This window comes from Anaerotruncus rubiinfantis (genome assembly GCF_900078395.1).
Taxonomy (GTDB): Bacteria; Bacillota; Clostridia; order Oscillospirales; family Ruminococcaceae; genus Anaerotruncus; species Anaerotruncus rubiinfantis.
The window spans coordinates 113,214-170,884 of record NZ_FKLA01000007.1; the positions used below are offsets into that span (position 1 = coordinate 113,214).

Sequence of the window (57,671 nt, forward strand, 5' to 3'; positions counted from 1 at the left end):
CGAGCTGGACGGCACTTTCACGTCGTTTTGTGCTTTTCCGGCCTCCTCTAAATCGGGGAAACCATATGCGGGCTCCTTGGAAGCAGCCGGGGCCTGTTGTTCGATGATCTGGCTGTTGCTGTCGTCGATTCGGGAAATGGTCTTGTCAACAGCGACCCACGCTGCGGTGCCGGCACCCACAACGCAGATTGCAAGGGCGATGTAAAAGCCTTTGCCAGCCATAAATTTACTGAATTTGCTTTTTGGATTATAGGAATCATTCATAATGTGGTTAACACCTCCGGTATTATTTTGAACGGGCGGGATTGCGTTTATACCATGCCAAACTTTTCTTTTGATCCTTTTTTGTCCATGATTTTCCTTTTTCTTTGCCTTGTCCGGGTCCTTCTGCAAAACCTCCCTTACCCCCACAAAAAACAGCAGGACGGCGAACAGCTTGGAGAGCCACTCGGTTCCGAGGAAGTTTCCAATCCAGACCCCCGCGAATACCATCGGAAGCCCGGCCGCGATCGAGAGCCCCGCAGCCTTCCAGCTGACGAGCTTGTTTTTCGCGTGCAGGATAAGCGACAGCACCGCAATGGGCAGAAAGAAGATCAGGTTGATCCCCTGCGCGGCGAACTGGTCGTAACCACCATAGACTCGCAGGTAGAGCAGCAGGACGGTCCCGGCGCCCATGCCGAGCGAACCGAGCAGCCCGCTTGCCAGCGAGACCACCCCAATAAGCAGCCAGCTCATTGGAAAAGCAGCCGTACGGCCGAATAGAGCACGATTCCCCCAAACACCCGGTGCAGCCAGACCGTTTTGATCTTCGGCAGCAGCCAGGCGCCGATTCCAGCGCCCAGAAGCCCGAGCGGCAGAAACTGTGCGGCGCTCATGAGATCCATGTGGCCGAACGAAAGGTAGAGCATGCTGCTCACGGCCGAAAGCGGCAGGATCACCGCGATCGAAGTGGCGTGGGACTTTTCAGCAGGCAGGCCGTCCTTGTGCAGCATCGGGACGACGACCATGCCGCCGCCCGCGCCAAACAGGCCGTTTAAAAGCCCGGCGACCGCGCCGGTCAGGAGGAATTTGCACTTCTTCAGGGGGAACACTCCTTTTGCGGAAAAGTTGGCGGTAGAACTCTCAGCAGCATTTTTGCAACAAAAAAAGACGCTGCATGGAACTAGCATTCCATACAGCGCCTCTCTTATGCAGTTTTAAAATTTATTTGGTGCCGAAAATCCGGTCGCCGGCGTCGCCCAGGCCGGGCACGATGTATTTGTTTTCGTTGAGTTTTTCATCCAGCGCACCGCAGTAGATCTGCACATCCGGGTGCTTTGCCGTAAGCGCTTCGATGCCTTCCGGCGCGGCGATGATGCACATGAATTTGATGTTTTTGCAGCCGTGGGCCTTGAGCTGGTCGATCGCGTCAATCGCGGAACCGCCGGTTGCGAGCATCGGATCGAGCACGATGATATCCCGCTCTTCGATATCGGCAGGCAGCTTGCAGTAATATTCAACCGGCTCGCAGGTGTCATGGTCGCGGTACATGCCGATGTGGCCAACCTTCGCAGCGGGGACGAGCTGTAACAGGCCGTCCACCATACCGAGCCCCGCACGCAGGATCGGAACAAACGCAATTTTGCGCCCGGAGATGACATTTGCCTTTGCAATGCAGATCGGGGTCTCGATCTCGACCGTCTTGGTCGGCAGGTCACGGGTAGCTTCATAGCACATGAGCATCGCGACTTCGTTGATCAGCTCGCGGAACTCTTTGGAGCCGGTGTTCTTGTCGCGCAGGAGGGTGACCTTGTGCTGGATCAGCGGATGATCCATAATAAACGGTTTGTTTGCCATAATAAACGTCCCCTTACTTTCATGATTCAGATCGATTTATCGGTTCTCGATCACAGTCAGTTTATCAATGCGGCGCTGATGGCGGCCGCCTTCAAATGGAGTATGTAAAAATACGTCGACCAGTTCGATGGCAAGCCCCGCCCCGACCACACGACCGCCCATACACAGGGCGTTGGCGTCATTGTGGGCGCGGGTATATTTTGCGCTGAAATAATCCGAACAGCAGGCCGCGCGGATACCTTTCACCTTGTTGGCGGCCATCGAAATGCCGATGCCGGTGCCGCAGAAGAGCAGCGCCTTTTCACATTCGCCGGAAACAACCGCATCGCATGCGGGAAGGGCCATATCCGAATAGTCACAGGAAGCTTCGCTGTAGGTGCCAAAGTCCTTATAAGCGATCTTCTGCTCATCCAGCCAGCGCCGGACCTCCTCCTTGAGGGCAAATCCGCCGTGATCGGCAGCCAAAGCTATCATTGTCTCCATCTCCTAATCCAATCTGCAGTTTTAAGCATTCTTTTGTTTTGCCAGCAGTTCCCGTTCCGCCTGCGGCAAACGCAGGTAGGCGGGGGCCAGCGCATCCGGCGCGACCGTGCCGCCCCGCGCGGCAATCCGCTGCGCGGCTAGCGCCACTCGCGGCAATCCGCTGCGCGGCTAGCGCCACTGAAGCGGCGCGCGTGAAGCGCGCTGCGGGCGAAACGAGCCCCAGTCCGGGCAACTCGTCTTTGAGAATAGTATAGCACATTTTTGCGCCGTCTCCAACCAGCAAAACACAAGTTCCGAGATTTTTCAGCCGCGTGGAAAGCTCTTTAATGGTGATCGCCTCATCGGGCGCAAGGCGGATGAGCACGCCGTCCTTCCAGCGGAAGAGCGCGGTATAAACCTGCGAGCAGCGCGCGTCGAGCACCGGCGCGACCACGCAGTCCGGCCCGCAGAGGTTCCATGCGAGCGCCTCCAGCGTCGAAACGCCGGCACAGGGCTTTTCCAGCGCGTGTGCCATGCCCTTGACCGCGGAAAGCCCGATGCGCAGCCCGGTGAAGGAGCCCGGCCCTTCGGTGACGGCAAAGAGGCCGATTTCTGAAAGCGCAACGCGGGTCTGCGTAAGCAGGCTCTCGACCATCGGCATGATCGTCTGGGAATGGGTGAGGTTTACATTCCCGTAAAATTCCCCGAGCAGCTTGTCGTCCTCCAGGATGGCGCAGCTTGCCGACTGGGATGAGGTGTCCAGCGCAAGGATTTTCAAAACCGTTCCCCCTCGATGGTGATTTCCCGGGTGTTGTCGTCGATCCGCGCAAGGGTCAGCGCGATCGTCCCGGGCGGCAGCGCCGATTCAATGTTTTCGCTCCATTCGATGAAAAGCACGCCGCCCTGGTCGAGATAATCGAAAAATCCAGTGGAGTAGAGCTCGTCGAAGCCGGAGACACGATACATATCGAAATGATAAAGCGGAATATTACCATTTGTATATTCGTGAACCAAAGCAAAAGTGGGGCTGGACACGTCGTCCACAAGCCCCAGTCCGCGAGCCAGTCCGCGTGCAAAGGCGGTTTTGCCCATGCCCATGCCGCCCCGGCAGGCGACGACGTCGCCCGGGCGCAGCTCGGCGGCAAAACCGGCCGCGAATTGTTCGGTTTCAGCGGTGGAATGGCTGGTGAAGGTGATCAATGCGCTGGCCTCCAAAAAATATAAAGTTTTCGCCCGCCTTTTTCAAAAAGCGGCAGGGCGGCGCCTTAGAATAGACCGGAGATGTGCCCGTCCGCGTCGACGTCGATGCCGAAGGCGGCGGGTGCTTTCGGCAGGCCCGGCATGGTCATGATGTCGCCGGTGAGCGCCACAATGAAGCCCGCGCCGGCCGAGAGCCGGATCTCCTTGACGTTGATGGTGAAGCCCTTCGGGCGGCCGAGCTTCGCCGGGTCGTCCGAGAGGGAATACTGGGTCTTGGCCATGCAGACCGGCAGGTCCGCGCAGCCGAGTTTATCAATTTCCGCAATCATCTTTTCCGCGGCGGCGGAGTAATTCACCCCGTCCGCGCCGTAGATTTCCTTGCAGATCGTCTCGATCTTCGCCTTGACCGGCAGCGCCGTGTCATAAAGGGTGTGGAAGTTGGCCGGGTCTTCGCAGGCGTCGATCACCGCTTTCGCGAGCGCGACACCGCCTTCGCCGCCCTTCGCGAACACTTCGGACAGCGCGAACCGGCAGCCGGTCTTGGCGCAGAAATCGGACAGCACCGCGATCTCCTCATCCGTATCGGTCCCGAAGCGGTTGATGGCGACCACGACCGGCACGCCGTATTTCTGCATGTTCTCAACGTGTGCTTCCAGGTTCACAAGCCCTTTTTTGAGCGCTTCCACGTTTGGCTCGGAAACCTGGGATTTCGGCACGCCGCCGTTATATTTGAGCGCACGCATCGTGGCGACCAGTACGATCGCACTTGGCGCGATGCCCGCGAAGCGGCATTTGATGTCGAGGAACTTCTCAGCGCCGAGGTCGGAACCGAAACCCGCCTCGGTGATCGTGTAGTCAGCCAGCTTGAGCGCCAGTTTGGTCGCCCGAATTGAGTTGCATCCGTGCGCGATGTTTGCAAACGGGCCGCCGTGCATCAGGGCCGGCGTATTTTCGAGCGTCTGCACCAGGTTCGGTTTGAGCGCGTCTTTGAGCAGGGCTGCCATCGCGCCCTGTGCCTGCAGGTCACGGGCGTAGACTGGTTCATTACTATAAGTATAAGCAACAAGAATATTTCCTAAACGTTTTTTCAAATCTTCGAGATCGGATGCCAGACAGAGGATCGCCATGACTTCGGAAGCGACCGTGATCATGAAGCCGTCCTCCCGCGGCACGCCGTTGACTTTGCCGCCAAGACCGACGATGACGTTGCGCAGTGCACGGTCGTTCATATCGAGGCACCGTTTGACCAGAATCCGGCGCTGGTCAATTCCGAGCGAGTTGCCCTGCTGCATATGGTTGTCAAGCAGTGCGCAGAGCAGGTTGTTGGCCGAGGTGATCGCGTGCATGTCACCGGTAAAATGCAGGTTGATGTCCTCCATCGGCACAACCTGTGCATAGCCGCCGCCCGCCGCGCCGCCTTTGATGCCGAATACCGGCCCGAGCGACGGTTCGCGCAGCGCGATAATTGCCTTTTTGCCGAGCTTCTGCATCGCCTGGCCAAGGCCCACGGTGGTGGTGGTTTTGCCCTCGCCTGCCGGAGTGGGATTGATTGCGGTCACAAGCACCAGCTTGCCGTCCGGCTTGTCCGCCAGGCGGGAATAGATGGATTCTGCGAGCTTCGCTTTGTAGCGGCCGTATGGCTCCAACTCGTCCGGAAGGATTCCGAGCCGCCCGGCAATTTCACTGACCGGCAGCATTTTGGCGCTTTGTGCAATTTCGATATCGCTCTTCATCAGATGACTTCCTTTCCTTCTGCTATTTACTGAATAGATTCTTTAATGTGTGCATATAGACCGACAGCACCAGCCCGATGCCCATATAGGAGGCGAGCACGGACGAACCGCCCGACGAGAGAAACGGCAACGTGATGCCGATGACCGGGAGCAGCGAGAGGCACATGCCGATGTTGACGACCACCTGGAAGGAGATCATTGAAAAGACCCCCACGCAGATGAGCTTGCCCTGAAGGTCCTGCGCCATCTGCGCGTCCGAAAGGACCCGGACGCAGAGCAGCGTGATCACCAACACCACGGCAAGGCTGCCGACAAACCCAAGCGACTCCCCGATAAATGAAAAGATAAAGTCATTATGCATTTCCGGAACATACCGGTGGCTGCCGGAAAAAATCCCCTTGCCCCAGACCTTGCCGGAACCGATCGCAAGATTGGCCCAGTACTGCTGGTAGTAATCCCCCTGCGGGTCGGCGGCATGCGGCTGCAAAAGGATCAAAAACCGCTGCCTCTGGAAATCGCTGAGGATAAAGAACCAAATAAAAGGAAAGGCGGCAATCGCCGCGGCGATTGCACCGGCAATATATTTCCAGTTAATCCCCGCGGCAAAGACCATCCCGGCAAAGATCACGGCAAACACCAGCGCGGTGCCGTCATCCCCCTGGAGATGGACGAGCAAAATCGGCGCAGCGCCGTGCGCGCAGACGGCGAGGATGTTGTGCGGGCGGTTCAACTGCTCGCGCAGGATATGCAGATGGTAGGCAAGAGTGATGATAAAAGAGATCTTGAGAATTTCGGTTGGCTGGAAGGTAAAGCCGCCGGGCAGCACAAACCAGGATTTGTCGTCCGGGCGCAGCTCGGCTCCGACCCCAAAAAAGAAGGTCAGGATCACCAGCAGATAGGCGAGCGGCGCGTGCAGTTTCCACAGGCGGGCCATCTCGTGATAGTCGAGCTTGGAAAGGATGATCGCGGCAATGCCGCCCAGGCCGGTGGCGCCGATCTGGACGAGTATTTTGCGCAGGCCGATGTCGACCAGCCCGGAATAGGCGATCCCACAGATGAGCACGACGCTGAAAGCGGAAAGGGAAAGGCACAAAAACCAGAGCCATTTATCGGTCTGCCGGATATATGAGGCAATGGAACGAAAGAATTTTTTCATATGCAAATGCTTTCCGGCCTGAAGGAATTTCCCTGAGGCCTTGCGGGAGGACTTTTTTGTCGAATGACCAATCCCTATTATATAGAATCCTCCGGCAAATTACAACCGGCAGCCCCTGAAAAAAGCGGAAAACGGGGATTGGATTATCCGCTCCTGAAGGGCGTCCGCTTCCTTGACAGGAGACGGGACAACGCGGGTGAAAACAGATGGAAAAGCGAAAGCTGCTTGGTTAGGCAAAAATCTGCGCGGGACGAATCTTTTTACGCCGCGCATTTCGACATATATCGCCTGGTTAATTGACATTTTCCATTTTTATGATAAACTTATTTGGTATAGGTACACAGATCGCTGCGCGCAAAAATATATTCGGACAAAGGATGAAACAGCCATTGCTTTTCTGATGGCTCAGCGGATATTTCTTGTCAGTTCCATCTAAAGAAATGTCCTATGAGGTAGAGATAAAATGAAATACGATAAATTTCAATATGACAGAATATTTGAAATTTTAAAGAACAAGATCGAATCCGGCTTGATGCCAAAAGGCACTGCGCTCCCCTCCTATGCCGATCTTTGCAGGGAGTACAAAGTCTCCAATAAAACGATACGCCGTGTGGTAGCAATGCTGATTGAAGCAGGGCTGATTGAGACGAAAGAGCGGCAGCTTTCTGTGGTTATTTTTGATCAGGCAAACCCGGAGAGCAATTCTGCGGATAATTTGGAAAAACCCGATATCCCGGTTATGACAGATATCCTAAAAACAGCGGAAATTCTCTGCTATCCGCTCATATGCCATGGGATTTCTCTGTGCGGCAAGAACGATTGGGATATTCCCGAAAAAATAGTTCGGCAATTGAATCCCAAACAGCCAAAACTCTTTTGGAAAAACTCGAAACGATTCTGGCGGTTTTTTATTGCCAGATGCGAAAATGAGTTAAGCCTTCATGCGGTTGACGCTCTCGGCTTTTTAGAACTGGAATATAGGGAAAGCAATTTTGGATCGCGTGTCGCATATCAGCGGGCGCTCATCGATTTTATAAACAAAAGCAGAATCGCGACTCCTGCAAGCGATGTGATCAGAAATTTCCTTACAGAGATTCACAGGATTACGATCTCACGGCATGATTTTCAATGTTACGTTCCCGCCGATTCCCCCTTTCGTATCGGTGTTCAGGGCCTTGATAAATGGATGAAAACAGCGGAAGTGCGTTATTCCAGCATATATCTGGATATTCTGGGACTTATTGCTATCGGCTATTATCAGCCTGGAGACAGGCTGCCGTCTCATGCTCAGATGCAGAAACAATACGGCGTCAGTGTGAACACGACTACGCAGGCTATCCAATGCCTGCAAAAATGGGGAGTTGTGGAAGCAACTCGAGGCAGAGGGATTTTTGTATCTGCCAATATACACGCGTTAAACGAGATCCCTTTGGACCCGCGGTTAATCGCCAGCCACATCAGAAGGTACTTTGAGTGTTTGGAGCTGCTTTCCCTTACGGTGGAAGGGGTAGCTTACCATGTTGCGAATCATGCCTCCCGCGCACAGATGCAGGATTTCATTCGGAATTTGGATGCCGCGAAAAAAAACATGGATTTATATCAGCCAGCGCCGATTATTCTGCTGGAATTTTTGACAGAGCAGATTCCATATGAAGCGCTGCAATCAATCTATCGGATTATACTCAAGAACTATCGAATTGGCCGAAAGATACCGGGACTGATAAACAGCGCCAATGCATCTGGAAAACTTGAGATACACCGCAAGTGTGTAGAAGCTGCAAACACACTGCTTGTCGGAGATCAAAGCGCGTTTGCAAAACAAGCCTCGGAAATGTTCGCGTACACCCATCGGCTTATCATTCAAGAGTGCAAAAGACTGGACTACTGGAAAACAGTTAAGGATATCTATGACGGCTCTCAGCTATGGAAATAATTTTTTGGTGAACCCGGAAATATATCTGGTACAAATGTGGCGGGATTCTATGCCGAGGGGGCCGGAGGAACAAAATGAAAAGGGGAATGAACAGCAAAATCAAGAATGCCGGAGCGGAAGTTCTGCTGCGGCTCAGATGGGTGACCATTCTGCTGGCGGTACTTTTCATTTTTGAAACGTTGTTGTTTACCGCTACATATCGTCATTTGAACCAATCCATACAGAACGAGCGTGTCGAATCCATCAGTCAGATGAGCACCCTCATTTCAGAAAAGCTGCTTCTGCTGCGGCAAAATTATGAGGACAAGGTGAGGCAGGCGGCCCTGGTCATAGCGAACAACCATGTTCAATCGCTGGAGCAGGGGCGGGAGCTGCTCTTGGGCTTTGAGAACCTATACCTGCTGGCTGAGGACGGAACCTGCACCTCCCTTTCAGGAGAAAGAATCGTACCGCCCGAGTCGGAAGAAATCAAGAAGCTGAGAACCTCGGACGAAATCCGGACGGATTATTGCACCGTACAGACGAAAGGCGACTTTTGGGTCTTTATGGCTCCTCTGCGCAATGCCGCCATAGATAATAAAAAATTAATCGGCGTTTTAATGCTGGTGGATTCAAACACCTACGCAGAGATCGCAGCAACTGCGCTGTATGAGAATCTGGGAGCTTCCTATGTGGTGAATCAGCAGGGCGTGATTGAGCTGCGGCCAACCAAGGCAACCGCCAACGATTATTTTGGAGGATACAACCTGCTCCACACCCTGCGGGAAAAGAAGGTGGACGAGCAGCAGATACTTGCGCTGCAATGGGGGCTGGAAGAGCGGCAGGAAGTCGAAATTATAGCAAATATAGACGAAGAAACATGGCGGATACAAAGTTTCCCGGAAAGTGGGGGCAACAGCATCGTCATAGTAGTCCCCATTTCGATCACGGCCCGGACAACCTTTGACGCAATGCGCAGTGTGATCATTATGATTGGGCTTACCCTCTCAACCGTGGTGGCTCTGGCTCTGGTCTGGATTTTCTACTATGTGAAAAAGGGACAGCAAAGCGAGCTGGAGCAGGAAAAAACCAGATTGAAAAGCGATTTTATGAACAAAGTATCCCACGATATCAGGACACCGCTGACAGCCGTGATCGGATTAAACGATCTGCTGCTGCACAACGCGGATAAACCGGATATTGTGGTGGACTGTGCGCAAAAGGCGAAACAGTCCGGTGAATATCTTGTCTCCATTATCAATGACGTGTTGGATCTAAGCCGGATCGAAAGCGGAAAGCTGCGGGTTTCGCACACGGCTTTCGATATGAAGGAGCTGCTGGATACCGTTGTCCAGTTGGAAACTTATCCAGCGGGCGAGAAAGCGCTGAACTTCCGTCTGGTTTGTCCGGGTACATTCCACCGAGGTTTTTTGGGAGACGCCGTCCGCATCAAGCAGTGTCTCATCAATTTAATTTCCAATGCCATTAAATTTACGCCCGAGCAGGGAACCGTGACGCTTACATACCGGGAAGTACAGGAAAACGGGAATTACACCAGGGCCCGCTTTATCGTCGAGGACACCGGGATCGGCATGAGTGAAGCGTTTATGCGGCAGATGTTCCATCCCTTTGAGCAGGAAGAATCCTCTCTGATCTCCGCCAATGTGGGCAGCGGCTTGGGTTTGGCGATTGTGCACAGCCTTGTGACACTGATGAACGGCACAATCCAGGCGGAGAGTAAATTGAATCAGGGGAGCAGATTTATCATAGAGCTTCCCCTGGAGAAAACCGTGCTGAGCGAAACCGGCCCGGAAGATGGGCGCAACGGGGAGCTGCCCGCATATTTGCATGGCAAGAGAATCCTGTTGGCAGAGGATAACGAAATCAACCGTGAAATTGTCACAGCGCTTTTGACCGAGCTTGGCTTTGTGATCGACGGGGTGGAAAACGGCGCGGAAGCTGTGGAACGGTTTAAAAACTCCACCATGGGATATTATTCCATCATTTTGATGGATATCCAAATGCCGGTGATGAATGGCCTGGAAGCCGCTGCCGCAATTCGCGGATCGGCCCATATGGACGGACAGAGCATTCCCATTATCGCCCTGTCCGCAAACGCCTTTGAGGAGGATGTGGAGAAATCTCTCGCCTGTGGAATGCAGGCTCATATCAGTAAGCCGATAGAAATTGAGGTTATCAAGAAGTTATTTATCCGATACATACATTAAAGAGGAATTGACATATGAAAACGCTGCGTTTTTTCAGTCTGTTATTGGCGGGCGCCATGCTGCTGGGGTTGGCGGGCTGCGCCAACACGCCGCACAAATCGGAGATAGAGTCGCGTTTCTGCGCGGACAATGAGATTTTGACCTATGAGCCGGTGGATTTTGAGAAAACCATCGTCACCATCGGCCTATATGCCCCTTGCAGTCTAGGACCGATAGAGCTTGCCATTGAGGCTGAATTCCCCGGCGTTGACGTCGTTGCGCTGAATCAGCCCAGCATTCCCGACATTCAGACGTACGCAAAACATCCCCGCGTTCAAAAGGACTTAACGGATATTATCATTACAGGGTTTGTAAAAGACGCGGCGGTAAGCGGCGAGATTTTTTACGATCTGTCTGCGGAGGATTTTACCTCCCGGTATAATCAATCCGTTCTGAACGATTTAAGCTCCGACGGGAGGCTCTATCAGCTCCCGATCAATAACTCGGTGCAGGGCATCTTTTACAACAAAAGCCTGTTCGAGGCGCACGGCTGGGAAATCCCGCAGACAATCGATGAATTTTACGCCCTGTGCGATGAAATTTCCGCGCAGGGAATCCGTCCCTTTGTCCCCTGCTTTAAGTACTCCATGGATGGGGTCGGGCTGGGATTTAGCAATCGCGCCGTCTTTTCCACCATGGAAAAGCGGGAGCAGTATGACCTGTTCTGCAATGGTCAAGCCTCTTGCAAAGGCTTGCTGGAACCGTATTTTGCAGTGCACAAAACGCTCTATGACCGCGGCATCGTGGTGGAGGACGACTTCTCCTCCAGCCTGACACAAAACCGACGCGCCCTCTACGCGGGTGAGATCGCCATGCTGCCGGAACAGTTGACGATGTTTTCCCTGTACGAGGACGAACAGCCGGCGTGTGAGATCGACTTTTTCGGCTACCCATCCGATATTCCCGGGGAGCGGTGGATGCAGATGTCGCCGGGGCGCAGTATGGCGTTGTCGAAATTATCCATGGAGGATCCTGATAAAAAGCAGATCCTGCTGGACATCTTTGCGTTCCTCAGCACCAATGAGGGACAGGAAGCCTTGCTGGAAGTCTTTTCGGGTCTGAGCAGCGTGAAATCCGCCCAGGCAAACTTGAGAGAAGAATTTTGGGACATACAAAACTGTATTGAAAACGGGCGGATCTTTTTTGCGGACAAAATTGGAAACGATCTTCATAACCAAACGATGAAGGCATACTTGGAAGGCAAGCTGACCCTGGAGCAGGTCATTGCTGAAACGGATGCTCTGATTAAAAATATTTCAGCCGCCCAGAAGCCGGAGGGGTCCATCGGAACCGCCACCGAGGACTTTACCATCCTGGAGACCAGCAGCTTTATTGCCGACGCCATGCGCAACGCAACCGGGGCGGAGATCGCCCTCATCCCCCACTGTGTTTACTACAAAGGAAATTTTGCGAAATTCTATGAGAGCGACGTGACCATGCTGTACCGCTTTTATCTGCGGGGGCTGGGCGCCGAGGACTATCTGACCACCTATGAAATCACCGGGGAAAACCTGAAGGCGCTTATGGAACATCCCATCATCAACGGCGAAGAAATAAACGCCATGTATGCATTTTCCGGCCTCGCGATGGAATACGCCCCCTGGCGTGATCAAAACGAAAACGTCATAAAACTGACTTTGGCGGACGGCAGTGAAATTGAAGATACGAAGCGCTACACCGTCGCCGCCTGGGCGACCTCCATTGATGAATCCTATATCGCTTCTGCTCTAGCTGTCCACAGCGAGCTTGGCAAAAACATTGATCTGGTCACTTCCGCCGTCAAACAGGAAGAAACCATCTCTCCTGCGAAGGATGGCCGGCTTACCCTGGTGTGGGATCGTGATTAGACGGTTTTAAAGCCCGTCCGGGTTTCGGGAGTCGTGTTCCCTTACTGTCCTGCTGGGACGGATTCACCCCATCGGCAGACTGTTTGAAAAGCATGTCCAGGGCATCAATCGCGCCACAGCAATCGGTATCGGCCCAATCAGGTTCATCCATAAATGCGTCACCATCAATTTCTCCGCCAAACTGGCTTCAAGGCAGAAAAGAAGAGCGTATTACCACCAATCCCATGATTTGTGGTAATACGCTCTATTGTTTTATCCGCTTAGACAAGCGGTGATTTTATGCAGCGGTGTGCCTGAATTCCCTCAACTTTTACACAGGATTAATTCTCACTGGCCGCCTTTTGCTTGATGGCAGCCTGCGCCGCGGCGAGCCTTGCGATCGGCACGCGGAAAGGCGAGCAGGAAACGTAGTTGAGGCCGAGTTTGCAGCAGAATTCGACCGAGCTCGGGTCGCCGCCGTGTTCGCCGCAGATACCCAGCTTGATGTCCGGGCGGGTCTGACGGCCGAGCTTGCAGGCGCGTTTGATCAGCTTGCCAACGCCAGCCTGGTCGAGACGGGCAAACGGGTCGGACTCGTAGATCTTCTTGTCATAGTAGCTGTCGAGGAAGGAGCCCGCGTCGTCGCGTGAGAAACCGAAGGTCATCTGGGTCAGGTCGTTGGTGCCGAAGGAGAAGAATTCGGCTTCGGTCGCGATCTCGTCGGCGGTGAGCGCCGCGCGCGGGATTTCGATCATGGTGCCGACCTTGTAGGAAAGCTTGACGCCCGATTTTTCAATGATTTCGTCGGCGGTCTTGGTCACGATGCCTTTGACATAGGCAAGCTCCTTGACCTCTCCGACCAGCGGAATCATGATTTCGGGAATGAGCTTCCAGTCGGGATGTTTCTTCTGGACGTTGAGGGCGGCCTCAATGACTGCCTGGGTCTGCATCTCGGCGATCTCCGGATAGGAGACGGCCAGACGGCAGCCGCGGTGGCCCATCATGGGGTTAAACTCATGCAGCGAGGAGATGGTGTTTTTGAGCTCCTCCACCGGGATGTTCATCTCGCCGGCCAGCGCCTGGATATCCTCCTCGGCGGTCGGCAGAAATTCATGCAGCGGCGGGTCGAGGAAACGGATGGTGACCGGCAGGCCTTTCATCGCCTCGTAGATCCCTTCGAAATCGCCCCGCTGGTACGGCAGCAGTTTGGCAAGCGCCGTGCGGCGCTGCGCCTCGGTTTTCGAAACGATCATCTCGCGCATGGCCTTGATGCGTTCGCCTTCAAAGAACATGTGCTCGGTGCGGCAGAGCCCGATGCCCTCGGCGCCGAAGGAGAGCGCCTGCGCGGCGTCGCGCGGGGTATCGGCGTTGGTGCGCACCTGCATGGTGCGGTACTGGTCCGCCCAGCTCATCAGACGCCCAAAATCGCCGGAGATGTCCGCCTCGACGGTCGGGATGGCTTCACCGTAGATATTGCCGGTCGAACCGTCCAGCGAGATATAATCGCCCTCGTGATAGGTTTTGTCGCCAAGGGTGAACTGTTTATTTTCCTCGTCCATGATGATGTCGCCGCAGCCGGAGACGCAGCAGGTGCCCATGCCGCGCGCAACCACCGCCGCATGGGAGGTCATGCCGCCGCGGACGGTCAGGATGCCCTGCGAGTAGTTCATGCCCTCGATGTCCTCCGGAGAGGTTTCCAGGCGGACCAAGATGACCTTCTCACCGCGCTTGGCCCACTCGGTGGCGTCCTCGGCGGTAAAGACCACGCGGCCGCAGGCGGCGCCCGGGGAAGCGGGCAGCGCGGAGCCGATCGGCTTCGCGGCTTTGAGGGCTTTGGCGTCGAACTGCGGATGCAGCAGCGCGTCAAGCTGTTTCGGGTCGATCATGCAGACGGCTTCCTTCTCGGTGATCATTGCCTCGTCGACCAGATCGCAGGCGATCTTAAGCGCGGCTGCGGCGGTGCGTTTGCCGTTACGGGTCTGCAGCATGAAGAGCTTGCGGTCTTCGATGGTGAATTCCATGTCCTGCATATCGCGGTAATGCTTCTCGAGACGGCCGCAGATTTCAACAAACTGGTTGTAGGCTTCCGGCATGATCTCCTTGAGCTGGTCGATCGTCTGCGGGGTGCGCACGCCGGCGACGACATCCTCGCCCTGCGCGTTCATGAGGAACTCGCCGAAGAGTTTCTTTTCGCCGGTGGCCGGGTTGCGGGTGAAGGCCACGCCGGTGCCGGAATTGTCGCCGGTGTTGCCGAAGACCATCATCTGGACATTGACCGCGGTGCCCCAGGAGGAGGGGATGTCGTTCATGCGGCGGTAATAGATGGCGCGGGGGTTATCCCAGGAGCGGAAGACCGCCATGATGGCGCCCATGAGCTGCTCTTTGGGGTCGGACGGGAAATCCACGCCTTTTTTGGCCTTATATTCGGCCTTGAACTGGCGGACCAGCTCCTTGAGGTCGTCGGTGGTAAGCTCGGTGTCGAGCTTGACGCCCTTTTTCGTTTTCATCTCGTCGATGAGCTTTTCAAAGTACGCCTTGCCGACCTCCATGACCACGTCGGAATACATCTGGATGAACCGGCGGTACGAGTCGTAAGCGAAACGGGGGTTCTGGGTCTTTTTGGCGACGACTTCGACGACTTCGTCGTTGAGGCCCAGATTGAGGATGGTATCCATCATGCCGGGCATCGAAGCGCGCGCGCCGGAACGGACCGAGACGAGCAGCGGATTTTCCATGTCGCCAAATTTTTTGCCGGCAATCTTTTCGAGCTTTCCAAGGCACTCGTAGATCTCGGCCTGAATGGCGTCGTTGATTTTCTTGCCGTCCTCATAGTACTGGGTGCAAGCTTCGGTCGTAACGGTGAAGCCCTGCGGGACAGGCATTCCAAGACCTGTCATTTCTGCAAGGTTCGCACCTTTCCCGCCGAGAAGCTCACGCATTTTGCCGTTGCCTTCGGAGAACATGTAGACGAATTTTTTTCCCACTTTAAACCTACCTCCAAATAATTTTTTGGCCTTTACCATTTTTTTCTCGGATCAACCTGTATTATACCAGAGAATATGGGGCTTTTCCAGTGGTTCTATACAAAAATAATTGCCGATATTTTGACAAAATAACGGTTCCTTCTCTTGCAAACTGCCAAAAAAGTTGACATAATATATAAGTAGTAACTTCCTACATTTACAAAACCGGAAAGGCGGGGCGTTTTCCCCATGGATAATCGACGTACCTTTGCGATCATCCTCGCGGCGGGCGACGGCAAACGGATGAAATCCAGCCGTCCCAAGGTGCTTTGCGAGGTGCTGTTCAAACCGATGCTCCGGTGGGTGGAAGACGCCTGCCGTACGGCGGGAATCGAAGAAATTTACATCGTGGCGGGCAAAGACCCCGACTCCCTGCGCGCCGCGGTCACCCCCGCATGCCATTTTGTCCTCCAGCCCGAACGGCTTGGCACCGGCCATGCGGTCATGATGGCGCGCGACGCGCTTCTGCGGGGCGGCGATGTGGCGGTTTTAAACGGCGACGCGCCGTTTGTGAGCGCCGAGGTGCTTATCGGCGCGCTCAGCCAGCACCGCGCCGCGCAAAACGCGGTCACGGTCGTGACCGCCCGGATTGAAAATCCGACCGGCTATGGCCGGGTTTTGCGCGGGGAGGACGGCGGGGTGCGCGCCATTGTGGAGGAACGGGACGCGACCGAAGCCGAACGCGCGGTGACGGAAATCAATTCCGGCGCGTATTGGTTTGACGCGGCGTTCCTCCGAGAGGCGCTCGAAAAGTTGCGGCCCCAGAATGCGCAGGGCGAATATTACCTGACCGATGCGGTTGGGATCGCGGTGCGGGAGGGGTTGCCGGTGGGCGGGTACCTCTGCGCCGACAGCGACGCGACGCTGGGCGCGAACGACCGCAAAGCGCTCAAGCAGCTCAATGAGATCGCGCGCCAGCGGGAGATCGACCGCCACCTTGAAAACGGCGCGGATATCCCGTGCGATGACGGGATTATCATCGCGCCGGGCGTCAAAATCGCGCCGGACGCGCAGATCCTGCCTGGAAGCATCCTACTGGGGACTACCGCGATTGGCGCGGGCAGCGTGATCGGCCCGAACAGCCGGATCGAAAATTCCACGATCGGCGCGGGCAGTAAAATTCTTTCCTCCTATGTCACCGATTCGACGGTGGGGGAGGACGCGCGCATCGGCCCGTTCACCCAGCTGCGCCCGGGAAGCCATGTGGGCGACCGGGTGAAGATCGGGGATTTTGTGGAGATCAAGAATTCCACGCTGGGCGAGGGCACTTCGGTGGCCCACCTGACCTACATCGGCGACAGCGATGTGGGGCGCTTCTGTAACTTTGGCTGCGGCGTGGTGACAGCCAATTACGACGGCAACCGTAAATACCGCACCGAAATCGGGGACCGGGCCTTCATCGGCTGCAACACCAATCTGATTTCTCCGGTGAAGATCGGCGCGGGAGCCTATACGGCGGCCGGTACGACGGTCACGGGCAAGGTGCCGGACGGCGCGCTCGCCATCGGGCGGGTGCGGCAGGAGATCAAGGAAGACTGGGCCGACAAAAATATCGGTTTCAAGAAGGATCAGAAGTGAGCGGAAAAAAGGATATGGAAAGGGGCCCGCGCAATGAATCTGCATGGGAAAGACATCAAGATTTTCAGCGGCAATTCAAATCCGGAGGTGGCGTTTCAGATTTCCCGCAGCCTGGGGCTTCCACTGGGCAAAAGCGAAGTGAAGCTTTTTTCAGACGGGGAGGTTTCGGTATCCATCAATGAGAGCGTGCGCGGGTCGGATGTGTTTGTCGTGCAGTCCACCTGCAGCCCGGTCAACGACCATCTGATGGAACTGCTCATCATGATCGATGCTTTCAAACGCGCGTCGGCCGGGCGGATTACCGCGGTGATCCCGTATTTCGGATACGCGCGGCAGGACCGTAAGGCGAAGGCCCGCGATCCGATTTCCGCGAAGCTGGTGGCCGACCTCATCTCGGCGGCGGGCGCCGACAGGGTGCTCACAATGGACCTGCATGCGGCGCAGATTCAGGGTTTTTTCGATATTCCGGTAGACCATCTGCTGGGCGTGCCGCTGCTCGCGCCGTATTTCGGCTCGCGTTTTTCCGGGAGGAAGGAGGAGCTGGTGGTTGTTTCACCCGATCTGGGATCGGTTACACGGGCGCGCAAGTTCGCCGAACGCATCGACGCGCCGCTCGCGATCATCGATAAGCGCCGCCCGAAGGCAAACGTCTCGGAGGTCATGAACATCATCGGCGATGTGCGCGGCAAACGGGCGATCATCATCGACGATATGATTGATACCGCGGGAACTCTCTGCAACGGCGCCCAGGCGATTTTGGAAAAGGGCGGCGCCACTGAGGTCTACGCCTGCGCTACCCACGGGGTGCTTTCCGGCCCGGCGTTCGAGCGGATCGAAAAAAGCTGCATCAAGGAACTGGTGCTGCTCGATACGATCCCGGTCCCGCCGGAGAAGCAGCTTGATAAGATCACAATGCTTTCGGTCGCGCCGGTTTTTGCCGAGGCGATCGCCCGAATCTATGAAGACAAGCCGGTTTCGCCGCTTTTCGGCTGAAACGGGCGCAAAACGACAGGAAAGAACGAGGCGGGATATGCTGCATATCCCGTCCTTTGGCATGGAGAATCAGAAATGTTTGGAAAATGGAAAACGAAATCTTCCGCCCCCGCCCCCACCGGGCCGGTGGAGTTTCTGGTGGTGGGGCTTGGAAATCCCGGCGCGAAATATGAGGCAACCCGGCATAACGCGGGTTTTATGGCGGTCGACTGTCTGGCGGAAAAGCTGGGGGTGAAAATCGACCGGCTCAAATTTAAATCCCTCACCGCCGACGCGATGATCGGCGCTCACCGGGTGCTACTGATGAAGCCGTCCACCTTCATGAACAATTCCGGCGAAGCGGTGCGCGAAGCCGCCAGGTTCTATAAAATTCCAGCGGAGCGGGTGTTGGTGCTTTTTGACGATGTGAGCCTTGAACCCGGGCGCATGCGTATCCGCAGGCAGGGCAGCGACGGCGGGCATAACGGGATCAAGAGCATCATATACCTGCTGGAGAAGGACACTTTCCCGCGCATCAAGATCGGCGTGGGAAAAAAACCGCATCCGGAATACGACCTGGCGGACTGGGTGCTGGGAAAATTCCCAAAGGAGCTTTCCGACACGCTGGACAAGACCTTCGAAGCGGCGGCCGAAGCGGCGATGCTCATTGTCGAAGGAAAAACCGATCTGGCGATGAACCGGTTTAACTCCTGAGAATACCCGAAAGGAAAGCGTAATGAAAGGTTTTGAACATCTCCTCGAAAACAGCGCGGCGTTCATGCGCGTCCGGAATGCGGTCGAAAAATCCGCCACGCCGGTGCTGGTGACCGGCCTTTCGGGGGCGCACAAGGCGCATACCATCGTGTCCATCGTAGGCCCGCTCGAAAAGAGCGGGCTTGTGGTCGTGCCCGACGAAGCGAACGCGGTGCGCATCTGTGAAGATATCAATATCATGGCGGGAGAAGGCACGGCGGCGCTCTTCCCTTCGCGGGAGATGACCTTCTACGATGTACAGGGCGTTTCGCATGAATATGAGCACGCGCGCCTGAGCGTGCTCGGCAGGCTCGCCGCGGGAAAGCTGCGGGTGGTGGTTGCCTCCGCGAAGGCGGCGCTCCAATATACCATGCCGCCCCCTGTGCTTGCAAAACGCACTCGAACCCTGCGTGCTGGGGAATCCTATCAGATGGACGAGCTGACAGCTTTTTTGGTTGGCGCGGGTTACACCCGTTCGGATCAGGTTGACGGCGTCTGCCAGTTTTCCCAGCGCGGCGGTATCCTTGACTTTTTTCCGCCGCATATGCCGGACCCGTTCCGTATCGAATTCTGGGGAGATGAGATCGACACCATCTCCACCTTCAAAATTGAAACTCAGCGACGGGAAGACACGGTGAAATCGGTGGATATCACCCCGGCTGCCGAAGTTGTGGCCGACAGCCCCAAACGCCTTTTGAAGCTGTTGGAAAAAGCGATCCCCGGTATCCGCGGCACCCAGGGGAAACTTGCAAAAGAAAAGCTGCGGCAGGAGATGGAAAAGATTGAAGGCGGCGTGATGCCGCAGAGCCTCGACCGTTTTCTGCCGCTTCTCTACCCGGAGCCGGCCACCATCTTTGATTATATGCCCGACGCGGTCTTTTTCCTCTGCGACACCGGAAACTGCCGCGAAGCGCTGAAAGCCGCGCAGGCCCAGCAAAACGAGGATATCAAAATCCTGTTTGAGGAGGGCGTGCTTTTTCGGGGATGCGACAAATATAACGGGGATTTTATAGATCTGCAAACGGCGGCGTCCCGCTCCAACACCGTGCTGCTTGACACCTTTGTGCGGTCGGTGGGTGACATTCCGCTGCGGGACATGGTTTCGGTCAACGCGGTGCAGCTCTCCTCCTGGAGCGGCGAGATTGCCACCCTGCGCGAAGAGGTCGGCCATTACATGGAGCAGGACTACTGCGTCGTGGTGTTCGCGGGCACCGACCGCGCCGCCGAAACGCTGACCGAGGATCTGCGCCGCGCCGGGATTGCCTCCCGGCAGGTGCGGGAGATCGGCCCGCTCACGCCGAAGCTCGTCTATGTGATGGGCGCGAGCATGTCCGCGGGGATGGAATATCCCGATCTCCGGCTGGCGGTCATCTCCCAGTCGAAGGCGGTCTCACAGCAGAAGAAGGCCCGTAAGCCCCACCCGAAAGAAGGCAAAAAGCTCCGGGATATCAGCGACCTTTCGCCGGGAGATTATGTTGTGCACACCGCGCATGGTATCGGCGTATTCGAAGGGATCGTCAAGCGTGATATCCAGGGGATTGTGAAAGATTACATCAAGATCCGCTACGCCGGCACGGACACGCTGTTTGTGCCGGTCACCCAGCTCGACCTCGTGAGCAAATATGTCGGCGTACGGGAAGAAGCAAACGTCAAACTGAGCAAACTCAATTCGGTTGAGTGGCAGAAGACCCGCCAGCGGGTGAAAAAGGCCGTGGAAGACATGGCCAAAGAGCTGACTGAACTGTATGCGAAGCGCATGCAGGTGAAAGGCTATGCGTTTTCCAAGGATACCGACTGGCAGAATGACTTTGAGCGCCGCTTCCCGTATGAGGAAACCGATGACCAGCTGCGGTGTATCGATGAAATCAAGGCGGATATGGAGGCCACCGTCCCGATGGACCGGCTGCTTTGCGGGGACGTGGGCTTTGGAAAGACCGAGGTGGCGCTGCGGGCAGCCTTTAAATGCGTGATGGATGGCAAACAGTGCGCGCTGCTCTGCCCGACCACCATCCTTGCCTGGCAGCACTACAACACGGTGCGCCGCCGGATGGAGGGCTTCCCGGTTAAAATCGAGCTGCTTTCGCGTTTTCGCACGCCCAAGGAACAAAAGCAGATTCTGGACGAACTGCGCCGCGGGGAGATCGACATCATCATCGGCACCCACCGCCTGGTGCAGAACGATGTGAAATTTAAGGACCTGGGCCTTTGCATCATCGACGAGGAGCAGCGTTTTGGTGTGCGGCATAAGGAAAAATTCAAGGAGATGCGCGCCACGGTCGACGTCCTGAACCTCTCCGCGACGCCCATCCCGCGCACCCTCAACATGGCGATGAGCGGCATCCGGGACATGTCGATCCTGGAGGAGGCGCCGCAGGACCGCCACCCGGTCCAGACCTATGTCATTGAGCACGACTGGGGGATCATCGCGCAGGCGATCGAGCGCGAAATGCGGCGCGGCGGACAGATTTTCTACCTGCATAACCGGGTTGAAAGCATCGATAGCTGTGCCTATAAGCTCCAGCAGCTTGTGCCGGACGCGCGGATCGTGACCGCGCACGGCAAGATGACTGAGGAGCACCTCTCGCGTGTCTGGCAGCAGCTGCTCGACTACGAGGTGGATATCCTGGTCTGCACCACCATCATTGAAACGGGCGTCGACGTGCCAAATTGCAACACCCTGATCATTGAGGACGCCGATTATATGGGGCTTTCTCAACTTTACCAGATCCGCGGGCGGGTCGGACGTTCTTCCCGCCGCGCGTTCGCATACCTCACCTTCCGCAAAGACAGGCAGCTTTCAGATATCGCAACCAAACGGCTTGCCGCCATCCGGGAATTCACCTCGTTCGGGTCGGGCTTCCGCATTGCGATGCGCGACCTGGAGATCCGCGGCGCGGGAAACATCCTGGGTTCGCAGCAGCACGGTCACATGGAGGCGGTTGGCTACGACATGTACCTGCGGATGCTTTCCGACGCGGTGGCCGAACAGCGCGGGGAAACCCCGACCGGCGCCGCGACCGAATGTATGGTCGACGTGCGGGTCGGCGCGCACATCCCGGAGGATTATATCGACAACCTTGCGCAGCGGATCGACATCTACAAGAAAATTGCGGGCATCGAGACCGAGGACGATGCGATGGACCTCATCGACGAATTGATCGACCGGTTCGGCGAGCCGCCGGAGGCGGTCAAGGGCCTGGTCGATGTGGCGCTCGTGCGCAATACGGCGTCGCTCATGGGAATCAAGGAGATCTCCCAGCGCGGCGACGCGGTGCTGCTCTACCCGGAGGTTATGGATATGTCCCGCGCGGGCAGCCTTGCGGTTAAACTGCGCGGCCGCGTGATGGTGAGCGCGGGCAATAAACCGTATATCACCGTCAAGATCGCAAAAGGCCAGACGCCGCTCGATACCATCCGCGAAGCGCTCGCCGCAATGAACGACGCTGCCCGCTGAGGGGGTACTTTCTTGCTTGCCCAAGAAAGTACCCAAAGAAGGGCATTCAAGGGGACCCCTGCGGCCCCCTTGAAAATCCCCCAGCCTTCCCTCGCAGAGCAGACGAAGCGTTCCGCGCTTATCGCACGGGACGGGTTTTCGCAACCGTTGCGAAAACCGGCTGCGCCGAAAGCGGACAAGCGGATTGAAAGAACGCTTCGCGTTCAAAAACCGGCGCGGCAAAACGGGATTTCCTGTCCAGCTATTTTGCAGATTATATTCCGGGCATAATAATTTTCGATGCGGTCAAATTTTTTGCAGGGAAAATTCATATGGACTTTTCAAATGGGAAGTAGTATAATATCAAAGTATGTAACGGGCGAACCCCCAATTAGGAGGAATTTGAAAAATGAATGTTGTGAAAAAGGGCCTTGCGTTTGGTATGGCGCTGATGATGGCAGGTTCCATGGCGGCATGTGCCGGCGGCGATACCACCTGGGCCGCAAAAGCGGGAGATCTGACCGTTCCGGCGGGCGTATATATTTCGCAGGTGATGAACGCCTACTATACGGTTGCGGCGGAGCTGCCGCAGGATACCAAAGATCCGCTCAAGGAGCAGATCGACGGCGTTTTGGCGTCGGATAAAATGATTTCCGATGCAAAGGCGAACCTCAATAAGTTCATTGCCGTGGAGCAGAAATTTAATGAGCTCGGCCTCACCATGTCCGATGCGGATACCACATTGGTCAACCAGATGGCAGATTCCTACTGGCAGTACCTTGGGGAAGCCTATCAGGCAAACGGTATCTCGAAGGACTCCTATGTCATGATGACTGCCAACGACCAGAAGCGCCAGCTCATTTTCAATGCGATTTATGGCGAAGGCGGCAGTGAAGCCGTACCGGAGCAGGAGCTCAAAGACAAGTTCTACAATGATTTTGCGAAGATTATTCTGATCCCGTTGAATTTCAGCCAGAGCGAGGATGCCGAACAGAAAGAATCCGACAACAAAAAAGCGCGCGAAATCGTGGACAAATACCTCAAGCAGGCCCAGGCGGGCAAGGATATGGAGGAGATTGTTTACGAAGCGCAGAAAGAAGTCACTGGCAATGAAGAACTCGAAAAACCGGAGCCCGGCACTTCTTTCAGCTTTTTGAGCAAAGAGAACACCAACTATGACCAGAAGGTGATCGACGCGGTGTTCGGCGCTGAAAATGGCGTGCCGACCGTGGTGGAAACCGAATCGAGCATCTACCTGTTCCAGCGGTACGATATCACGGAGAATGAAAATGACTTCACTTCACGCAAAGAGGCGCTGATCCAGCTTCTGCGCGCGGATGAATTCAATGCCAAGCTGGACGAGTGGGCAGCGGCTGTGAGCGGCGTGACCTATAACGACGCTTCGTTCAAGCGCTATACGCCGGATAAACTAAAACTGTAAAAGAGAAGATAAAAAAGCCTCCTGCTTTAAGCAGGAGGCTTTTTTCGGCTGTCCGTCTCCCTAACAACAGCCGGGCACACTTAAAAGTGCAAGTACATAATATCAGGAAATCTTCGCTTTGTCTGCCACCAGTCTGGTGTCAAAATGAATGAATCTGATACCAGGCTGACACCAGACTGATGGCATACAGGCAGGTGAAAAGATGCTAAACTGTCGTTGGAAAGGTGGTGACAGCATGGCGGTAATCAGAGGTTTATTCACCTTGAGAATTGACATACAGACACATGCAAAAATACGTAAGATTGCTGGAATGGAGCGCCGCTCTATGACAAATATCATTGAACTGATGCTGACGCGGGAGATCGAACAGTATGAATTGGAACATGGTGAGATCCGGCTTACAGACGATGATATCTATGGAAAACCTGACGAATAGCAAAACTGTCCGGGACGCGCAAGAGTCGAGATGAACGGGCCTGCGGCCCGCTCTTGCGCGTCCCATCCCGTTTTGCAGCCAAACAGACAAGGGCGGAAAGCACCAAAGTGCTTTCCGCCCTATTTTTGAATCCGTTTGTCCGCTTTGCGCGCAGCGCATCGCCGCAATGGTTGCGGCGATATGCCCCGCGTGCTTTTTATCGCGCGGCTCACTTCGTGGCATCTAAGCAGATTGCGCGCGATCTTTGCCGCAAAGCGGCAACAAAAGCGCGCGCAGGGGGCCGCGGGGTGTCCCCGCGCGTGTTCTTTGGGTACTTTCTTGCACGAGCAAGAAAGTACCTCGTGGTGCGCGGCGAAACGCGCAGGAGTGGTGCGCGGCGAAACGCGCGAATTTCAGGCGCGCGAAGGGCGCAATACCCGGGCGCGAACTCAGATTTTTTCAAAGAAGCTGGCGTCTTTCTTGCAGATGGGGCAGATAAAGTCCGGCGGCAGTTCTTCGCCCTCGTAGACGTAGCCGCAGACTTTGCAGCGCCAGCCGTGTTTTTCCGCGGGTTTTTTGTAGGACGGCGCATTCGGAGGCGTGGTGCCCTTGACCACCGTATGGTAGTAGTCATAAGTCATGACCGGTTCATCCGAAAGCTTTTTGGCTTCGACGGCCTCGCCCACAAAGAGCAGATGGGTGTCAAGGTCGAGCTTGTCAATCACCTTGAAGGAAAAGACGGCAGCGGCATGCTGGGACGGGTAGCGCACGCCGTTTTCATCGACCGCGAAGGAGATGCCGTAATATTTTTCGGTGTCCCGGCCGCATTTGAATCCAAACCGGCCGATCATTTCCATATCGGCGGATTGGGTTAGCGGAACAGCGTTAAATACGCCGGATTTTTCGATGAGTTCGGTGGTGAAATTTTTTTTGGAGACGGCAACGGCAACTTTCGGCGGCTCTGCGGTCACCTGGGTGACTGTGTTGACGATGCAGCCGTTTTGCCTGCCGTCAAAAGCCGAGCTGAGCACATAAAGGCCATAGGACATTTTAAAGAAGGCTTGCAAATCCATTTTTCATTATCCTTTCTGTCACAATACAACAGCGCCGTATCGCGCGGCGACCTCTTCGAGATCTTCTTTTTCGATCTCACAGGAAGTGGAAACCACCAATGCTTTGCCATTGTAGTGAAGGAGTGCGTTTTCCAGCGCTTCGAGCGATTCCGATTCAAACGCAACCGGCATATCGATCATGTGGGCGTTGAGGGAGAAACGGTAGCCGTCGTCCGGTGTGTCCAAATGGATCAGGACCGCGTCGCAGCTTTCATGCGAAACGTCGAGCAGAGAATCGGCCATATCCACCTCACAGATGATCGGTTCGGAATATTCGAGGCCGTCGTCGAGGTAATAGACATTGCGTCCGGCCGCGATGATATCATAGTCGGCGGGCGGAATCTTCACCTTATCGATATCGAACGAATCCACCATGTGGCGCAGCGCTTCAATATATTCCGGATCGGTCCCGCAGCATCCGCCGATGATCGAGACCCCGCGGCGCATGAGCCGCGCGCATTTGTTGGCAAACTGAATGGGCGTAAGCGGAGGATTGCCCGCGTTTGGCTTGGCGATGAGCGGGATTTTGGCATACGGCGCGAGCTTTTCAAAGAGCGGCACCATATCCTCCGGCCCTTCGGAACAGTTCAGCCCAAAGGCGGAAATCCCCATGTCCTGCAGGGTGAGCATGCTGGCGAGCGCGTCGTCGCCCCACATCGTGTGGCCGTCCGCGCCGACCGTCATGGTGAGAAAGACCGGCAGCCCAGTCTGGCGCGCGGCGATGACCGCGGCGCGGCATTCGCAGAGCGAGGACATGGTTTCGATCACGAGCAGGTTGGCGCCCGCGTCGGCAAGCGCGGCCGCCTGTTCGGCATAGATGCCGATGAGATGCACGAATTCGGTTTCCCCGAACGGTTCGCACATCAGGCCGGTGGTGGACATATCGCCCGCGAGCAGGACGCCGCGCCCTTCAAGCGCTTCCCGCGCGATGCGGACAATTTTTGTGTTGAGCTCCTGCACCTGCTCGCTCAGGCCGTGCAGTTTCAGATTCCCCGCATTTGCAAGAAAAGTGGGCGCATAGACGATGTCACTGCCCGCTTGCACATAACCAAGCAGGGTTTTGCGGATGACTTCGGGATGCTCGCTGGCCCATTCTTCGACACAGACGCCGCTGGGCATCCCTTCCTTCATGTACTGGGTACCGGTCGCGCCGTCCAGAAGGAGCGGCAGCCGCAATCGATCTTTCCCATTCATGGCCATAAATTCCTTTCCGCCGTCGACCGGCAATTACATGGATTCTGGAACAGTAATTTTTAAAAGCGTTAATACATTGTGTAATACTGTTTTGACCGACATACAAAGGTTGAGCCGCGCCTGCATGACCGGCTCTTCCTCACCCTTGACCCGGCAGGCGTTATAGTATTTGTGGAAACTGGTCGCCACATCCACCGCATATTTGGTGAGCCGGGCGGGGTCGTAATTACGCGCCGCGTCGACGATTTCCTGCGGGAAGCGTGCCAGCGTGCGGATCATCGCGGTTTCTTCCGGGGTGGTGAGGTTTCGCAGCTCCGCGTCGGAGCAGCTGCGCGGAGTGATGCCCTCCTCGGCGAGCTTTTTGAGGATCGAGCAGATGCGCGCGTGCGCGTACTGGACATAGTAAACCGGATTCTGGCTCGACTGTTCGACCGCGAGATCGAGGTCGAAATCGAGGGTGGAGTTTGGCTCGCGCATATTGAAGAAGAAGCGGGCCGCGTCGACCGGGACCTCCTCAATGAGATCGGTAAGACTGATCGCTTTGCCGGTGCGCTTGCTCATCTTGACCGGCTGGCCGTCCTTGGTGAGCCGCACCAGCTGCATCAGCACAATATCAAGCTTGTCCCCATTGAGTCCGATCGCATCCATCGCGCCCTTGAGGCGGGCGACATGGCCGTGGTGGTCGGCGCCCCAGACATTGATGACCCGGTCGAAGCCGCGCACCGCGAACTTATTGTAATGATAGGCGATATCCGCCGCGAAGTAGGTCGGAAAACCGTTCGCGCGCACCAGCACCTCGTCCTTTTCACCGCCGTTCTCGGTGGCCTTGTACCAGAGCGCGCCGTCCTTCTCATAAGTCATGCCGCGCTCGGTCAGAAGCCGGATCGCGTCGTCGATCGCTCCCTGATGCAGCGTGCTTTCCCGGAACCACACATCGTAATGGATGCGATAGCTCTCGAGGTCGTTTTTAAGCTTTTCGATATTTTTCGGCAGCGCGTAGGCGGTCAGCGCGTCCTTACGCTCCTGTTCGGAAGCATCTAGGAATTTGTCGCCGTGGATGTCCGCGAATTCGCGGGCGCGCAGCTTGATATCCTCGCCATGGTAGCCGTCCTCCGGGAAGGGAACCGCGTCCTCGCCTTTATAAATCTGCAGGTAGCGGGCATTGAGCGAGCAGGCGAACTTTTCGATCTGGTTGCCCGCGTCATTGACGTAGAATTCGCGGGTCACGTCATAACCGGCCCAGTCGAGCGCCGCCGCCAGACAGTCGCCGATGGCGCCGCCGCGGGCGTTTCCCATGTGCATCGGGCCGGTGGGGTTGGCCGAAACGAACTCGACCTGCACCTTCTGGCCGCCGCCGAAATCGGTGCGGCCATAGCGGTCACCGCCTGCGCGGACCGATTTGACCACGTCCGCGTACCACTGCGCGCCCAGGAAGAAGTTGATAAAGCCCGGGCCCGCGATCTCGACCCGGTCGAAGGCGGTGCCTTCGAGGGCGATATTTTGGCAGATGGCTTCGGCGACCTTGCGCGGCGCGCATTTATAGGCGCGCGCGCCTGCCATGGCGACATTGGTGGCAAAGTCGCCATGGGAAGTGTCGGCGGGGATTTCCACAACAAAGGCGGGCAGTTCGCCGCAGACGGGCAGGCTGCCTGCCTGGGAGGCTTTTTCCAGCGCGGAACGCACCAGCCCCTCAATCGATTTTTTTGCGTCAGAAACCGGATTGGTCATGGGTTTTACACATCCTATTATTTATGATTTTCATTTATTGGGGTTGTTCGCGCACATTGATAAAAACAGCGTTTTCGCTGGCAAGCAGGGTGTTGACGTCGAGCGAATAGGCAAACTCCAGATTCCCACCGCTGTCGGTGAGGTCGGAAACGATCCGGTCGCCGGAAACGCCGATCATCATCGGACCGTAGCCGGTGTCATAATGGCACTGGTGGCGCACGCCGCGCTCTACGATGAGCTGGGAACGGGCGTGTCCTCCGGAACGGGTGAGGGTGACCTTCTCACTGTCCTCCACCTTGAGCACCGTCCGGGCGCCTTCAAATCCGGTGGCTTCCGATTCGTCATAAGCGATGTAATAATGCCCGTTGCGCTTATAGTAAGAGCCGGTCGTGAACAGTTCGACCTGGTCCTCGTCGCCGTCCTGGCGGTAAACGCCCTTGATTTTGATCACTACGTCTTTTTTCATATCCTGATTCCTCCCCGGGAAGGCGTTTCACAAAGCGCTTTCTCGGATGTTTTTGGGATTTGCGGGCGGGGTCAGATTTCGACCGCGTCGATATCGATCTGAGTGACCTGCCCGGTCAGATCGCTGCCAAGGAAAATCCCGGCAATATCACTGAAGTTGTCGATTGAATCGGTCACATAGAATTCGCATTTTCCCGCGCCTTCAGCCAGCTGGTCCTCACTTGCCAGGAAGGACTGTGCCCAGCGGGCAACCTGCTTGCCCGGATCGATAAGGGTGACCTTGTAATTGAGAAGCTGGTTGAAGATGTCATAGATGATGGGAAAATGGGTGCAGCCCAGGATGAGCGTATCGACCTGCTCTTCGATGATCGGCTTCAGGTAACGCTCGGCCACCATGCGGGTGACCGGGTTGTCCGGCTGGATGAATCCATTTTCCACGAGCGGTACAAGCAGAGGACAGGCGCTGCCAAAAACCCGCATGTCAGCCGAAATATTGCGGATTGCGCGGCCGTAAGCCCCCGAACGGACGGTCGCGGGAGTGCCGACCACGCCGATGCGTCCGCCGGTGGAGGCCGCACAGGCCGCCTGCGCGGCGGGAAGCACAACGCCGGAAAAGGGGACCCCGATCGATTTGACCATCTCCGGCGTAATGGTCGCGCTGACCGTGCCGCAGGCGGCAATGATCATTTTGACGTCGAACTGCTGCAGGAAGTGAATGTCCTGTGCGGCGTATTTGCGAACGAGTTCCCGCCCGCGTGTTCCATAGGGCATCCGCCCTGTATCGCCGAAATAGATCAGGTGTTCGTTCGGCAGAAGCTTGCGCAGCTCCTTGACGGTGGTGAGCCCGCCGAGCCCCGAGTCAAAAATACCAATCGCCCTGTTGTCCATCGGGAAACCCTCCTTTCAGTATGGTGAATTTTTTTGCGTTTTAACAGTTTTTTTTCGCAATTGCAAGCTGGATCAGCCGGTGGATCAGTTCGGGATAAGGAATTCCAGACGCCGCAAAAAGCTTGGGGTACATCGAGATTGAGGTGAATCCCGGGATGGTATTGAGTTCGTTGAGGATGACGCCGCCGTCCGCCTCCGCGAAGAAATCGATCCGGGCAAGCCCGGTGCATCCCATGACCGCGAATGCCTTGACAGCGGTTTCGCGGATCTTTTCAGAGACTTCCTGCGGGATGCGCGCCGGGATATAAAGATCGGTCGAATCGTCGAGGTATTTGCCCTCATAGTCGTAGAATTCATGATGCGGGACGATCTCACCCACCACCGAGGCGGACGCGTCGCCGTAGTTGCCGAGCACCGCGCATTCGACCTCGGCGCCGACGGCGGTCTTTTCGACCAGCACTTTGCGGTCGTACCGGAAGGCGCACTCGAGCGCCTCGCGCAGCGCCGCCGCGTCGCGCGCCTTGCTCACGCCAACCGAAGAACCGGTGTTGGCGGGCTTTACGAACATCGGATACGCGAGCTTTTCCGCGAGCGCCGGCTCGATTTCCCCAAAACGCGCACAGTCCGCCCGTGTGAGCGTGACCCATGGATTGGTGCGGATGCCGGCGCTCTCGAGCAGGATGTGGGAAATGTCCTTATCCATGCAGGCGGCGGAAGCGAGCACGCCGCAGCCCACATAGGGGATGCCAGCCATCTCGAAGAGCCCCTGGATGGTGCCATCCTCGCCGTGCTCGCCGTGCAGCACCGGAAAGGCCGCGTCAATCTTTACATTCTCCGGGCCGCGCGGGGTGAAGCGGGTGATGCCGCCCGCCGCGCGGTCGGGGGAAAGGATCGCGGGGACAACATGGCCGCTTTCGAGCCATTTGTCCGGCTGGATGAGGCTTACGTCACCGGTGTATTCATACCAGCGGCCGTCCTTTGTGATGCCGAGCATGACGACGTCATAGCGGTCGCGGGGGATATTCTGCAGCACCGAGGTTGCGGAGCGCAGCGAAACCTCATATTCACTTGAAACGGAACCGAAAATGACTGCGACGGTTTTCTTTTCCAAAAGCGTTCCCTCTTATCTTAATCACATAATAATTCAATCTATATTCTAACATAATTCACAATAGACCGCAATTAGAATTATGAGGTGTTTCCAATGCGATTTTTGCATGTTTCGCCATGTTCGGGGCGGTGCGCGGGGGGGATTTGCAGCGGGCGGGATGCGCACGTTCCTGAAATAGTACCGTATGGTATTGGCACATCTAGTTCCGTTTGGTACTTACATAAAATATTCACAGGGGGGATCATTTATGTATTTCCAGCGGCTTAAGGACCTGCGGACCGACCATGACCTGACCCAGGAGCAGGTGAGCAAAATCCTGATGATCACGCAGACGGTCTATTCCCGGTATGAGCGGGGCTTTCGGACGATCCCGGTCGAGCACCTGCTGGTGCTGGCGGATTACTACAAAACCAGCACTGATTATCTGCTTGGACGCACCAATAACCCGGCGCCCCCGCAAAAGTGAACGCCCAGCGCCGGAAAACAAAAAAATATTCCCCAAAACCGCATAACAAAGGGCTTGACGAGCCATGCTCGTTATGATACAATAATTACACCTCTAAAAGGGTTATTTTTTTATGTCCAAAAACCAGTGTTTCCTTTACGAGGGAGGCAAAAAAATCCGGTAAAATCAGGAGGTGCCGAAAAATGAGAGTAAAAATTACTCTGGCCTGCACAGAGTGCAAGCAGCGCAACTACAACAAGATGAAAAACAAGAAGAACGATCCCGACAGGCTCGAAATGAACAAATACTGCAAATTCTGTCGGAAACACACCCTTCACAAAGAAACGAAGTAAGGATGAAAGGCGGGTCACATTATGGCAGATAACGCAGCCGCGAAAAAACCCGGCTTCATCGAAAGGGCAAAACGCTTTTTCAGGGACATTAAAGGCGAAGTCAAAAAGGTGGTCTGGCCCGGCAAAAGCCAGATTATCAACAACACCGGTATTGTTATCGTGGTTGTCCTGATTTCGTCCGTGTTCATCGGATGCTTCGACACGATCATGACCTTCCTCATCAAGCTTTTCCTTTCAATTCTGACGGGAACACCATTATCTTTTTAATGATGCCGGAGGAAACGGATCTTTTTGTGTGGGGAGGTAAAACATGTCTGACTCTATGAGATGGTACGTGGTGCACACCTATTCCGGCTATGAGAACAAGGTGGCCTCGAACATCGAAAAAGCGGTGGAAAACCGGAAGCTTCACGACCTGTTCGGCGAGGTGAAGGTCCCCACGCAGACGGTTACGGAGATTAAGGACAACAAAAAACGCGAAGTTGAACGCAAGATCTTTCCGGGCTACGTGCTGGTGAAGATGATCATGACCGACGACAGCTGGTATGTTGTGCGCAACATCCGCGGCGTGACCGGCTTTGTGGGCCCGGGCAGCAAGCCTGTCCCGCTCACCGAGGAGGAAGTCAGCCGTCTGGGCGTCGAGCAGAAGAATATTGAGGTCAACTTTGAAGTGGGCGATTCCGTCAGGGTCAACGACGGATACCTGGAGGGCTTCATCGGCACGGTCGACGAGATCGACCTGCCCAATCAGCTTGTCCGGGTGACCGTTTCGATGATGGGCAAAGATGTGCCCGTCGAGCTTGAACTTGATCAGATAGAGCCGCTGGATTAATCTTTTTTCAGAGGAAGCCGGTGAAAATCCGGCAGTGGCTCCGGCGCCACAACCCGCGCCGGACCGGTATGAGCCGGTGTGAACCGGCTTGTGGGAGGGGCGGCAATTTTTATCCGCCCCGAAATGAACCACTAATTTTGGAGGTGCTTTATCAATGGCTCAAAAGGTAGTCGGCTATATCAAGCTGCAAATTCCGGCAGGCAAAGCAACGCCTGCTCCGCCGGTAGGCCCTGCGCTGGGTCAGCACGGCGTCAACATCATGGCTTTCACCAAGGACTTTAACGAGCGTACCAAGAACGATGCCGGTCTCATCATCCCAGTCGTCATCACCGTGTACGCCGACCGTTCCTTCAGCTTTATCACCAAAACGCCGCCTGCGGCTGTTTTGATCAAGAAGGCGCTCAACCTGCAGAGCGGTTCCGGTGTCCCCAACAAGAACAAGGTTGGCAAGATCACCCGCGACCAGCTCGAGAAGATTGCGGAAACCAAAATGCGCGATCTGAATGCTGCCGATATCGATTCCGCGATCAGCATGATCGCCGGTACCTGCCGCAGCATGGGAATCGAAGTAGCAGACTAAGCGCCCGGGTGGGAGGAAAAATCCGCTAATTACCACTCTAAGGAGGAAATGATTCAATGAAACACGGTAAAAAATATTCCGACAGCGCAAAGCTTGTTGAAAAGCTCAAGCTGTACGATACGGCCGAAGCCTTGGAGCTTTGCACCAAGACCGGCAAAGCAAAATTTGACGAAACCGTCGAAGTCCATGTCCGTCTGGGCGTTGACTCCCGTCACGCTGACCAGCAGGTCCGCGGCGCGGTTGTCCTGCCGAACGGAACCGGTAAAAAGGTTCGCGTAGCCGTCTTTGCAAAAGGCGACAAGGCGCAGGCCGCCACCGATGCCGGTGCTGAGATCGTCGGCGCCGAAGACCTGATGGAGCGTATCCAGAAGGAAGGCTTCATGGAGTTCGACGTGGTCATCGCATCTCCTGACATGATGGGCGTCGTCGGCCGCCTCGGTAAAATCCTCGGTCCCCGTGGACTGATGCCGAACCCGAAGGCCGGTACGGTCACCCCGGATGTCGCGAAGGCTGTCACCGACGCGAAAGCCGGTAAGATCGAATACCGTCTCGACAAGACCAACATCATCCACTGCCCGATCGGTAAGGTCTCCTTTGGCGCTGAGAAGCTCCAGGAGAACTTCGACACCCTGATGGGCGCGATCGTCAAGGCGAAACCGGCCGCTGCGAAGGGCCAGTATGTCCGCTCCTGCGTGGTTGCCACCACCATGGGCCCTGGCATCAAGATCAATCCCGGACGTTTCGTCTAAACTTCTGAAAAAAGGAAATCCCCGCCGCTGGCGGGGATTTTTTTGTTGCGCCAGGACGGGTCAGGCTGTTTATAGGCTTTCTTTCAGATATGCCTGGACAGCTTGCTCAATTTTTGTATTGGAATTATAGCCCAGAAAAGAGCGCAGAGAACGATAAGCCGCGTAACTGATTTGCAATTGACTGTTGTATGGCGCGATATCTAAAGTGGGATTTCCACAAGCACGGAGACGCTGCAGATGACGGAGAAGCACTTCAAGATGCCAGCGCTGTATCCGTAAAATTTCCCGCCAAGGTACAGCTTCATCCAAATGATAAAGGCGCATAGTTATCACCTCCAAATCTATTTTAGCGATATTATCGCTAAAAGTCAATAGCGAATTATTCGCTAGAGTATACTGATGAAAAAAGAGGTGGTTTTATGTATGGGCGTATTAGAGATTTACGGGAAGATCATGATTTAACACAGAAATATATGGGGGAGCTTCTTGGATGCAGTCAGAGAATTTACAGTAACTATGAGCGTGGAGAGGTCGATATTCCGACAAGATTTTTAATTAGACTTGCAGATTTCTATGATGTAAGTGTAGATTATCTTTTGGGCCGCACGAACAATCCGAAAATGAACCATTAAAAATACTTGACATGCCCCCACAAAGATGCTAAAATATAAAAGCTGTCCAAAGACAGCAGGTGTCGTAAAGACATAAAGGGTTTGTCCCGCCTGCCGAGGAGATGCGCTCAATACCGTCATCGCGCTGCGCGTATGAATGTTTGATGCTCTTCCCGGCAATGGGAAGGGCTTTTTTGTTTCTTTATAGATTCGTGCAAATGACTTGGAGGTGAATAAATTGCCAAGCGAGAAAATTCTCGAACAGAAAAAGCAGACAGTTGCAGAACTGACTGCGAAACTCAAAAACGCTGCTGCGGGCGTCGTGGTCGACTACAAGGGCATCAATGTGGCCGATGACACCAAGCTGCGTAAAGAGCTCAGGGAAGCCGGCGTGGAATACGCGGTCGTCAAGAACTCGATGCTCCGCTTCGCTGCGAAAGAGGTCGGTTATGAGGCGCTCGATTCCGTGCTGGAAGGCACCACCGCGCTTGCGACCAGTGAAGGCGATCAGGTTGCCGCTGCGAAGATCCTCACCAAATACGCGGAGGACAGCAAGGGCAAATTCGTCGTCAAAGCGGGCTTTGTTGACGGCGGCGTGATCGACGCCGCGAAGGTCGCGGAACTGGGCAAACTGCCGAGCCGCGAAGCTCTGCTCTCGATGCTGTGCAGCGCGCTGCAGGGCAACATCAGAGGTCTGGCCGTCGCGCTCAATGCGATCGCCGAGAAATCTGGAGAGGCCGCTCCCGCCGAGGAAGCCGCTCCTGCTGCCGAAGCTCCGGCCGAGGCTGCTCCCGCCGCCGAATAATCGGACGGCACATCATTTTAAATCATATTTGAATTAATAGGAGGTAACTTATCATGGCTTCTGAGAAAATTTTGAAGTTTGTAGAAGATATCAAAACCCTCACAGTCCTCGAGCTCAACGAGCTGGTCAAGGCGATTGAGGAAGAATTCGGCGTTTCCGCCGCCGCTCCGGTTATGGTCGCGGGTGGCGCTGCCGCCGCTGCTCCTGCCGCTGAGGAGAAGAGCGAATTCGACGTCATCCTGACTGCTGCCGGCGCTTCCAAAATGGGCGTCATCAAGCTGGTCAAGGAGATCACTGGTCTCGGCCTCAAAGAGGCGAAGGATCTGGTCGACAACGCGCCGAAGCCGGTCAAAGAGGCTGTTTCCAAGGCCGACGCCGAAGAGATCAAGAAGAAACTCGAAGATGCGGGTGCTTCTGTCGAACTCAAGTAATTTATCCGTCTTTCAAACGCCTCCCGCAAAAGCGGGAGGCGTTTTTGTTCGCGTCCTCCAAAAAGGCGGCGGCCGCAGGAATGCGGCCGCCGCCTTTTGGCTTTATGCTGATAAAGTTAGCCTTGCGTGGGCGGAGTGGGTGCTGGGGGCTCTTTCGCGGCAAGTTTTTTCGCACGTTTGGCTTCGCGGCGTTTCTGCATGGTGCGGGTCAGCTTCACAATTGCGAGCACAATCACAAGGATGATCACCGCCCAGAAGAGCAGGACCGGGCCCGCCTCGATCACAAAGAGAATCAGCCCTTTGCAGGAACGGAGCAGATTGCTGACCGAACGCTGGAACGCGGCGGAGACCTCCTCGCCGAAAGTCTTGGGCGCGGTGGTCACATTTTTATATTCGACGACTTCCCGCAGTTCTATGTAGAGGTAGGAATAGGCGACCTGCTTATCCATCCGTCCCAGCTGCGCGGTGAGCGACTCGATCTGGTAGCGCACTTCGGCGAGCGCCTGTTGCAGGGTGATGACGTCCTCGAGTTTTTCCGCTTTGGCAAGGATGTCGAGCAGGGTCGTCTCCTGGACTTTAAGCGAATTGAGGCGCGCCTGTGCGTCGAAGTAGGTGTCGGTGATGTCGTCCATGTTTTCGCTGCGCGAGACGACGTTGCAGAGGGTCCCAAGGGTGTTCACTGTTTCGTCAAGCTTTTCCGCCGGGATGCGCGCGGTGATGTTGCCGTAGCGTTCATAGTAGTCGCCGCGGTAGGTCATACTGATGCCATCGGCGCTTTGACTCTCGATGTAGCCGCCCTTTTCCTTGACGAGTGCGGTAATTTGTGTGATTGCGCTGTCAAATTCCTTGGTTTCCAGGGTGAGATAGCTGTTTTTGATGATTTTGCGGTCGACAAGCACATCTCCGCCGCGCGCCGCGTCGTCCTCGGCGTAGTCCGCGTCGGCGGACTCAGCCACCGCCATTTCTTCGTCGTAAACATCCCCGGAATAGAACCCGTTGTCTGCCGCCAACGCCTGCGGAGCGGTGGAAGCCATGCTCATGGCGGCGGGCGCTGCGGATGCCGTCGCAGTAGAATCATAGCCTGAACCGCCGCAGGCTGAAAGCAGGAGCGTCAGCACGGTGAGCAGTACCAATGCGATAGAAGCATATCTTTTCATCATTTTTTCCTCCTTAACGATTGGGCCCTTCACCCATAGAGTGAAGATTTCCCGGCCATTTCCTGCATCTGTACAAAGAAAAAACTTCCGGCGGGTAAATGCGCGCCGGAAGTTTTCCATTTTATCACCTTGCGGGAGGCTTGCGGCGGCGCATCTGGTAACGGCGCCGGTTGCGGTTGCGGATGATCATCAGGACGATATACAAAACGACCAGCACAATGAGGAAGGTCAGCACAAACTTGAACAGGAAATTGCTGGTGAAAGATTTGACCTTATCCACATAATAGAGCCATTTGCTTTGCTCAACGCTTTCAGCAGCCACCAGACGCACCCGTCCGACTTCCTCGCCGGCGAGCATCAGTTTGACATGGCCGATCTCCTCGCCCTTCTTCACCGGCGCGTCGATGAACTTCTCGGTGTCGGGGCTGTTTTCGCCTTTTTTCCCTTTCACCGGGACCTCGGTGTACTTTTTGTCAATCTCGACGAAAGTCTCGAGACTGTCCTCAGTGGTTTCGTTGGGCACCAACGAGGCGAATTTATCCGCGGCCAGCAGCTTGATGTGGTCTTTGTCCCATGAGAGCCGCACACCGACCTCCGCGACCTCCTCGCCGATGTCCATCAGCGTCTTGACCCGGAAGGTTTCGAACGCCCAGTTGTAGAGCCGGTTGGTATCAAACCAGGCGAGGTTGGTCTTATAGCGCTCGCCGTCCTCATTGGTGATCGGGGCGCCGAGTACGACCAGCAGGTAGCTGTAGCCGTCGCGGGTGGCGACCGATGCGAAGTTGCGCATATTGAGCTCGGTGAGCGCGCCGGGGATGACTCCTTTGAGTCCCTCGTAGTAATAATCGGTGTCGCTGGGGTTCTGCATCTGGTTGTTGGAAACCCAGGAGATGCCGTTGGGGTAATTGGGGGTTGGCTGTGAAGTGTAGGTGCGGGTGGTGACGATATCCACAAAATCCTGGTTCTGCATCGCGTACTGGACGATCAGCGCCAGGTCATAGGCGGTGGATTTATTCTCCTCCGCGTAAAGCCCGGTGGGATTGGCAAAGTTGGTGTTCTTTGCGCCGATCTCCTTGGCTTTTTTGTTCATCAGCTCGCAGAAATATGGAATGTCCCCGTCGCCGATATAGTCGGCAATCATCATCGCGGCCTCGTTGGCCGACTGGAGCATCATGGCGTACATCAGATCCCGGATGGTCATCGGCTCACCCATGTAGATGCCGCCCAATTGGGTGACGCCCAGGTTATAAAGCTCGTTTTGGATGTAGGCTTTTAGTTCGGTGGTTTCGGTGTCCGGGTCGGCGACCTCTTCGAGCGCAAGGATACAGGTCATGATTTTATTGAGCGAAGAGGGATTCATCTGCGCCTGTTCGTTTTTGGCAAAAACCTCGGAATTCGAATCGAGGTTCAGCATATAGACCGCCTGGCAGTAGAGCTCATCGGCGAAAGGCGGCGGGTAGTTGGCCGCTGCGGAAGAAGCGGACGCCGGAGTGAGCAGGGCCGTGCAAAGTATAATAACGGTCAGAAAGGACGCGATTTTTTTCCTCATATCCAAATACCAATCCTCCGCTGCCGGGGCGGGAATCAAAGACGCGCAGCCTTGCGGCGGGATTCAGGCGGCGCCAAAAGCGAAACTGCAATTGACAATCCCAATTGCAGGAACAGAAAAATTGTGCTAGAATAATACCCATACATATGGTAGAATAACCGATATCTACAAATAGTATACCAAAAACCCGTCCAAAAGAAAAGGGCATAAAGATGAATTTTGTCGAATAAACGGAGGGAATGTCAATGCTGGATTTCGCGGATAAAAATTATGGATTTGATACCCTGATGGTGCATGCGGGCACCGAGCCGGACCCGGTCACCCATGCGGTGAACCTGCCGCTCTATCAGGCGACCGCCTACACCTTTGACAGCACCGAACATGCCAAGGAGCTGTTCGAGCTGAAAGCGGCCGGGAACATCTACACCCGGCTCATGAACCCGACAGTCGATGCGATGGAGCGCCGTGTGGCGGCGCTTGACGGCGGCGTGGGCGCGCTCGCGATGGCGTCCGGCCATGCGGTCATGTTCAACACCTTTCTGAACCTCGCTTCGGAAGGGGACGAGATCGTTTCCTCGATCTGCATCTACGGCGGCGCGATCAACATGATGGGGATTACGCTGGGCAGGCTCGGCGTGAAGGTCAAATTCGTCGATCCGGACGATCTGGGCGCGTGGGAAGCGGCCGTGACCGACAAGACCAAAGCCTTCTTTGTTGAGGTGGTCGGCAACCCGAACGCCAATGTAGCGGATCTCGAGGCGATTGCCGCCATTGCCCACAAGCACGGGATTCCGTTCATCGTGGACAGCACTTTCACCACCCCGTACCTCATCCGCCCGATCGAATTCGGCGCGGATATGGTGGTGCATTCGGCCACCAAATTCCTGGGCGGCCACGGCACCTCGATGTGCGGCGTCATCACCGACGCGGGCACCTTCCAGTTCAAGGGGAACCCCCGGTTCCCGCTCTTCAACGAACCGGACGTGAGCTACCACGGCGTGGTCTTCGCGGACACCGACGCGCCGTTTATCACCCGCCTGCGCGTATTGATGCTGCGCGACCTGGGCGCCTGCTGCGCACCGTTCAACGCGCTGATGATCATGCAGGGGATCGAGACCCTCTCGCTGCGCATGCGCCGCCATTCGGACACTGCGCTCGAAATCGCGGAGTATCTGGAACAGAACCCGAACGTTTCGTTTGTGCATTATCCGGGGCTTGCCTCGAATAAGTATTATGAGCGGGCGCAGAAATACCTGCCGAAAGGCGCGGGCGGCGTCTTTACCTTTGGGCTCAAGGGCGGCCGCGAGACCGGCGCGAAATTCATCGACTCGCTGCGGCTTTTCACCCATGTAGCCAACGTGGGCGACGTGCGTTCGCTGGTGATTCACCCGGCGACCACCACCCACAGCCAGCTTTCGGACGAACAGCTCGCGGAAAGCGGGATCACGCCGGAGACGATCCGCCTTTCGATCGGCCTGGAGGACCCCAAGGACCTGATTGCCGATCTCGAACAGGCGATCAACGCGGCTGTGGGAAAATGAGAAAAAATTGATCCTATGGAGGGGAACGGCGGATTGACGCCGGAGAGAATATGATCTATGTAACCGGAGACATGCATGCCGATGCGACCCGGCTGAAAAGCAGGGCGGCCAAACAGCTAAAAAAGCAGGACACCCTGATCGTCTGCGGCGATTTCGGGTTTGTGTGGGACGGCTCCAAAAAGGAGCAGAAGATGCTCAAGTGGCTTGGCAAACGGCCGTACAGCGTCCTGTTTGTCGAGGGAACCCATGACAATCTCGACCTGCTCGCGCAGTATCCCGAAGTGGACTACTCCGGCGGGAAGGCGCGCCAGATCAGCGGGAACTGTTATCAGCTGCTGCGCGGGGAAATCTATACGATTGAAAGCGACGCGATTTTCGCCTTTGGCGGCGGAGAGAGCATGGATATGGATACCCGCGTGCAGGGGGAAACCTGGTGGCCGGGGGAACTGCCCACCCAGGAGGAGCTCGGCCATGCCCGGGAGAATCTGGAGAAGCACGGAAACGTGGTGGACTACATCGTCACCCACACGGCCTCGTCGATTGTGAACAGCTTTCTGGATATGGACAGCGCCCATGTCAACCAGCTGGCGGCCTTTTTTGATGAGGTTTCCCAGCAGGTCCGCTATAAGCACTGGTTCTTCGGCAGCTATCATCTTGACAAGGTGATCCCGCCGAAATACCATGCGATGTATCAGGAGATTTTGCCGCTCAAGGCGCTGTGATTGACGCGGGAATGCGCCCTTCGCGCGCCCGGACCCCATTTCTTGCTCGTGCAAGAAATGGGGGAAAGAACACGCGCGGGGAGTTCCCCGCGACCCCCGCCGCCGCAAAGCAAAGCGGCGGCCGTGCCCTTAGACTTCGAGACTTGTGCCGCTGCCCGCTCCCCAATAAACGGTCAGCTCAGGACTGAATGCGGCGTTTTCCGCTCCCCGGTTATGGGATGGCGGAAAATGTGGGCCGCGCATATTGAACGGATGGTGGGAGAAAAAGGGTTGCCTTGCCTGGAGCTGTTTGCAGAGAAACCGAAAGCCCCCTGCTGAAAAGCAGGGGGCTTTGTTTTCGCCTTGACGGGTTTGCGCGGCGGCGGGGAAGGAGGACGCTTGGGGAGACGCCGGTCCCCCGCCGCCACGAGCCCGCAAGGCAAACAAAAAGACGCAGATACGGAAACTTTTCCATACCAGCGCCTGACCTTCCTAAAACCACCTCGATACCCGTGCCCCGGTAAAAAATTGTCTCCCTCTTGCGAAAAACCGAAAAAGCAGGTATAATAATGTGGCAAAGTGCGGTAACGTTGTATATGGAGGGCCTTCTCCGTGTACAGGCGGTACGGAGTTGCTGCTCCGTACCGCTGCTTTGCATATCTTGTTTGCCTTATGCCTATTATAGCGGAAGATAAAGGAAAATGCAAGTGGAAAAGGACGGGGAGGCCCGTCCTTTTTTGTGCTTTACCTGCTTTTGCGCAAACGCCGGAGGCATTCCATAATCCGTTTGCTGAAGAGCATCCCGCAAAGCCCCAGCGCCGCGGAGATGCAAAAAACGACCACCGCGCGCAGATAATTGCCGTCCATCAGCGCGTCGGACGCAAAGGTCAGACAGAGGATGGTCGGCACCCGCGCGGCGAGCGTGAGCGAAAGGTAGCGGCGCAGGGTGAGCGGGGTGAGCGCCGCGATGTAGGTAAAGACGTCCTTTGGCATCGCGGGGATGAGGTAGAGGATGAATACGATCATGCCCAGCCGGTCGGCGTCATAGAGGAAGGAGAGCTTCTGCTGTTTTTGAGGTGGAAAGACCTTGTCAACCAGCGGCTGGCCATATTTTTTGACCGCCGCAAAGACGAGCGTACTGCCGCAGAAGATGCCAAAAAGACAGATGGCCAGCCCGCCGAGCGCGCCGTAGGTGAGGCCGGCGGCAATCTGGATGGGCAGGGCGGGGATGATGCCGGAAATGACCTGCAGCACCTGGATGCAGAAAAGCGCAAGGATTCCGAAAACGCCGAAAGAGGAGAGCTTTTCACGGAACGCCGCCATATTTTCCGGCTGTGTGAGGTTCTGGATCACCGGATAGTATTTCCAGATGAGCCAGCCGCACACGCCGAGCAGCAGGACGGCGGCAGCTGCGCCGAGGATCAGAAGTGGTTTGCGCTTTTTCATGGACGCCTCCGAAAAATTCAGAAAATACCCGGACCGCGCCAAACGGAAGTTTGCCGCGGCCCGAACTGCGTTTATGGTTATTTATAATATGCCACCGCGCCGCCAAACATGTTCTGGAATTTATTTCCGGATACGTTCTGGTAGAGGTCGGGGGCGGTGCGCTCGCTGTGGCCCATCTTGCCGAATACCCGTCCGTCCGGCGAGGTGATGCCCTCGATTGCGTCGAAAGAATTGTTCGGGTTAAAGCGGATATCGAGCGACGGTTTTCCGTCGAGATCGACATACTGGGTTGCGATCTGGCCGTTTTCAGCGAGCTTCGCAATCAGATCGCGCGGCGCGACAAACCGGCCTTCGCCGTGGGAGATGGGGATGGTGTGGATATCGCCCACCTGCATGCCGGACAGCCACGGGGACTTATTGGAGGCGACGCGGGTGCGCACCAGGCCCGACTGATGGCGGCCGATCGTATTGAAGGTGAGGGTGGCGCAGTTTTCGTCCATATCGCGGATCTCGCCATAGGGCACCAGGCCGAGCTTGATGAGCGCCTGGAAGCCGTTGCAGATGCCGCACATCAGGCCGTCGCGCTTTTGCAGAAGCTCCATGACCGCGTCGCGGATCATGGGGTTTCGCAGGAACGCGGTGATAAACTTGGCCGAGCCGTCCGGCTCGTCGCCGCCCGAGAATCCGCCCGGCAGGGCGATGATCTGGCTTTTGGCGATGCTTTCGGCAAAAGCCTGCACGCTCTGGGCGATATCGGCGGCCGAGAGATTGCGCACGATGAAGATTTCGGCCTCGGCGCCGGCGTGCTCGAAGGCGCGGGCGGTGTCGTATTCGCAGTTGGTGCCCGGAAAGACCGGGATCAGCACGCGTGGCTTGGCGATGCTGGTTTTGGCGGTGATCCGCTCCTTTGCCTCGCAGCGGTAGGCGGGGACCTCCTGCTGCTCGGCGGGCAGCAGATAGGGGAATACTTTTTGTAATTTTTCTTCCCAAATCTCCTGGATGTCATCGAGCTGGATGAGATCAAAGCCGTAGCGGATGGCATACGCGCCCGAGACAGTGCCGATGCAGGGCAGGCCTTCGAGCGGTTCGTTGGCTTCGAGGATAAAACCGCCATAGAGCGGCTCGAAGAGCGCCGCGTCGTCGAAGGTGGCGGAAAAGTCGAAGCCGAGCCGGTTGCCGAAGCACATCTTGGTGACGCCCTCGCAGACGCCGCCGTAACCGAGCGTCCAGGCGGCGGCAACCTTGCCGCCGGCGATGAGCGATTCGACCGTATCAAAGACCTGTTTCACGCTGTCGAAGTTGGGCATCCGGTTTTCGTCATAACAAGGAGTAATGATATAGACGTTATGTCCGATTTGTTTAAATTCAGTTGAGACGATATTTCCGGTATAGGCGGTTGAAACCGCGAATGAAACGAGGGTTGGCGGCACGTCGAGCTGCTCGAAGCTGCCGGACATCGAGTCCTTGCCGCCGATCGAGCCGATCCCAAGGCCGAGCTGGGCTTCCAGCGCGCCGAGCAGCGCGGCCATCGGCTTGCCCCAGCGTTTTGGATCATTTTTGGTGCGCTCGAAATACTCCTGGAAGGTGAGCCAGCAATGTTTATAGCTGCCGCCCGCGGCCACGACCTTTGCGACCGATTCGACCACCGCGCAGGCCGCGCCGTGGTACGGGCTTGCCGCCGAAAGGTCGGGGTTGAAGCCCCAGCCCATGACCGAGGCGGTGGTTGTCTCGCCGCCGAGCACCGGGATTTTGGCGGCCATCGCCTGCGCCGGGGAAAGCTGCGTTTCACCGCCGAACGGCATCAGCACGCTGCCCGCGCCGATCGTCGAATCAAAGCGTTCGACCAACCCCTTCTGGGAACAGACGTTGAGGTTTTGCATGGCTTTTGCCCATTTTTCCTTGATTGGGCGTTCCGAACGGAAACGTTCGAACTCGCGCGGGGAGGTGATTTCGATATCGGTGTACTTGGCCGCGCCATTTGAATTCAGGAAGGCGCGGGAGAGGTTGACGATGGTGTTGCCGTTCCAGCGCATCACCAGGCGCGGAGCCGCCGTGACCTTTGCCACGACGGTGGCCTCCAGGTTTTCCCGGTGGGCGGCGGCAATGAATTTTTCGACGTTTTGGGGCGCGACGACCACCGCCATGCGTTCCTGTGACTCGGAGATCGCCAGCTCGGTGCCGTCGAGGCCGTCATATTTTTTCGGGACCGCGTCGAGATTGATCTCGAGCCCGTCAGCCAGTTCGCCGATCGCGACCGAAACGCCGCCCGCGCCGAAGTCGTTGCAGCGGCGGATCAGGCGGGTGACCTCGCCGTCACGGAAAAGGCGCTGGAGTTTGCGCTCGATCGGCGGGTTGCCTTTCTGGACCTCGGCGCCGCAGCTCTCGAGCGACTGCAGGGTGTGGCTCTTGGAGGAGCCGGTCGCGCCGCCACAGCCGTCGCGGCCTGTCCGGCCGCCGAGCAGGATGACGATGTCGCCCGGGTCGGGGCATTCGCGGATGATGTTTTTGGCCGGCGCCGCGCCAACCACCGCGCCGATCTCCATCCGTTTGGCCGCGTAGCCGGGATGATAGACTTCAGCCACATGCCCGGTCGCAAGGCCGATCTGGTTGCCGTAGGAGGAATAGCCAGCCGCCGCGGTGGTGGTGATCTTGCGCTGCGGGAGCTTGCCTTTCATCGTTTCGGAGAGCGGGACGGTCGGGTCGGCCGCGCCGGTCACCCGCATCGCCTGGTAGACGTAGCTGCGCCCGGAGAGCGGGTCGCGGATCGCGCCGCCCAGACAGGTCGCGGCGCCGCCGAACGGCTCGATCTCGGTCGGGTGGTTGTGCGTTTCGTTTTTAAAGAGCAACAGCCAGTCCTGGTCCTCGCCGTCCACATCGACCTTGATTTTTACCGTACAGGCGTTGATCTCGTCGCTCTCATCGAGGTCGGCGAGCTTTCCCTCGGCCTTCAGCGCCTTCGCGCCGATGACGGCGAGATCCATCAGGGTCATCGGTTTCTCTTTGCCCGCGTAAAGTTTTTCACGCAGCGCAAGGTATTTGTTGAAGCTTTCCTGAATATAGGGGGAATCGATCCGGACGTTTTGGATGTTGGTGAGGAAGGTGGTGTGGCGGCAGTGATCCGACCAGTAGGTGTCGATCATACGGATCTCGGTGATGGTCGGGTCACGTTTTTCCTCGTCACGGAAATACGCCTGCAAAAAGGCGATGTCCGCCTCGTCCATGGCAAGACCGTATCGCTTCACAAAGTCCGCGAGCCCTTTTTCGTCGAGCACGGTGAAGCCAGAGAGCGTCTCGACGGTGGTGGGGATCTCATATTTCACATCGAGCGTTTCGGGCTTGTCCAAGGAAGCGAGCCGGCTCTCGACCGGATTGACGAGATAGTGCTTGATGGAGGCGAGCGTTTCGGGGGAGATTTTGCCGCTCAGAACATAGACCCGCGCGGTGCGCACGAGCGGCTGTTCCCTGGCGGTGGAAAGGGAGATGCACTGCGCGCAGCTGTCGGCGCGCTGATCGAACTGGCCGGGCAGGTACTCGACGGCAAAGACCTGCGCATCCGGCCCGAAATCGGGCAGTCCGTCATAGGTCACATCGACCTGCGGCTCGGAGAAGATGGTGTCGCGCGCGGCGTCGAAGTCCGCCTTGTCAATCCCCTCGACATCGTAGCGGTTGATGACCCGCACGCCGGTCACACAGTCGAGCATCAGGGCGGTGCGCAGGTCACTGAGGACCCCGGCCGCTTCGACGGCGTATTCCGGCTTTTTTTCCACATAGATTCGATAAACGCTCATGTAATTCCCTCCAACTTCTGTATGTCCAGCCGCCGGAAACCGGCGGCCGTTTCATGCTTCCTTCTTTCAATCAATCGGCGAGCGCGCCTTCGCACCAGTCGGGATAAGCCGCGACAATGCTGACGGGGCGCTCCTGTCCGCGCAGGTCGCCGGGCGACAGGACCCGCACAGGTGTGTAATTTTCGGTATATCCTTCGTAAAATCCGTCTTTGAGACGGTTTTCAAACAGGACGGAGGCTGTCTGACCAACCTGCGTACGCAGAAACGCGGCGCGCGCGTCGTCGGTCGCTTTGATCATCCGGCTGCTGCGGGACTCCTTGTCCGGGCCCGGGACCTGGTCGGGCATTGCGGCTGCACGGGTGCCGGGCCGCACCGAATAGGCAAAGACGTGGACCTTTGCGAACCCGATTTTTTCCGCAAATGCGAGCGACTGCGCGAACTCCTCCTCGGTCTCGCCGGGGAATCCGACCATGAGGTCGGTGGTGATGGCACAGTTCTCAAAATGCCGCCGCAGATTTGCAACGATCGCGGCGTACGCGGCGGTGTTGTAATGGCGGTTCATCCGCGAAAGCGTCGCGTCGCAGCCGCTTTGCAGCGAGAGGTGAAACTGCGGACAGACTTTCGGCTGGCGGCTCATCCGTTCGATGTCGGATTCACTCAGCAGCTCCGGCTCGAGCGAGCCGAGCCGCACCCGGCTGATCCCCTCGGCCGCGCAGGCGCATTCAACCGCGTCGATCAGCCGCAGGCCGAACTCCTTGCCGTAACAGGAGAGGTTGATCCCCACGAGCACCACCTCCCGGTAACCGGCCGACGCAAGGCCGGAAAGCTCGTTTTGCAGGTCGGAAAGCGGCTTTGAGCGGACCGGCCCGCGCGCCGTTGGGATGATGCAGTAGGAGCAGTAGCGTTCGCAGCCGTCCTCAATTTTGACAAAGGCGCGGGTGCGTTCGGAAAAACGGTCGGCGTGCATCGTCTCAAAGGATTCGCCGCGTTCGTGCGGGGTGATTGCGACAATGCGTTCGCCGGTGGTGAGGTTTTGTTCGACCAGCCCGACGATCCGGCCGCGGGAGCGCGCGCCGGTGATGACGTCGGCTTCGGGGAGGCGTTCGGCCGCGTCGGGGAACGCCTGCGGAAAGCAGCCGGTCAGCACGATCCGGGCGGCGGGGTTCTGCGTTTTGAAACGGCGCAGCATCTGGCGGGTCTTTTTGTCGCCGGTCGCGGTGACGGTGCAGGAGTTGACAAGGTAGATATCAGCTTTCGCGGTATGCGGGACGATCTCGTAGCCGCCGGCCGAAAAAAGCTGGGTCAAAACCTGCGTCTCATATTGGTTGACCTTGCAGCCCAAGGTAAAAAAAGCAATTTTCATTGGTAACTCCATCTAAAAAAGTCAAATATTTCATATGCAAATTTCACAATTGAAAATTGATATTAAGCGGATTATACACATATTATAATGAATTTTTGGAACAAATACAATTAGCAGTTGACTTAAATAAACCGGACTGATATAGTGTATTTGTGGTAAAAATAGAAATAAGTATGTCTGGGAAGAAGGAGGACATCACTATGAAATCCGTAATGATCAAACTTGACACCATCAACGACGTGAAAAACTTTGTGAACACTGTTTCGAGATACGATTTCGACGTGGATCTGGTTTCGGGCCGCTATGCGGTTGACGCGAAATCGATCATGGGCATCTTCTCGCTCGATCTGGCAAAACCGATCAAGATGGAAATCTATTCGGACGACTGCCCGGAATTTTTAAGCGAAATCAAAAGCTTCGCGGTGGAAGAATAAGCGAGGAACGGAAAAAAGCACGAAAAAGCAGCGGCGCGGCCGCTGCTTTTTGTTTTTGCGGCATGCGGGCCGCCTCCGGCGGCATTTTTGCGGCTGGCACGCGCATACACATGTATTACTTTACAGGTGAGAGGTGTGCGCGAATGAAAAAACGGATCATGGCAATCCTATTATGCGTATTGATGGTGATAAATGGGACCGCTGTATTTGCGGAGGACCAAGCGGATCTGGGTGCGCTCGAGGCGGCCGCGAAAGCGGACGAAAGCCTGCCCGCGAAATCGGCCATCCTGATCGAGCAGCAGTCGGGGCGGGTGCTTTTTGAGAAAAACGCGGACGAACAGCTTCCGCCCGCTTCGATCACCAAGGTGATGACCCTGCTGCTTGTGATGGAAGCTTTGGATTCCGGGCGCATCCGGCTTGACGATATGGTGACCTGTTCGGAGCACGCCCAGTCGATGGGAGGCAGCCAGATCTGGTTCGAGGCGGGTGAACAGCTTTCGGTTGACGACCTTCTGAAGGCCGCCGCCATTTCAAGCGCGAACGACGCCTCGGTGGCTCTGGGTGAATACCTGGCGGGCAGCGAGGAGGCCTTCGTCGAGCAGATGAACGCGAAGGCGCAGGAGCTCGGCATGACCAACACCCACTTTGTGAACGCGACCGGCTTAGACGCCGAAGGCCATCTGACCACGGCGCGGGACATCGCGGCCATGAGCCGGGCGCTGCTTTCCCACCCGAAGATCACCGAATACTCAAGCGTTTGGATGGGGGAACTGCGCGGCGGAAAGACCCAGCTGGTCAACACGAATAAACTGGTCCGCTTCTACGACGGCTGCACCGGTCTCAAAACCGGAACGACCGACGGCGCGGGCAGCTGCCTTTCGGCCAGCGCCACCAGAAACGGCATGTCGCTCGTCGCGGTGACGCTCGGCAGCCCCACCTCAGCCGAACGGTTCTCAGCGGCGCGCGGCCTGCTCGATTACGGATTTGCGAACTTCGCGCGGGTGGAACTGCCGGTTGTGGAAGGGGTGGAACCGGTGAAAGTCAAAGGCGGAGTTGATCCGTTTGTCGAAGTGGTGAGCGAACAGCCCGAAGCGGTGGTGGTGCGCTCGTCGGATAAGGATAAGGTCGAGCAGCAAGTGGAGATCCTGCCGGATGTGCAGGCCCCGGTCGAGTCCGGGCAGCTGCTCGGCAAGGTGGCTGTCAGCGTGAATGGCGAAAAACTCTGCGAATATAACCTTGTGGCGGCCGATGCGGTTGAGAAGATGACGATTGGGCGGGCGCTGGCCCAGCTGCTGAACCGCCTTATCCAGATGTAACTTGTAAAAGCCCCGGAACAGGCGGGCCGCCCTGCCGCCCGGGGCAACCCTTTCATTCTGAACGATCCATGCGGAAACTTGCTGCGGATTTTTGAAAAAAGACAGAAGGCGACTTGAAATAACGGGCAAAATAGGGTACAATGTGTGCAAGAAGAATCCTAGCCAATCCACAATGGGTTGTGCGAATTGTACAATGTCTTCCCGGAAAGTCCAAAAGGAAAGGAATGAAGCGAGCATGGCAGTGAAGCTGAACACCAAGCATCTGAACGGCTTCGTCAGCGACCATGAACTGCAGGCGATCGCGCTGCAGGTCTCAGCCGCGCATCGGACGCTGACCGAAGGTACCGGCCTCGGCAGCGATTTCCTCGGGTGGGTCAACCTGCCCCGCGATTATGACAGGGAGGAATTCGCCCGCATCAAGGCGGCGGCCAAAAAAATTCAGTCGGATACCGATGTCCTGGTGGTCATCGGCATCGGCGGCTCCTATCTCGGCGCACGCGCCGCGCTCGAACTGCTGAAAAGCCCTTTTTACAACAACCGGAAAAAGGATACCCCCGACATTTATTTTGTCGGCAACAACATCAGCGCCGACTACCTGAACACCATTTTGGGGCTCTGCGAGGGCAAGCGGGTGTCGGTCAACATCATCTCGAAATCCGGCACCACCACCGAGCCCGCGCTGGCGTTCCGTGTTTTCCGCGAATTGCTTGAGCAGCGCTATGGCAAAGAGGAGGCAAAGGGCCGCATTTACGCCACCACCGATAAGGCGCGCGGCACCCTCAAGGAGCTCTCCGACCGCGAAGGGTATGAGACCTTCGTCATCGCGGACGATGTGGGCGGGCGCTATTCGGTGCTGACCGCGGTGGGCCTTCTGCCGATGGCGGTCGCGGGCATCGACATTGACGCGGTCATGGCGGGCGCGCGGGAAGCGATGGACGCGCTGGCGGCGGACGATCTCGAAAAGAACGACTGCTACCGCTACGCTGCGCTGCGCAACATCCTCTACCGCAAGGGGAAGAAGATCGAGCTGATGGTCAGTTACGAGCCCGCGTTTACCCTGATGAACGAATGGTACAAGCAGCTGTTCGGTGAAAGCGAAGGCAAGGACGGCAAGGGCCTTTTCCCGGCCTCGGTGGTCTTTTCGACCGACCTGCATTCGATGGGTCAGTTTATCCAGGAGGGCAGCCGGCTGATGTTCGAGACGGTCGTCAGCATCGGAAGGCCGCAGAGGGATTTCTTTGTGAAGGACGACCCGGAGAACCTCGACGGACTCAACTTCCTCTCGAACCAGAACATGTCAGTGGTCAATGAAAAGGCGATGCAGGGCACCATCCTGGCGCATACCGGTGGCGGCGTGCCGAATATGGTGCTCGAGATCCCTGAAATGAATGAACACGAGTTTGGCTACCTGGTCTATTTCTTCGAGAAGGCTTGCGGCATCAGCGGTTACCTGCTCGGGGTGAACCCGTTCGACCAGCCGGGCGTGGAAAGCTACAAGAAGAATATGTTCGCGCTGCTTGGCAAGCCGGGTTATGAAAGCCGGAAAGCCGAGCTGGAAGCGAAACTGAAGTGAAAAGCAAAGGAAAATTTGTAGGATTCGCCGCAGGGCGTTCAAATAAAAGCATTTGGAGGAATTTCACATGATAAAATTAATCGTCGGCAACAAAGGCTCCGGAAAAACCAAAACCCTGATCAATATGGCAAACGACGCGGTCAAAACTTCCAAAGGCAATGTTGTGTGCGTGGAGAAAGGAAACACCCTGACGTTTGATATCAGCCATCAGGCTCGGCTGATCGATATCGACCATTATGCGGTCAGCGGCTTTGACGCATTCTATGGCTTCTTCGCGGGCCTTTTCGCGGGCAATTATGATATCACTGAGGTTTTCGTCGACGCGACCTTTAAGGTTGGCGGCAAAGATTTCCTGGCGTTCGCGCTGATGGTGGAAAAACTGGTCAAGCTGACCGATGAAAACGGCGCGACCATGACCTTCACCGTTTCCTGCGACAAGGCGGACCTGCCGGAGCGTATCCACAAATATATCATCTGAGATTGACGCAACAAAGCGGCGCGGGGAAATCCGCGCCGCTTTTGCATGCGGGGCGGAGGGGTGGCCGCGCCGCTTTTGCACTTGATATGTGTCCGGAATGTGAATTCTGTTCAGGCCCATAGACATAGTAGGAAATAACTGTTATATTACAGATGGCGGGTCAACCGCCGTCCCAAATCGAAAAGGAGGAGTTCCGTGAAAAAACTACTGGCGCTTCTGATCAGCGCAATGACCATCCTGTCCTTCTGCGGATTCACCGCGGACACCGACCCGGCAAAGGTTTATCAGCAGGCCTATGAAAAGAGCGTGGCGGCGACCAAGCAGGAAGCGAAGGCTGTCATGGATATGCAGATGGAGCTGGGCGAGCTCACCATCCCGATGAAGATGGACATGGACATGAAATGGAGCCGTGAAGGCGGAAAATATCTGATGTCCGCCGCCGGAAGTATGACGGCGATGGGCGAGACCATGCCGTTTGCCTATTACTATACGGACGGCTGGTATTACATGGATATGATGGGCCAGAAGATCAAGGCGCCGATGGATATGGAGCAGATGATGGAGCTTTCCAAGCAGATGATGCTCCAGTCGCCCACAGCCGAGCTCTTTGATCAGGTGCATATGGACGAGGTTGGAGAGAACTACCGGATCACCTATAAGATTGGCAACTCGAAGATGAAGGAATTCATCGGCCAGGCAATGGGTATGGTGAACACGATGGGCGGCGTGTCTGACGCGGCAGCGGCGGACACGGCTGAAATCCTGCCCGGCACAATGAACGGCCAGATGACCGTCGACGGGAAAGCCAACATCCTGAGCGAGCGGATGTCGATGAACCTGTATATGAAGATTGCGGACGAAACGGTCAAATGCGCGATGCGGATGAAGGCGTCCTATGAGCCTGTGGGCAAAGATTTTGCAATCACCTTCCCGGACGACCTCGCAAGTTACCAGGAGCAGGTGGTCCCGGCCGCATAATCGCGGGCAAAACTGGAAAAGGTAAAACCGTGCCGGGCCATTCCGGCACGGTTTTTTACAATTTTCACAAATCTGGAGGAACTGCGGTTTTTGGCAGGTTTTGTATTGACAAGACGCAGCAAAACAGATATAATAAACTTCGTGACATTTGCAAGGGACAATTGCGCCCGGATTTGCAGATGCGGACCCGAAAAGCGAAAAACCGAATGGAGGCAAAGCATGATTGTCGATCTCTCCAAGCTGTTTGACGAACTGGGCGGGACAAAGGCAATCGAGGCTGCGCTCGACCTTGGCGAAGTAAAGCGCTGGGGTGAAAAGCTGTTCGCGGGGCCTGTCCATGTGACGGGCAAAGCGCAGAACCGTTCGGGAATCGTGACAGTCAGCTACCAGGCGGATTTCATCCTCGATGTGGTGTGCGACCGGTGTCTTACGCCGCTCACCAGGAAAGAGCAGATGGAATTCTCGCACATCGTGGTTTTATCCCTGAACCGTGAGGACAACGATGAGTTTATAGTAATACCGGACGGGAAGCTCGATTTGGCGGAGCTTGTTACGGCCGATATTCTCCTCGAGCTCCCCACCTCGATCGTGTGCGATGAAAACTGTAAAGGGTTATGCCCCATATGCGGAAAGAACCTCAACGAAGGCGCCTGCGGCTGTGACCGCACGGAGCGCGACCCGCGGTTAGACAAGCTGAGGGAACTTCTGCAGGAATCGTAACAAAAAGCGTGCCTGTGCTTTTATCAGGCACAAGCCGCCATCATCATAATATTTGAAGGGGGTGCCACCAAATGGCAGTACCGAAGAGAAAAACATCCAAAGCGCGCAAAAATAAAAGACGTTCCAACGTTTGGAAGCTGGACGCCCCTGCATTTTCCAAATGCACACACTGCGGAGAGCTGAAAGCTCCTCACAAGGTTTGCGGCAACTGCGGTTACTACAAGGACAAAGAAGTAATCAAGGTCGAAGCTTAATTCCTGTGGTTTAGACGGAGGTGGATGGTATGCCACCTCCGTTTTTTCGTGATTTGTGATTTTTCTGCCAGTGTAACCTTCACCCAAGCTGAAAGGGGAAATCCATGCCGGTTCTCATCCAGAGCGTCGAGCGCCGTTCCTATGCCGAACGCGCGGGCATCCGTCCGGGCGATACGCTGCTCACCATCGACCAGAATCCGGTCAACGACGTGCTCGACTATCGTTTTTATATGACCAATCCTGTGATCGAGCTGCACCTCCTGCGTGGGGGCGCGGCTTATTCGGCGCAGATCAAAAAAGGCGAATACGACGACATCGGGCTGGAATTTGAGACCTACCTGATGGACAAGCAGCATTCCTGCAAAAATAAATGCATCTTCTGCTTTGTCGACCAGATGCCCAAAGGTATGCGCGAAACCCTCTATTTCAAGGACGACGACAGCCGGATGAGCTTCCTCTTCGGCAACTATATCACCCTGACCAACTTGACGGACGCGGATATCGACCGTATTATAAAGATGCACATCTCCCCAGTGAACGTCTCGGTGCACACCACCGACCCCGCGCTGCGGGTGCGGATGATGAAAAACCCCAACGCGGCCGGAAGTTTACGGTACCTGAAACGGCTGACCGATGCGGGTATCAAGGTGAATACCCAGCTGGTGCTCTGCCCGGGCTACAACGACGGCGAGGCGCTCGAAAAAAGCTTAAACGACCTCGGCGTGCTTTACCCAAATTTGCAGAGTATCGCCTGCGTGCCGGTCGGGCTGACCCGCCACCGGGAGGGCCTGCCCGCGCTGCGGCCGTTCGACGCGGCGGGCGCAGCCGACACGATCGAACGTATCCACCGCTTTGCGGGTCGGATGCAGGCGCTGCACGGCGAACGGGTCGCGTACCCGTCGGACGAATTTTTCCTCAAAGCGGGCCAGCCCATTCCGGACGCGGCCTATTACGGCGAATTCGCCCAGCTCGAAAATGGCGTGGGGCTCATCGCGCTTTTAAAAGATGAGTTCGAAACCGCCTTTGCGTCCGATGACGGCGCTGAAGCGCACTTCGATGGCGCTGTCGTCACCGGGACGGCCGCCGCGCCGCTCCTGCGGGAGTTTGCAGAAATGGTTTGCGGACGCTTTTCGCGGGTTAACATCCGGGTTTATCCGATTACCAACCGTTTTTTCGGGGAGACTATCAATGTGGCCGGGCTGGTGACCGGCGGCGATATCGTTTCACAGCTCGCGGGAAAGCCGCTTGGGGAAAAGGTGCTGCTGCCTTCGGTGATGCTGCGGCACGAACGGGACAGATTTTTGGACGATATGCCGGTTGGGGAGCTCGCGGAAAAGCTGGGCGTCCCAGTTGAGCCGATAGACAACGATGGGTATCAGCTATATGATGCCATGACGGGAAGATAGAAAGGAAGTGAGCGGTATGGCAAAGCCGCTGATTGCGATTGTGGGCCGCCCCAACGTGGGGAAATCAACCCTGTTTAATAAGCTTGTGGGCGCGCGGATCTCGATTGTGCAGGACACGCCGGGCGTCACGCGCGACCGGATTTATTATGAATGCGAATGGCGCAGCAAAAAAGTGATGCTGGTGGATACCGGCGGCATTGAGCCGTATTCAGAGGATGTGATCCTCTCACAGATGCGCCGGCAGGCACAGCTTGCCATCGACAGCGCCGATGTGATTATCTTTGTCACCGACATCCAGACCGGCGTGACCGCTACAGATCAGGAGGTCGCCGTTATGCTTCAGAAGAGCGGCAAGCCGGTAGTGCTCTGCGTCAATAAATGCGACCGGCTCGGCGACCCGCAGCCCGAGTTCTACGAATTCTATAACCTGGGCCTCGGCGACCCGATCGCGGTGTCCTCCACACACGGACATGGAACCGGCGATCTGCTCGACGCCTGTTACGAGCATATTGACTTTGGTCACACGGAAGACTATGATGAAGAGTATATCAAGGTTGCTGTGATCGGAAAGCCGAACGTCGGCAAGTCTTCGCTCATCAACCGGATCGCGGGTGAGGAGCGGGTGATCGTCTCGGACGTTGCGGGAACCACCCGTGACGCGACCGATACCGTCATCGAAAATGAAACGGGCAAATACGTCTTCATCGACACGGCCGGCATCCGCCGGAAATCCCGCGTCGACGAGGAGATTGAACGCTACAGCGTGCTCCGGGCCTACATGGCGGTCGACCGCAGCGACGTCTGCGTCATCATGATCGACGCGACGGTCGGTTTCACCGAGCAGGACAGCAAGGTGGCGGGCTACGCGCACGAGCAGGGCAAGGCGAGCATCGTGGCGGTCAACAAATGGGATGCGGTCGAGAAGGACGGCAAGACCATGCAGGAATTTCGCAAAAAGCTGGAGAACGACTTCTCGTTCATGTCTTACGTCCCGTTTTTGTTCATCTCGGCCAAGACCGGCCAGCGGGTCGATAAACTGTTTGAACTGATCCAGTTCGTATCAAATCAGAACGCGATGCGCATTACGACCGGGCGGCTCAATGACATGCTCTCGTATGCGACGGCGCGCGTGCAGCCGCCGACCGACAAGGGCAAGCGCCTGCGGATCTTCTACTGTACCCAGGCGACCACCAAGCCCCCGACGTTTGTATTTTTCTGCAATAATAAGGAGCTGTTCCACTTTTCCTATCAGCGGTATCTGGAAAATCAGATCCGCGAGACATTTGGGCTCGAAGGCACGCCGATCCGGGTGATCGTGCGGGAACGCGGCGACGGGAAAGACTGACACGGCTCTGGCAACTGTTTTGAGGATGATGGTTATGAGTGATTTTACAGGGAAATTCTGGCTGTTTTCCATACTGGTGGCGGTTATCGCCTATCTGATCGGGAGCGTAAGCTTCGCGGTGATTGTGTCGCGGCTGGGCGCGCAGGACGATGTGCGCCAGCATGGCAGCGGCAACGCGGGGATGACCAACATCCTGCGCAACTACGGCAAGAAATTTGCCGTGGTCACCGCCATTGGCGACTTTGGCAAGGGGATTGTCGCCGTGCTGCTTGGCCGGATGATCTTTTCGCTGGCGGGCATCTCCGCCTTTGACGGCGGTTACATAGCGGCGCTGTTCGCGGTGCTGGGACATCTGTTTCCGCTTTATTTTGGCTTCAAAGGCGGGAAGGGGGTGCTCACCGGACTTGGGGTCATGCTGATCCTCAATCCGCCGGTGGTCACCGTCATCATCCTGCTGACCGTCCCAATTGCCTGGTTCAGCAAAATTGTCTCGCTCGCGTCGGTGATTGGCTATGTTTCATTCCCCATCCTGACCGGGCTCTATGATTTCTGGAAACACAGCCCGGATATCTGGTTCAACCTGTTCTTCGCGCTGCTGATCAGCGCATTGGGGCTCATCATGCACCGCGATAACATCAAGCGTCTTTTGAACGGTACGGAATACCGTTTCGGACAGAAAAAATAGAACTGAAAAGACAAATCCCGCATAGGAGGTTTTAGAAAATGGCAGAGATCATGATCCTGGGCGCGGGCGGCTTCGGCACCTCGCTGGCAGTCATGTGCGAGAAGAACGGCCACCACGTGACGCTTTATTCCCCTTTTCAAAAGGAAATTGAAGTCCTTTCGGCCGAGCGGGAGCATAAAAAACTGCTGCCTGGCGTGCACATCCCGGAGACGATCAAAATGACTTGGCAGCTGCCGGAAAAGGTCGATCACGATCTGGTTATTGTTGCCACGCCATCCTTTGCGGTGCGCGGCGTATGCGCCTCTATCAAGGACCGTATTGTTCCCAAAACGGTGGTCGCCTGCGTGGCCAAGGGGTTTGAGCTTGAGACGCTCAAGACGCTTGACACGGTGATGGGCGAAGAACTGCCGCAAAACGGGATCGTTATGCTGTCAGGACCTTCGCATGCCGAGGAGGTCGGCCGCGGTGTGCCGACCACGATTGTGGCAGCATCCCGCAGCCGTGCGGCCGCGGAATTCGCGCAGGATACGCTGATGAACCCGGCGCTGCGTATCTATGTCAACGACGACGTAACCGGCGTCGAATTGGGCGGCGCGCTCAAGAATGTCATCGCGCTGGCGGCGGGCATCGTGGATGGTCTGGAGCTCGGCGACAACCCGAAGGCTGCGCTCATGACCCGCGGCATCACTGAAATTGCGCGGCTGGGCGTGGCGATGGGCGCCAAGACCGAAACCTTTGCTGGGCTTTCCGGTATTGGCGACCTGATCGTGACCTGCACGAGCATGCACTCGCGCAACCACCGCGCGGGCATCCTGATCGGTAAGGGGCGCACCGCGCAGCAGGCGATTGACGAGGTCGGCATGACAGTGGAGGGTTATACCGCCACCAAGTGCGCGCATGAGCTTGCGGACCGCACTGGCGTGGAAATGCCGATTATGCAGCAGGTTTACGCGGTGCTTTATGAAGGGAAAACCCCGGAGGATGCGATCCGTGACCTGATGGGCCGGCCAAAGCGCCACGAATCGGAGGTTATTTGGCTGCTGAGCCGTTGATTGCACATTGCGTTGTGCGGTCGCTTTTGCGCCTTCCAGGCGCCCCGGGGCCATTTCTTGCTTGTCCAAGAAATGGCCGAAAGAAGGACACGCGGGGACACCCCGCGACCCCGTGCGCGCCGTGAAGGCTGCCTTCGGCAGAAACGGCGCGCAATCTGCTTAGGCATAACGTTGTGTCCCGCGTGATGAAAAGCACGCGGGACGGGTTTCCGCAACCATTGCGAAAACCGGCTGGCGCCGAAAGCGGACAAACGGATCGAAAGAACGCTTCGCGTTCCAAAAGATGCCGGTGGACCTTCTCCCTGTCCAGCAATGCGCGATAGCGCAATCGCCGCCGAAGGGCGGCGATCCATGGGCTTACTATGATAAGATTTTACGCCAGAATTCATGCCAAATCCGATCTCTTTAACCTGATTCAGGTTAGAATGGGAACATACGGAAGAAAACTGCTATCATAGGACTGGGAGGCGGTTGTATGTACCCAAGAATCAAAGACCTTCGAATTGAAAAAGGGATCGGGATTGCCGCGCTTGCGAAAAAAATCGGCATTCCCGCGACAAAATACTGGCGATAC

53 protein-coding genes and 1 other annotated feature (2 of these 54 cut by a window edge) are annotated in these 57,671 nt (G+C 56.3%); of the genes, 32 read left to right on the plus strand and 21 right to left on the minus strand.

The window, feature by feature from the left end:
- From BN4275_RS16865 to BN4275_RS01485, 8 genes are all read right to left on the minus strand, one after another.
- On the minus strand, positions 1 to 735 hold the 5' portion of the coding sequence (locus BN4275_RS16865) for a TSUP family transporter (protein ID WP_079987988.1). Its footprint begins 510 nt before the window's first position; 735 of the gene's 1,245 nt are visible here — the first part of the coding sequence; it begins with the start codon at positions 733 to 735; its stop codon lies beyond the left edge, outside the window.
- Positions 732 to 1,169 (minus strand): sulfite exporter TauE/SafE family protein, encoded by a 438-nt coding sequence (locus tag BN4275_RS01455; protein ID WP_242863532.1) that lies wholly within the window; start codon positions 1,167 to 1,169, stop codon positions 732 to 734. Before BN4275_RS01455 ends, BN4275_RS16865 begins: the two co-directional genes overlap by 4 nt.
- A 34-nt stretch (positions 1,170 to 1,203) precedes the next feature.
- Entirely contained in the window at positions 1,204 to 1,836 is a 633-nt protein-coding gene (gene upp / locus BN4275_RS01460) for a uracil phosphoribosyltransferase (RefSeq protein WP_066452873.1), read from the minus strand.
- 36 nt (positions 1,837 to 1,872) lie between these two features.
- A complete protein-coding gene (rpiB, locus tag BN4275_RS01465) occupies positions 1,873 to 2,319 on the minus strand; it encodes a ribose 5-phosphate isomerase B (protein ID WP_066452874.1) in 447 nt (148 codons plus the stop codon).
- Positions 2,243 to 3,076 carry a tRNA (adenosine(37)-N6)-threonylcarbamoyltransferase complex dimerization subunit type 1 TsaB gene (tsaB, locus tag BN4275_RS01470; protein ID WP_161940168.1) on the minus strand — a complete coding sequence of 278 codons (834 nt, stop codon included), beginning with the start codon at positions 3,074 to 3,076 and terminating at the stop codon, positions 2,243 to 2,245. The genes rpiB and tsaB overlap by 77 nt, the downstream gene beginning before the upstream one ends.
- Positions 3,073 to 3,498 (minus strand): tRNA (adenosine(37)-N6)-threonylcarbamoyltransferase complex ATPase subunit type 1 TsaE, encoded by a 426-nt coding sequence (gene tsaE / locus BN4275_RS01475; protein ID WP_079987990.1) that lies wholly within the window; start codon positions 3,496 to 3,498, stop codon positions 3,073 to 3,075. The genes tsaB and tsaE overlap by 4 nt, the downstream gene beginning before the upstream one ends.
- 65 nt (positions 3,499 to 3,563) lie before the next feature.
- The gene (locus tag BN4275_RS01480; RefSeq protein ID WP_066452876.1) at positions 3,564 to 5,231 is read right to left on the minus strand and encodes a formate--tetrahydrofolate ligase; all 1,668 of its coding nucleotides are present in this window, start codon (positions 5,229 to 5,231) and stop codon (positions 3,564 to 3,566) included.
- A gap of 22 nt (positions 5,232 to 5,253) precedes the next feature.
- Positions 5,254 to 6,387 carry an FtsW/RodA/SpoVE family cell cycle protein gene (locus BN4275_RS01485; protein ID WP_066452878.1) on the minus strand — a complete coding sequence of 378 codons (1,134 nt, stop codon included), beginning with the start codon at positions 6,385 to 6,387 and terminating at the stop codon, positions 5,254 to 5,256.
- A 196-nt stretch (positions 6,388 to 6,583) separates the two neighbouring features.
- Here BN4275_RS01485 and BN4275_RS17105 point away from each other — a divergent pair, with 196 nt between their 5' ends.
- From BN4275_RS17105 to BN4275_RS01505, 4 genes are all read left to right on the plus strand, one after another.
- The gene (locus tag BN4275_RS17105; RefSeq protein ID WP_154018785.1) at positions 6,584 to 6,823 is read left to right on the plus strand and encodes a hypothetical protein; all 240 of its coding nucleotides are present in this window, start codon (positions 6,584 to 6,586) and stop codon (positions 6,821 to 6,823) included.
- Positions 6,824 to 6,850: 27 nt separating this feature from the next.
- The gene (locus tag BN4275_RS01495; RefSeq protein WP_066452882.1) at positions 6,851 to 8,320 is read left to right on the plus strand and encodes a GntR family transcriptional regulator; all 1,470 of its coding nucleotides are present in this window, start codon (positions 6,851 to 6,853) and stop codon (positions 8,318 to 8,320) included.
- A gap of 74 nt (positions 8,321 to 8,394) precedes the next feature.
- Positions 8,395 to 10,527: an ATP-binding response regulator gene (locus tag BN4275_RS01500; protein WP_066452884.1), complete on the plus strand. Its 2,133-nt coding sequence runs from the start codon at positions 8,395 to 8,397 to the stop codon at positions 10,525 to 10,527.
- A 14-nt stretch (positions 10,528 to 10,541) separates the two neighbouring features.
- Positions 10,542 to 12,413, plus strand: coding sequence for an extracellular solute-binding protein (locus BN4275_RS01505; protein WP_066452885.1), 1,872 nt, complete (start codon positions 10,542 to 10,544; stop codon positions 12,411 to 12,413).
- Between the two features lie 320 nt (positions 12,414 to 12,733).
- Here BN4275_RS01505 and ppdK read toward each other — a convergent pair whose 3' ends face one another.
- Positions 12,734 to 15,376, minus strand: coding sequence for a pyruvate, phosphate dikinase (ppdK, locus tag BN4275_RS01510; protein ID WP_255420052.1), 2,643 nt, complete (start codon positions 15,374 to 15,376; stop codon positions 12,734 to 12,736).
- 228 nt (positions 15,377 to 15,604) lie between these two features.
- Between ppdK and glmU the strand changes: the two genes are divergently transcribed.
- The 5 genes from glmU to BN4275_RS01535 all read left to right on the plus strand — a co-directional run bounded on the left by glmU (position 15,605) and on the right by BN4275_RS01535 (position 23,592).
- On the plus strand, positions 15,605 to 16,993 hold the full coding sequence (gene glmU, locus BN4275_RS01515; RefSeq protein ID WP_066452891.1) for a bifunctional UDP-N-acetylglucosamine diphosphorylase/glucosamine-1-phosphate N-acetyltransferase GlmU: 1,389 nt from the start codon (positions 15,605 to 15,607) through the stop codon (positions 16,991 to 16,993).
- 33 nt (positions 16,994 to 17,026) lie between these two features.
- Positions 17,027 to 17,986 (plus strand): ribose-phosphate diphosphokinase, encoded by a 960-nt coding sequence (locus tag BN4275_RS01520; protein ID WP_066452893.1) that lies wholly within the window; start codon positions 17,027 to 17,029, stop codon positions 17,984 to 17,986.
- Positions 17,987 to 18,061: 75 nt separating this feature from the next.
- Entirely contained in the window at positions 18,062 to 18,679 is a 618-nt protein-coding gene (pth, locus tag BN4275_RS01525) for an aminoacyl-tRNA hydrolase (protein ID WP_066452895.1), read from the plus strand.
- A gap of 22 nt (positions 18,680 to 18,701) precedes the next feature.
- Positions 18,702 to 22,172, plus strand: coding sequence for a transcription-repair coupling factor (gene mfd / locus BN4275_RS01530; RefSeq protein ID WP_066452897.1), 3,471 nt, complete (start codon positions 18,702 to 18,704; stop codon positions 22,170 to 22,172).
- 388 nt (positions 22,173 to 22,560) lie between these two features.
- Positions 22,561 to 23,592: a hypothetical protein gene (locus BN4275_RS01535; protein ID WP_066452899.1), complete on the plus strand. Its 1,032-nt coding sequence runs from the start codon at positions 22,561 to 22,563 to the stop codon at positions 23,590 to 23,592.
- Between the two features lie 864 nt (positions 23,593 to 24,456).
- Here BN4275_RS01535 and BN4275_RS01545 read toward each other — a convergent pair.
- From BN4275_RS01545 to BN4275_RS01570, 6 genes are all read right to left on the minus strand, one after another.
- Positions 24,457 to 25,080 (minus strand): flavin reductase, encoded by a 624-nt coding sequence (locus tag BN4275_RS01545; RefSeq protein WP_066452905.1) that lies wholly within the window; start codon positions 25,078 to 25,080, stop codon positions 24,457 to 24,459.
- Between the two features lie 18 nt (positions 25,081 to 25,098).
- Positions 25,099 to 26,313 (minus strand): homocysteine S-methyltransferase family protein, encoded by a 1,215-nt coding sequence (locus BN4275_RS01550; RefSeq protein ID WP_066453261.1) that lies wholly within the window; start codon positions 26,311 to 26,313, stop codon positions 25,099 to 25,101.
- A 33-nt stretch (positions 26,314 to 26,346) separates the two neighbouring features.
- The gene (gene argS, locus BN4275_RS01555) at positions 26,347 to 28,041 is read right to left on the minus strand and encodes an arginine--tRNA ligase (protein WP_066452907.1); all 1,695 of its coding nucleotides are present in this window, start codon (positions 28,039 to 28,041) and stop codon (positions 26,347 to 26,349) included.
- A gap of 34 nt (positions 28,042 to 28,075) precedes the next feature.
- Positions 28,076 to 28,507, minus strand: coding sequence for a YwiB family protein (locus BN4275_RS01560; RefSeq protein ID WP_066452909.1), 432 nt, complete (start codon positions 28,505 to 28,507; stop codon positions 28,076 to 28,078).
- A gap of 71 nt (positions 28,508 to 28,578) precedes the next feature.
- Positions 28,579 to 29,394 (minus strand): glutamate racemase, encoded by an 816-nt coding sequence (murI, locus tag BN4275_RS01565; RefSeq protein ID WP_066452911.1) that lies wholly within the window; start codon positions 29,392 to 29,394, stop codon positions 28,579 to 28,581.
- A gap of 40 nt (positions 29,395 to 29,434) precedes the next feature.
- Positions 29,435 to 30,505 (minus strand): D-alanine--D-alanine ligase family protein, encoded by a 1,071-nt coding sequence (locus BN4275_RS01570; RefSeq protein ID WP_066452912.1) that lies wholly within the window; start codon positions 30,503 to 30,505, stop codon positions 29,435 to 29,437.
- A 247-nt stretch (positions 30,506 to 30,752) separates the two neighbouring features.
- On the opposite strand from BN4275_RS01570, the gene BN4275_RS01575 reads away from it, so the two are divergent.
- The 6 genes from BN4275_RS01575 (at position 30,753) to rplA (ending at position 33,464) form a co-directional block, all read left to right on the plus strand.
- Positions 30,753 to 30,971 carry a helix-turn-helix domain-containing protein gene (locus BN4275_RS01575; RefSeq protein WP_066452913.1) on the plus strand — a complete coding sequence of 73 codons (219 nt, stop codon included), beginning with the start codon at positions 30,753 to 30,755 and terminating at the stop codon, positions 30,969 to 30,971.
- A 182-nt stretch (positions 30,972 to 31,153) separates the two neighbouring features.
- Positions 31,154 to 31,303 (plus strand): 50S ribosomal protein L33, encoded by a 150-nt coding sequence (rpmG, locus tag BN4275_RS01580; protein WP_016317424.1) that lies wholly within the window; start codon positions 31,154 to 31,156, stop codon positions 31,301 to 31,303.
- A 21-nt stretch (positions 31,304 to 31,324) separates the two neighbouring features.
- On the plus strand, positions 31,325 to 31,570 hold the full coding sequence (gene secE, locus BN4275_RS01585; RefSeq protein WP_066452914.1) for a preprotein translocase subunit SecE: 246 nt from the start codon (positions 31,325 to 31,327) through the stop codon (positions 31,568 to 31,570).
- Positions 31,571 to 31,613: 43 nt separating this feature from the next.
- Entirely contained in the window at positions 31,614 to 32,135 is a 522-nt protein-coding gene (nusG, locus tag BN4275_RS01590; RefSeq protein WP_066452915.1) for a transcription termination/antitermination protein NusG, read from the plus strand.
- Between the two features lie 154 nt (positions 32,136 to 32,289).
- Positions 32,290 to 32,715 (plus strand): 50S ribosomal protein L11, encoded by a 426-nt coding sequence (rplK, locus tag BN4275_RS01595; protein ID WP_066452917.1) that lies wholly within the window; start codon positions 32,290 to 32,292, stop codon positions 32,713 to 32,715.
- Positions 32,716 to 32,771: 56 nt separating this feature from the next.
- Entirely contained in the window at positions 32,772 to 33,464 is a 693-nt protein-coding gene (gene rplA, locus BN4275_RS01600) for a 50S ribosomal protein L1 (RefSeq protein WP_066452920.1), read from the plus strand.
- 69 nt (positions 33,465 to 33,533) lie between these two features.
- On the opposite strand, the gene BN4275_RS17110 is transcribed toward rplA, so the two are convergent.
- A complete protein-coding gene (locus BN4275_RS17110) occupies positions 33,534 to 33,788 on the minus strand; it encodes a hypothetical protein (RefSeq protein ID WP_154018786.1) in 255 nt (84 codons plus the stop codon).
- Between the two features lie 95 nt (positions 33,789 to 33,883).
- Here BN4275_RS17110 and BN4275_RS01605 point away from each other — a divergent pair, with 95 nt between their 5' ends.
- The 3 genes from BN4275_RS01605 to rplL all read left to right on the plus strand — a co-directional run bounded on the left by BN4275_RS01605 (position 33,884) and on the right by rplL (position 35,311).
- The gene (locus tag BN4275_RS01605) at positions 33,884 to 34,096 is read left to right on the plus strand and encodes a helix-turn-helix domain-containing protein (RefSeq protein ID WP_066452922.1); all 213 of its coding nucleotides are present in this window, start codon (positions 33,884 to 33,886) and stop codon (positions 34,094 to 34,096) included.
- Positions 34,097 to 34,124: 28 nt separating this feature from the next.
- Positions 34,125 to 34,280 (plus strand) — a sequence feature (ribosomal protein L10 leader region).
- A 33-nt stretch (positions 34,281 to 34,313) separates the two neighbouring features.
- The gene (rplJ, locus tag BN4275_RS01610) at positions 34,314 to 34,880 is read left to right on the plus strand and encodes a 50S ribosomal protein L10 (RefSeq protein WP_066452924.1); all 567 of its coding nucleotides are present in this window, start codon (positions 34,314 to 34,316) and stop codon (positions 34,878 to 34,880) included.
- A gap of 53 nt (positions 34,881 to 34,933) precedes the next feature.
- Positions 34,934 to 35,311: a 50S ribosomal protein L7/L12 gene (gene rplL / locus BN4275_RS01615; RefSeq protein WP_066452926.1), complete on the plus strand. Its 378-nt coding sequence runs from the start codon at positions 34,934 to 34,936 to the stop codon at positions 35,309 to 35,311.
- Positions 35,312 to 35,427: 116 nt separating this feature from the next.
- Here the strand turns inward: rplL and BN4275_RS01620 are convergent, their stop codons facing one another.
- Positions 35,428 to 36,471: a DUF4349 domain-containing protein gene (locus BN4275_RS01620; protein WP_161940169.1), complete on the minus strand. Its 1,044-nt coding sequence runs from the start codon at positions 36,469 to 36,471 to the stop codon at positions 35,428 to 35,430.
- Between the two features lie 121 nt (positions 36,472 to 36,592).
- The gene (locus BN4275_RS01625) at positions 36,593 to 38,017 is read right to left on the minus strand and encodes a serine hydrolase (RefSeq protein ID WP_161940170.1); all 1,425 of its coding nucleotides are present in this window, start codon (positions 38,015 to 38,017) and stop codon (positions 36,593 to 36,595) included.
- Between the two features lie 245 nt (positions 38,018 to 38,262).
- On the opposite strand from BN4275_RS01625, the gene BN4275_RS01630 reads away from it, so the two are divergent.
- Entirely contained in the window at positions 38,263 to 39,558 is a 1,296-nt protein-coding gene (locus BN4275_RS01630) for an O-acetylhomoserine aminocarboxypropyltransferase/cysteine synthase family protein (protein ID WP_066452931.1), read from the plus strand.
- A gap of 50 nt (positions 39,559 to 39,608) precedes the next feature.
- Entirely contained in the window at positions 39,609 to 40,280 is a 672-nt protein-coding gene (locus BN4275_RS01635) for a metallophosphoesterase (protein WP_066452936.1), read from the plus strand.
- Positions 40,281 to 41,003: 723 nt separating this feature from the next.
- Here the strand turns inward: BN4275_RS01635 and BN4275_RS01640 are convergent.
- From BN4275_RS01640 to mtaB, 3 genes are all read right to left on the minus strand, one after another.
- Entirely contained in the window at positions 41,004 to 41,705 is a 702-nt protein-coding gene (locus BN4275_RS01640) for a TVP38/TMEM64 family protein (protein WP_066452938.1), read from the minus strand.
- A 77-nt stretch (positions 41,706 to 41,782) separates the two neighbouring features.
- On the minus strand, positions 41,783 to 45,493 hold the full coding sequence (locus BN4275_RS01645) for a phosphoribosylformylglycinamidine synthase (RefSeq protein WP_066452940.1): 3,711 nt from the start codon (positions 45,491 to 45,493) through the stop codon (positions 41,783 to 41,785).
- A 70-nt stretch (positions 45,494 to 45,563) separates the two neighbouring features.
- Positions 45,564 to 46,856 carry a tRNA (N(6)-L-threonylcarbamoyladenosine(37)-C(2))-methylthiotransferase MtaB gene (gene mtaB / locus BN4275_RS01650; protein ID WP_066452942.1) on the minus strand — a complete coding sequence of 431 codons (1,293 nt, stop codon included), beginning with the start codon at positions 46,854 to 46,856 and terminating at the stop codon, positions 45,564 to 45,566.
- A 200-nt stretch (positions 46,857 to 47,056) separates the two neighbouring features.
- Between mtaB and BN4275_RS01655 the strand changes: the two genes are divergently transcribed.
- From BN4275_RS01655 to BN4275_RS01715, 12 genes are all read left to right on the plus strand, one after another.
- Positions 47,057 to 47,290 carry an HPr family phosphocarrier protein gene (locus BN4275_RS01655; RefSeq protein ID WP_066452943.1) on the plus strand — a complete coding sequence of 78 codons (234 nt, stop codon included), beginning with the start codon at positions 47,057 to 47,059 and terminating at the stop codon, positions 47,288 to 47,290.
- 143 nt (positions 47,291 to 47,433) lie between these two features.
- The gene (locus BN4275_RS01660; protein WP_066452944.1) at positions 47,434 to 48,606 is read left to right on the plus strand and encodes a D-alanyl-D-alanine carboxypeptidase family protein; all 1,173 of its coding nucleotides are present in this window, start codon (positions 47,434 to 47,436) and stop codon (positions 48,604 to 48,606) included.
- A gap of 235 nt (positions 48,607 to 48,841) precedes the next feature.
- Positions 48,842 to 50,179 (plus strand): glucose-6-phosphate isomerase, encoded by a 1,338-nt coding sequence (locus tag BN4275_RS01665; protein ID WP_066452946.1) that lies wholly within the window; start codon positions 48,842 to 48,844, stop codon positions 50,177 to 50,179.
- Between the two features lie 67 nt (positions 50,180 to 50,246).
- Positions 50,247 to 50,657, plus strand: coding sequence for an ATP-binding protein (locus BN4275_RS01670; RefSeq protein WP_066452947.1), 411 nt, complete (start codon positions 50,247 to 50,249; stop codon positions 50,655 to 50,657).
- A 195-nt stretch (positions 50,658 to 50,852) separates the two neighbouring features.
- Positions 50,853 to 51,635 carry a DUF6612 family protein gene (locus tag BN4275_RS01675; RefSeq protein WP_066452948.1) on the plus strand — a complete coding sequence of 261 codons (783 nt, stop codon included), beginning with the start codon at positions 50,853 to 50,855 and terminating at the stop codon, positions 51,633 to 51,635.
- A 219-nt stretch (positions 51,636 to 51,854) separates the two neighbouring features.
- Positions 51,855 to 52,355, plus strand: a complete 501-nt coding sequence (locus BN4275_RS01685) for a YceD family protein (RefSeq protein ID WP_066452952.1) — start codon at positions 51,855 to 51,857, stop codon at positions 52,353 to 52,355.
- A gap of 71 nt (positions 52,356 to 52,426) precedes the next feature.
- Complete coding sequence (gene rpmF, locus BN4275_RS01690; protein ID WP_066452956.1) at positions 52,427 to 52,609, plus strand: 50S ribosomal protein L32; 183 nt, start codon at positions 52,427 to 52,429, stop codon at positions 52,607 to 52,609.
- Positions 52,610 to 52,713: 104 nt separating this feature from the next.
- The gene (locus BN4275_RS01695) at positions 52,714 to 54,015 is read left to right on the plus strand and encodes a DUF512 domain-containing protein (protein WP_066452958.1); all 1,302 of its coding nucleotides are present in this window, start codon (positions 52,714 to 52,716) and stop codon (positions 54,013 to 54,015) included.
- A gap of 16 nt (positions 54,016 to 54,031) precedes the next feature.
- Positions 54,032 to 55,360 carry a ribosome biogenesis GTPase Der gene (der, locus tag BN4275_RS01700; RefSeq protein ID WP_066452959.1) on the plus strand — a complete coding sequence of 443 codons (1,329 nt, stop codon included), beginning with the start codon at positions 54,032 to 54,034 and terminating at the stop codon, positions 55,358 to 55,360.
- A gap of 34 nt (positions 55,361 to 55,394) precedes the next feature.
- Positions 55,395 to 56,045, plus strand: a complete 651-nt coding sequence (gene plsY, locus BN4275_RS01705) for a glycerol-3-phosphate 1-O-acyltransferase PlsY (RefSeq protein WP_066452961.1) — start codon at positions 55,395 to 55,397, stop codon at positions 56,043 to 56,045.
- A 38-nt stretch (positions 56,046 to 56,083) separates the two neighbouring features.
- Positions 56,084 to 57,097: an NAD(P)H-dependent glycerol-3-phosphate dehydrogenase gene (locus tag BN4275_RS01710; RefSeq protein WP_066452966.1), complete on the plus strand. Its 1,014-nt coding sequence runs from the start codon at positions 56,084 to 56,086 to the stop codon at positions 57,095 to 57,097.
- Between the two features lie 475 nt (positions 57,098 to 57,572).
- Positions 57,573 to 57,671, plus strand: partial view of a helix-turn-helix domain-containing protein gene (locus BN4275_RS01715; protein WP_066452967.1) — the start only. The gene runs 102 nt beyond the window's last position; 99 of the gene's 201 nt are visible here — the first part of the coding sequence; it begins with the start codon at positions 57,573 to 57,575; the stop codon falls past the right edge of the window.

Coding starts and splice junctions, on each gene's coding strand:
- argS (WP_066452907.1), bottom strand. CDS start 28,041: ATGACCAATCCGGTTTCTGACGCAAAAAAATCGATTGAGGGGCTGGTG.
- BN4275_RS01685 (WP_066452952.1), top strand. CDS start 51,855: ATGATTGTCGATCTCTCCAAGCTGTTTGACGAACTGGGCGGGACAAAG.
- der (WP_066452959.1), top strand. CDS start 54,032: ATGGCAAAGCCGCTGATTGCGATTGTGGGCCGCCCCAACGTGGGGAAA.
- rplK (WP_066452917.1), top strand. CDS start 32,290: ATGGCTCAAAAGGTAGTCGGCTATATCAAGCTGCAAATTCCGGCAGGC.
- BN4275_RS01630 (WP_066452931.1), top strand. CDS start 38,263: ATGCTGGATTTCGCGGATAAAAATTATGGATTTGATACCCTGATGGTG.
- BN4275_RS01625 (WP_161940170.1), bottom strand. CDS start 38,017: ATGAGGAAAAAAATCGCGTCCTTTCTGACCGTTATTATACTTTGCACG.
- BN4275_RS01500 (WP_066452884.1), top strand. CDS start 8,395: ATGAAAAGGGGAATGAACAGCAAAATCAAGAATGCCGGAGCGGAAGTT.
- BN4275_RS01535 (WP_066452899.1), top strand. CDS start 22,561: ATGAATGTTGTGAAAAAGGGCCTTGCGTTTGGTATGGCGCTGATGATG.
- BN4275_RS01455 (WP_242863532.1), bottom strand. CDS start 1,169: ATGCTAGTTCCATGCAGCGTCTTTTTTTGTTGCAAAAATGCTGCTGAG.
- secE (WP_066452914.1), top strand. CDS start 31,325: ATGGCAGATAACGCAGCCGCGAAAAAACCCGGCTTCATCGAAAGGGCA.
- BN4275_RS01620 (WP_161940169.1), bottom strand. CDS start 36,471: ATGATGAAAAGATATGCTTCTATCGCATTGGTACTGCTCACCGTGCTG.
- BN4275_RS01710 (WP_066452966.1), top strand. CDS start 56,084: ATGGCAGAGATCATGATCCTGGGCGCGGGCGGCTTCGGCACCTCGCTG.
- BN4275_RS01605 (WP_066452922.1), top strand. CDS start 33,884: ATGTATGGGCGTATTAGAGATTTACGGGAAGATCATGATTTAACACAG.
- BN4275_RS01670 (WP_066452947.1), top strand. CDS start 50,247: ATGATAAAATTAATCGTCGGCAACAAAGGCTCCGGAAAAACCAAAACC.
- BN4275_RS17110 (WP_154018786.1), bottom strand. CDS start 33,788: ATGCGCCTTTATCATTTGGATGAAGCTGTACCTTGGCGGGAAATTTTA.
- murI (WP_066452911.1), bottom strand. CDS start 29,394: ATGGACAACAGGGCGATTGGTATTTTTGACTCGGGGCTCGGCGGGCTC.
- BN4275_RS01645 (WP_066452940.1), bottom strand. CDS start 45,493: ATGAGCGTTTATCGAATCTATGTGGAAAAAAAGCCGGAATACGCCGTC.
- BN4275_RS01520 (WP_066452893.1), top strand. CDS start 17,027: ATGAATCTGCATGGGAAAGACATCAAGATTTTCAGCGGCAATTCAAAT.
- BN4275_RS01505 (WP_066452885.1), top strand. CDS start 10,542: ATGAAAACGCTGCGTTTTTTCAGTCTGTTATTGGCGGGCGCCATGCTG.
- rpiB (WP_066452874.1), bottom strand. CDS start 2,319: ATGGAGACAATGATAGCTTTGGCTGCCGATCACGGCGGATTTGCCCTC.
- BN4275_RS01550 (WP_066453261.1), bottom strand. CDS start 26,313: ATGAATGGGAAAGATCGATTGCGGCTGCCGCTCCTTCTGGACGGCGCG.
- mfd (WP_066452897.1), top strand. CDS start 18,702: ATGAAAGGTTTTGAACATCTCCTCGAAAACAGCGCGGCGTTCATGCGC.
- upp (WP_066452873.1), bottom strand. CDS start 1,836: ATGGCAAACAAACCGTTTATTATGGATCATCCGCTGATCCAGCACAAG.
- glmU (WP_066452891.1), top strand. CDS start 15,605: ATGGATAATCGACGTACCTTTGCGATCATCCTCGCGGCGGGCGACGGC.
- nusG (WP_066452915.1), top strand. CDS start 31,614: ATGTCTGACTCTATGAGATGGTACGTGGTGCACACCTATTCCGGCTAT.
- pth (WP_066452895.1), top strand. CDS start 18,062: ATGTTTGGAAAATGGAAAACGAAATCTTCCGCCCCCGCCCCCACCGGG.
- BN4275_RS01560 (WP_066452909.1), bottom strand. CDS start 28,507: ATGAAAAAAGACGTAGTGATCAAAATCAAGGGCGTTTACCGCCAGGAC.
- BN4275_RS01480 (WP_066452876.1), bottom strand. CDS start 5,231: ATGAAGAGCGATATCGAAATTGCACAAAGCGCCAAAATGCTGCCGGTC.
- BN4275_RS01655 (WP_066452943.1), top strand. CDS start 47,057: ATGAAATCCGTAATGATCAAACTTGACACCATCAACGACGTGAAAAAC.
- rplL (WP_066452926.1), top strand. CDS start 34,934: ATGGCTTCTGAGAAAATTTTGAAGTTTGTAGAAGATATCAAAACCCTC.
- BN4275_RS01495 (WP_066452882.1), top strand. CDS start 6,851: ATGAAATACGATAAATTTCAATATGACAGAATATTTGAAATTTTAAAG.
- rpmF (WP_066452956.1), top strand. CDS start 52,427: ATGGCAGTACCGAAGAGAAAAACATCCAAAGCGCGCAAAAATAAAAGA.
- BN4275_RS01575 (WP_066452913.1), top strand. CDS start 30,753: ATGTATTTCCAGCGGCTTAAGGACCTGCGGACCGACCATGACCTGACC.
- rplA (WP_066452920.1), top strand. CDS start 32,772: ATGAAACACGGTAAAAAATATTCCGACAGCGCAAAGCTTGTTGAAAAG.
- BN4275_RS01545 (WP_066452905.1), bottom strand. CDS start 25,080: ATGGATTTGCAAGCCTTCTTTAAAATGTCCTATGGCCTTTATGTGCTC.
- mtaB (WP_066452942.1), bottom strand. CDS start 46,856: ATGAAAATTGCTTTTTTTACCTTGGGCTGCAAGGTCAACCAATATGAG.
- BN4275_RS01635 (WP_066452936.1), top strand. CDS start 39,609: ATGATCTATGTAACCGGAGACATGCATGCCGATGCGACCCGGCTGAAA.
- BN4275_RS01695 (WP_066452958.1), top strand. CDS start 52,714: ATGCCGGTTCTCATCCAGAGCGTCGAGCGCCGTTCCTATGCCGAACGC.
- BN4275_RS01660 (WP_066452944.1), top strand. CDS start 47,434: ATGAAAAAACGGATCATGGCAATCCTATTATGCGTATTGATGGTGATA.
- BN4275_RS01665 (WP_066452946.1), top strand. CDS start 48,842: ATGGCAGTGAAGCTGAACACCAAGCATCTGAACGGCTTCGTCAGCGAC.
- BN4275_RS01485 (WP_066452878.1), bottom strand. CDS start 6,387: ATGAAAAAATTCTTTCGTTCCATTGCCTCATATATCCGGCAGACCGAT.
- rpmG (WP_016317424.1), top strand. CDS start 31,154: ATGAGAGTAAAAATTACTCTGGCCTGCACAGAGTGCAAGCAGCGCAAC.
- plsY (WP_066452961.1), top strand. CDS start 55,395: ATGAGTGATTTTACAGGGAAATTCTGGCTGTTTTCCATACTGGTGGCG.
- BN4275_RS01640 (WP_066452938.1), bottom strand. CDS start 41,705: ATGAAAAAGCGCAAACCACTTCTGATCCTCGGCGCAGCTGCCGCCGTC.